Origin of the sequence: Rhodanobacter glycinis (assembly GCF_900114325.1) — a bacterium.
Lineage (GTDB): Bacteria > Pseudomonadota > Gammaproteobacteria > Xanthomonadales > Rhodanobacteraceae > Rhodanobacter_A > Rhodanobacter_A glycinis.
Genome location: NZ_FOSR01000003.1, coordinates 1 through 53,814 on the forward strand (window position 1 = coordinate 1; position 53,814 = coordinate 53,814).

Here is a 53,814-nt window from a genome sequence, read left to right on the forward strand (position 1 = left end):
CGCCTGCCGGCGCCCGAGTTACCTCTCTTTGCTGGCCCAAAGAGACGTAACCCAGAGAAAGGGCCTGTGGGACCCGCCGACCCTACAAGCCTGATCGGTCGAGGCTTTTTGGAATAGAGGTGGCTCTTCCTGTTACACGCGCGGCCACACCGCGCCGTCACCGATAACCGAGGGCTAGGAAGGGCAAGCTCGCGTGATTGAATTCGACGCTGCGGTGCGCGGCTCTTCCAACCCTTCGAGAAGCGGCGCGCGGCGGAGGATCAGGCCCGCAGGGTGGTCGGCATGGATGCCGGCCAGTTCGACGCCAGGGCAGGAGCCCTGTCGGCGAACCCCCGTAGCCGGGCGCGGACCCGCCGGCTCGCAGAGCCGGTGGGCGCGAACGCAGGGTGCCCCTCTCTTGGGTTACTTTCTCTCGGGCAAGCGAGAGAAAGTGACTCGCCCGTCGGCAGACGGGTGAAACCTCCGACACCCTAGGTGGCGGCACGCAACTCCAACACTCCAGTTAAACCGGTACGACCATCGAAAACAAGTTGTAGGGCAACAGAAATCCGGCAACGCGTGCGAAGCACCCACACTCTCCCTTGCGGTACGCTGGCACGCCCATCGCAACGACGCACCCTGCATGCTCCGACTGATCGGTTTCGACGGTGACGACACGCTGTGGCACAGCGAGGATTACTACCGACAGGCGAATGACAGTTTCGCCGCCATCGTCGGCCGCTACGTGGACCTGGCCGATGCCGAGGTGCACGCGACGATGCTGGCCACCGAGCGGCGCAATCTCGCGTTGTTCGGCTATGGCGCCAAGGGCATGACGTTGTCGATGGTGGAAACTGCCATCGCGATCACCGACGGGCGCATTGCCGTGGCGGACATCCATCGACTGGTGGAGCTGGGCAAGAGCGTGTTGCAGCATCCGGTGGAATTGCTGCCGGGTATCCGCGAAGCGGTGACGGCGGTGGCGGCGGAGTATCCGGTGGTGCTGATCACCAAGGGCGATTTGTTTCACCAGGAGAAGAAGGTGGAACAGTCGGGGCTGGCCGAGTTGTTCGGTCGCATCGAGATCGTCTCGGAGAAGAACCCGGCCACCTATCGCCGCGTGCTGGCCGAGTTCGAGCTGCCGCCGGAACAATTCGCGATGGTCGGCAATTCGTTGCGTTCGGATATCGAGCCGGTGCTGCGCCTGGGCGGCTGGGGCGTGCACATGCCGTACCACGTAACCTGGTCGCACGAGCTCGACCACGGGCTGGGCGCGGACGATGCGCAGCGCATGCTGACCGTGGATGCGCCGGTCGGCATCGTCGCGGCAGTGGCCGAACTGGCCGCGCGGGCGCAGGGCTGAGCGCCTTTCACGTCTTTCCGTACGAACGCACAGGAACAGTATGTAGGAGCTCGCTCGCGAGCGAGCTCCTACCAGGCGAGAGGCTGGACGAGATTTTGGGCAGGCCTTGAGATATCTGCCCATGACCTCCGGGCGCTTCGCGTTGCCAGGAGTCAGTCCTGCGCGGAGGGTTCCTGCGTGACGTCGTCGGCGAAGCCGGTGTAGTTGTCGGGGAACACCGGTGTGCCATCCTCTTCCAGCGAAAGCATCGCAGCCAGGGTGGTCGCGGCTGCTTCCTCGGCCACTTCCTGCTGGCGGAAACTGCGGTTTTCGCAGATCGCGTAGTACACCGGGAAGCCGTGACCCAGCGGGGTGACCGCCAGCCAGGCGGTGTAGCGCGAGCCTTCCAGGCTGGCGCCGGAACGGACGCAGTAGTGATCGAACGTGCGCTCTGCCATGACAATCCATCCACGTGGGGAAGGCGAGTATAACGTCGCCACTTCCCCCGCTGCCGGAGCGTCCCCATGCTCACCCCCGTCGACATCGACTGCCCCTACTGCGGCGAGCGCATCGAGATCCTGCTTGATACCTCGGCTGGCGATCAGAATTACATCGAGGATTGCCAGGTCTGCTGCCGCCCGATCACGGTCCATGTGTCGATCGACGACGAGGGCGAAGCGCAAGCTTGGGTTTCTGGCGAAAACGAGGCTTGATGCGGTGGGGCGCCGCGCATAACTCGCTTCCGTAGGAGCGCACCCTGTGCGCGAACGCTTTTGGCCATGTATCGCGAAAGAATTTTCGCGCACAGGGTGCGCTCCTACGCGGTCTCGGTGAGGTTATTGGAGGTTGGCCGTTACGCCTGCAGCCCCGCCGACTCCACGATGCCGATACCCGCCTCACTCAGGCTGGCGCGCAAGGCCTCATCGCCACCCGGCGCAACCGGACGGGTGAGATCCCACAGCAGCTGCGCGCGGAAGCCTGACGCGACCGCATCCTGTGCCGTCCACAACACGCACACGTCACGCGCCAGGCCGCACACGTAAACCTCGTCCACGCCGCGTTCGCGCAGCCAGCCGGCCAGTCCGGTCACCGGGCGCGTGCCCTGTGGGTCGTGGTTTTCGCGAAAGGCACTGTACGAATCCACCTGCGGATCGCTGCCCTTACGCAGGATCAGGTCGGCTGCCGTCCAGTCAATCGCCGGATGCAATGCGGCGCCCGGCGTGCCCTGCACGCAATGGTCGGGCCACAAAGTTTGCGGATGACCGTGCAGCTCGATCTGCTGGAACGGCGCGGTGCCGGCGTGGACGCTGGCGAAAGACGCGTGGCCGCGCGGGTGCCAGTCCTGCGTCGCCACCACATGGCGAAACAGGCGACGGCGCAGCAACTGGTCGATACCCGGCACGAGCGCATCGCCCTCATGGCAAGCCAGCGTGCCGCCGGGCATGAAGTCCGGTTGCACGTCGACGACGATCAGCGCGGCATGTTCGTGGATGGTGTGGGGCATGGGAAGAGGGTGGCCATCAAGGGGCAGGGAGGCCCGCCGGAATGGCGGCTCGGTGGACTCCAGTCCGGCAGCACCCTAGTCTAGCGGTCAGGCGGATGTCGCCGGAACATGGGGAGCGACAGACGATGGAATACAACCAGTCCTGGATGGCCATCGGCCTGATGGGCGGGCTCGAAGCCGGGGCGATCAGCCTGGCGGCCGGATTCCTGCTCTACCTGATCCTGCACCTGGCCAATCGTTACCTTGCATGGAGCGAAGGCCTGCGCATCGGCTGGTCCTACTTCATCGCCATCGTGCTCACCGCCAGCGGCGACCTGTGGAACCTGTTCTACTTCAACTACAGCTCGGGCCTGCAATCGCTGCAATTGCTCCGCGCCAAGCTCGCTGCCGTGCACGACCCCGACCATATCGGCATGCGCGTGCTGTTCGAATTCCTCGGTGCCGCCATTGGCGTGTATGTGGCCTGGGCGTTGTTGAGTGGAGATTGGAAGCGGCGGCTCACCCGGCGGGGTTGAAGGCCGCAGGCCATCGTCAACGCGCCGCGTCACGGGATGATGTGCCGGCAAGTTTCAACTGCCTGGCAGCGGCTCCCAAAGCTCGACCTTGTTGCCTTCCGGGTCGAGCACCCAGCCGAACTTGCCGTATTCCGACTCTTCAGGTCCGCCAAGCACGTTGCAACCATTGGATCGCAGCGACTCAAGCAGGCTGGCCAGATCATCGACGCGATAGTTCACCATGAACGGTGCCGCGCTGGGTTCAAAGCACGCTGTGTCTGCGCCGGCAAGGTTCCACGCGATGGTGCCGGTGGGTTGCTCGGCTGTGCCCCAGCGAAGCGTCGCACCACCCCACGGCTGCACATCGAGCCCGAGGTGCTGCGCATACCATTGGCCCAGCGCCTTCGGATCCTGCGCCTTGAAGAAGATGCCGCCGATACCCGTGATGCGTGCCATGAGATACCTCGTTGGGCTGGGGTGCTGACGATTGGGGCCATTGGCGCGCAGCTTTTCGCGCGGCCGCTCGGATGAGTGAAAAGAAACAAAAGAGGCAAGGTTTGCCTACCTGCAAAAGCAAGTGAACCTGATCCCTCGATTTCGCTTACGCAATATGTTCGATGTCGGAAGGCATGGAAACCCAAGAATGCATTCGCTCTTCGTAGACCGACAGGGTGGGGCCTGGAAACTGCGGGTCGGCAAATGCGCCGACGGGAATGGCGACATAGCCCTCCATGGCGTCTGATGTGTAGTAGACGGTGGATCCGCAGACGGGGCAGAAATGAAAGGTCGCTTTGGACCCTTCGTCCCCAGCGCGAACGTATTCGCTGCTCTTTCCGCTGATCGTGATCGAGGCCGACGAGAATCGCGCCACGACGCCAAAGACGCTTCCGGTTCGTTGCTGACACGCCAGGCAGTGACAAACGCTAACCCGGATCGGATCAGCGGTCGCCTGTGCCTTGAGCTGACCGCAACTACATGAAGCGCTATGGATGATCTTGTTCATTGCCGGACCCAGCATGCGTTCTGACCAGCGAACCACGGCGCCGTCTCATGTCGCAAGACTTCACCGGCGCCAGGCATCTGGATTGCGCGGTGGCGTAGCCGTCCGCCTCGAATGAATTGTCACGTAGCCAACTGGCTGGATACATGCTCCATCAATTCGCGGGTGTTCCTGGAGTACTCCGCCTCCAAGTCAATGCCACACTTGTTCGCAAGAACCATGATGGACCAGAGGCAGTCTGACAACTCATGCCCAAGCTTCGCCTTGCAGTCGTCAATTTTCCGAACGCCCGCATCCGCCTGAATCAGTTTCGCAAGATCACCAACGTCGCCTACGAAACCAAGCGCAAGCTCCTCCGTGGTCCAGGCGCGCCCATACATCTTGATTTCAAGCTCTTCGTAGAGCTTATTGAGTTTCAGGGCAGTTTTTTCCAGATCAGCAAAATTCATGTTGATTCCGCGTGGCGCTGGAATTGTCCGGTTGACCGTATAGTTAGAACTTTCGCGATGCCGGCAACACCATTGGAACAGAAAACTGTATGCGTGACTGGGAGGAACTGGAAGTATCGCTTTTGCCTTGACCCCCGAGGCCGATGCTGCCCACCAAGATGCCAATACCACCTTTAGTCTCGGTGCCAGTTGTCGCGACTACCGCTACGTCGAAGTCTACGCGTTGTACCGCAAGCCTTACGCTCTCCGGCCGGTCGTTGGTGAGATACCCATAAACCTTCGCATCGCTTGATCCGCCAGTGCCAACGACGTTTGCCGGGTTTACGATAGCGGTTGAATCTTTGAGCTCTGCACTCGCGTCGTCGATGCCTTGTGCGATCTGCACAAGTGCCTCCCTAATGAAATTTCTCAAATCCATGAAGCCCTCCCCGAAAGTTCTAACGCCTGAGCTCAGCCGCAGCCAGACCGCGTAGCGGGCTGGCTGTCGGCTGCAGCGAACTGTTATGCCCCATCCGGCATATCCTCAATGTACTTTTTGGTAAGCATAAAGTTTTCGACCCAATTTTGAGTTAGATGAACAAGCAAGGTAAGGTCCGACACGTCCTTGTCCGACCATTTTCGGACATAGTGCGTTTCATCATTGCCTAGCCATGCAGCGCGCTTTGCGCACTGAAGTACATTTTGATCAGTTATGTAACTATCTATGCACTTGCCGAGCCTCATGCCCTCAATTTTCTCAGCATCACTTGGGTGCTCACTCTTTGAGAAGTCTTTTACGAGAAACTCAAGTGCCTTACGTAAGCCGATACCAACAAGCTGCTTTAACGCGTCAGCCTTTGCAGATTCAACCTGTTCGTATATTTCGCAGAACGTGGGCGATACTTTCTTGATTGATTCCGGAAAGCTGCCGTGAACTACAGTACGGGGCCCAGTGGATGTGAGCCGGTATGCGTCGCGGTGATTGAAACCCCGACGATACGTGGCCACAAATGGACGCAGACACCTTCGGCTTGTACAAAGTAAGGTCAAATAGACCTCGTCCTGGCCTTCAGATACGTGTTGGCTTATGAGCTTCGGATGTACGGCCGTGTGACATTGCGGACACCGGTCAGGTAGACCACTGACCTGGAAATATACCTCCTCACCTTCGAGCGTTTTTGTAGACAAGTTCATCACGACAAACTATCCATATGGGGCATAACGCTAGAGTTAAGCGGCGCGCGGTACGCGCGTCCGCTTGAATGAGAAGTTAGGCGCGCCCACTGTGACGCCTGCCAATGCGCACAATGCGATAGAGCTTGACCAGGCTAGCTTCGAGCACGAGGGCCACTGTGAGGGCTGCAATGAGACACGCCAACCACAGCGTGCCCATGAGAAGCTGGTACGACCACGTTTGGGCATACAAGTCTCCGTAAGGTGGGCCGGCAAGGAATGCAGCCGTGCGTAGGTAGTACCAAGGAAGAAACCAGGCGAGTAAAGCACCTAGCTGTAGCACGCATGCTTTTTTGAACCATCCTTTGCCAAGAAACATACCTTGCGCCTAACGCTGGAGTTAAGCGGCGGCGGAGCCGTCCGCTTGGACGAATTGTTATGCCCCTTCCTCTGGCGGGGACGATTTGAACCCTGCAAGCTTTTTAATACAAGCATGGGCATCACATAGCCACTGGGCGAGGTCCGACCACAGTATGACGTGATTGGAGATCGAGAGGCCATGCTCTAGCGGCATGAGTGAAACGCTAGTCCCTTGAGGCAGTTGCCCTCGTAGCGCAGCGCCCTCCAAGTGAGCTAGGGTGTGCCGCAATTGTGTGATTTGGTGCTCTACGGACTGGTTCAAAAAGCTCAAGTCACGCGGAATTATGGCTTTTAGTTCGATCTCTGCAGACTTCAGTGAGCGCAGAGCACGTGCGTGCTTGATAAACCGCTCAAAATGCCAGATGCAACTTTCAAAGTGAGTTGTTGCTTGGGCGATATAGCTGATGCCGAACTGATCTGGCGCACAACTATGGAACCCTAATATGGCTTGGCGGCCAAGCCCATACTCCTGTATTGCTGCATCGTGTAAACGAACGGCGTTGACAAACAATGCATGCGTAACTGCATCTGATGACCCGCCACCCACAAAAAAACGCAAAAGCGCTGCCCACTCTGTCTGCGCACGCAGTGAGGACAGGTCAGGAATATCTGATGGAGGAATAATGGTGTCTTGGGGCATAACGCTTGAGTTGAGCGGCGGCGAAGCCGTCCGCCTCGAACGAACTGTTAGACAGATACAATCGCTCAGCTTTCCATGGATATTTCATCAATGTTGCCGCTCTCGTCAAAGTGCACAGAAACCATGTAGTCCGTCACGTCACCGGGGAGTGTGAAATCGAAATTTTCAATCTCGCCATCCCCCCACGAAGAGTTGAGCTCCAGAAGATTAATGACGGCCGAAGCTTCTGGAGACTCTGAGCCGAGATGTTGTGCCCAGTAGCTCTGCGGCAGTTCTGCTAGGTGATGCTCAACAAACAGATTGACGCTGTCTTCGCCAGCCTCCGTGCCGAAAACCTTCTTGATTGCGTCTAGTGCTAGCTTTTCCCGCTCTTTGACGATCGACATGATTTTCCCTTTTCCGTCTAACGCTTGAGTTAAGCGGCGGCGAAGCCGTCCGCCTTGAACGAGTTGTTAGGCCGCACTGAAGTGCTCCTTACAACTTGGGCAGCTGTGACTGCCAAACACGTTAAATGTTGCGGACGTCTTTGCTAGACGAATTAGTTTGCCAGCCGTGTCGTAGCAGCCGGGGCAAAAAGGCCCCTCGCCGTCAGACTTGAAATATGCAAAGCCCTTGAAGCTGACTGAGGAGCTATCTTTTTGGTCAAGCTTGCGCTTCAGTTGATCGTTTTCTTCGAGGAGACCCGCCACCTGAATTTTGAGGTTGGCCAGCTCGATGCTCAGGTCAGCTAGGGCATTGTTGAACTCGGCATTTGCAATGTTTTTATTGATCTCGCGGAGACGAGTAACTAATTGAATTGCTGTGGTTGCTGTGCTTATCAGATCGGTCACAAACCCTCCTTTGAGGCCTAACGCCTGAGTTAAGCGGCGGCGAAGCCGTCCGCCTTGAACGACTGGTTAGCCGGCTTGCGCAGACTCACCTACCGCGACAATAAAGGCCGGTGATTTTTCGAACTGACGTAACATGTCCGATAGATGCATGTGGTTAAAGCTTGCACCCGTGTGCTCCATGCTATCCGCCGCATGGAGCATAAAGCCAGCGATTTCCCTGAGCTCTGCGGGACTGGCCAACAGCGTCGCCTCGGAGAGCTCTGAGGGAGCCTGCTGCTCCGAGGCTGATGCTAGGTAACCAAAAAGCTTCATGCCAGTAAATATCCGATGAGGCTAACGCTGGAGTTAAGCGGCGGCGTAGCCGTCCGCTTGGACGAGATGTTAGACGTCAGCCGCCCAGAACATGGCCTCGTGATGGACTCTTAGAACACGAGCCTCCAGCCGACGTTACGGAACCGCGATAGATGCACTTGTTTGCGGCCGCGTAAACTACATGGCCCTTGGATGGACTTTTGTAGCATGAGCCGCCTGCATTCGTGGTAGATCCGCAGTAAATACACTTTCCAGCGATGTATACAACATGGCCACCTGAAGGGCTTTTGCTACAAGATCCGCCAGCGTTTGTGGTGGATCCGCAATATCGACACTTTGCCATTACTTTTTCTCCATGTTAGCGCAGGCCCATTTGGCTTAATGCCAACTAGATGCCAAGCGACAGCCTAAGCGCTTGAACCGAATCAGCGCGCCCTTGACCTTGCTCTGAGTTAAGTATGCCTGGGACATTCATTTCCCGAAGTAGTTTTGTGTCCCTGACGTTTCTAAGATCGGAGTTACGTGAAATTGCCGAACCAATCAAAAGCTTTTCTAGCATGCGAATGTCTCTATATCCATTCTTGGAAGGGTGCGCGAATTTGCCGCCCGGGGTCCGCTTGGCTAGAAAGAATAGATAAGGAATGCCGAAAACTTCGTTAAGCGCCGCATCGTACTGTGCGATTTTATGCACGGAAAAGCATTCTTTCCGAAACGATTGTTTTTCCGCGAGGCCCACGTACCACGCACGCTTTCGTATAGAAAGGACATAGCATCCACAAGCATACGAAAGCCCTTCCTCTTTCGCTTCGAGCTCACCCCATAACTGCTTTTTGTCTTGGCGATCTCGCGAAACGATGTTTCCGTTGCGCCTGATCTCAAACGGGCCGTAAACCGAGTACCTCATACTTTCCCCCTGACGTCTAACGCTTGAGGTAACCGGCGCGAGCCCGCGTAGCGGGTGAGCGTCCGGTTGACCGAACTGTTAGGCACGGGTGCCACGTTTGCTGTAAATAAGAAGCAGCAGAACGATGATAACCGCCGCCCAACTTGGGATAGTGGCGAACCAGCCGAACGTTTGATACAACAGCCAGCCGATAAGGGCTACGGCCACAAGGACGAACGGGAGTGCCAAAAGCCACTTGATCGCCGTAGCCAAGTGGCGCGCGGCCCCGATAAGACGGTTGTCCTTGGTGAGCTCAATGGCTGACCACAATGCAAGAAATGGGAAAAGCACCGCACCGCCTGCGATGAGCCACCCCCTCCAGTGCTCAAGCGTGACAACACCAGAGAACAATGCCCAAATTTCGAGCGCGGAGAACGCAATAAAAAGGATGAGGACGCCCCACTTACCAGCAAGGGTTTGGTCAAATGCTTGGGCCTCTCGAACCTCGTTCATAGTCTCCATCCCCGTGCCTAACGCTTAGTAGACCCCACATCGGGGCATATGCAACCCATGCTCCAACCCCGAGGTGTTGCCGTCAAGGGCGGTAAGTTCCTTTCAGGACAACCACTTCCATGAGGGGCTGGGCGTGCGGGCTGGGGAGATGGCCGGATTGCATATCGCGTCAAACGAGCTGGCTGGGGTTTTATCCCTCAAAAACGTGGATACGCATTCTGTTCGTGATGCGGCGCTTTGGCTCGGGCTTGAGCTGCGGGATGGATTGGCTGGCTGCGTAGAGTGCATTGCGCGGGGTGCGTATTCACAGCACCGGGTCGAACAGCCTCGCTATGTGCATCGCCAGTCGGCGCCGCCATGGTGCGTGCTCGTATTCGGTTTTGTCGATTTCGATGGCATGTTCGAAGTCGTTGCGCAGCATGGTTTCCACGTCGCCGGCGAAGGCGCGGTCCACGTTGAGCGCGGCGATTTCGAAGTTGAGGCGGAACGAGCGGCTGTCCAGGTTCATGCTGCCGATGGCGGCGGTGTCGTCGTCCACCAGCAGCACTTTCTGGTGCATGAAGCCGGGTTGGTGGCGGAACACGCGGATGCCGGTGCGCAGTGCGTTGTAGGCGTGCAGGGTGGATGACAGGAATACGGTGCGATGGTCGGGACGCGAAGGGATCATCACGCGTACGTCGACGCCGCGCAGCACGGCCAGTTGCAGGGCCGCGGTCACGGCGTGGTCGGGCACGAAATAGGGCGTGGTCAGCCACAGTCGTCGCTGCGCGGCGTGAATGACGGTGACGAAGAACAGCGAGCAGCTTTCCTGCAGGTCGGCCGGTCCGGTGGCGACGATCAACGTGTGCGCGGTGCCTTGGCCGGGTGGCGGCGATCGCCGGGGCGGCAGGGTGCCGGTGACCCAGTGCCAGTCTTCGGCGAAGCTGCGTTGCAGGTCGGCCACGGCTTGGCCGCGCACGGCGAGATGGGTGTCGCGCCATGGCGCCAGCGGCGGTGCCAGGCCCAGGTATTCGTCGCCCACGTTGAGTCCGCCGACGAAGCCTTGCGCGCCATCCACCACCACGATTTTCCGATGGTTGCGGAAGTTGAGCTGGAAACGGGTGTGCCGGCGCTGCGTGGCGAAGGGGTGGATAGTGACGCCGCCGGCGCGCAGGGTGTCCACGTAGTGGCGTGGCAGGGCGTGGCTGCCGATGCCGTCGTACAGCACGCAGACGTCGATGCCGGCCGCGGCGCGTTCGAGCAACGCCTGTTGCATGCGCCGGCCCAGGCCGTCGTCGTGGAAGATGAAGAACTGCACCAGCACGTAGTGCTCGGCTTGCGCGATCGCATCGAGGATTGCCGTGAAGGTGGCATCGCCATCCACCAGCAGGCGCAGTTGCTGACCCGGGTGGAACGTGGTGTGCAGCATGTTGCACAGCGCTGCGTAGCGTGCACAGGAGGGATCGTGCGAAAGCGTGACGGGTTCGCGCGCGTGGTCGAATTGCCGGCGATGGCGGCGGTGCTGGTCAACGTAGCCGTGGAAGCGACGGCGGCCGAGATAGAGGTAGGGCAGCAGGGTGAGCCATGGCAGCAGCGCCAGCCCCAGTGCCCAGGCAAATGCGCCTTGCGGCGTACGCGTGTGCATCACCGCGTGCGTGGCGGCGGCGAGGCCGGCCAGGTGCACCAGGATCAGGGCGATGGTAAGCAGCGGCAGGTTCATCGCGTGGAGCTTACCTGCATGTGGTGGCAGGGAGATGCCAGTCTGCAGTCGCGTATGTCCCCATTTTCGGCTCCTTGCGCGGGGCGGTGGCCCCGGGGTCGTTATGGAGCGAGCAGGCGGTCGGCCAGTTGGCGTGCGTGTTGGCGGATTTCCGGCATGGCGGTGGATTCCCATAGCGTGCCGCGCAGCAGGGCGCCGAGGGCGAACAGGCGTGACCACGGGCCGTCTGCGTGATGCACGCGACCATCCGGGGAGGCGATGCAGCCCAGGCCGAACGGGTCGGGCAGGATGTGGCCATTGGTCACCAACTGCCGCACCAGTCCGTGCGGGGTGTGGCGCACGTCGGTATCGAGGCCGGTGGCCTGGATCACCAGCTCGGCGTGCAGCGGTGCGATGGGTTGGCCCGCACGCTCCATGTCGAGGCGAAGCTCGTCGTCGACGTCGGCCTCGACGTTGCGGATCCGTCCGCGCATGCGTTGCAGGCGGCCGTCGCGCTCCAGCGTGGCGACGCGTGCGGCCACCTGTGGCGGCATGCGATGGCGTGCCCGTTCCCAGGTGCCGCGGGCATGGCGCAGGAAGCGACCACGTTCGTCGTCGGACAGGTCGGCCCACAGGGTGCTCAGGTGGGGGCGCAGGCCGTCGATCACGCTGCGCCAGTCGTCGTCATGGCTGCACGCTTCACGCAGCAGGTGCATCCAGGTGCGCACGGTGGGTGCATCGCGCATGGCGGCAAGCAGGACATCACCGTCTTCGGGCGGCAGGCCGATCTGTTCGCCATGGGTTCCCGGCAGCTGTCCGTGGCGCGAGATCGCGATGAATTCGGTGTCCGGCCAGCGTGCCGACAGCTCCAGCAGGAGGTCGACCGTGGTCAGGCCCAGCCCGATCAGGGCGACGCGGCGCGGTGGTGGAACATCGGTCGAGCGAGCCAGGAATGGCCAGGGTTCGACGATGTAGCGGCCGCTGGCCAATGCGGCCTGGCTGACGGCCGGATGTGGCTGTGGCGGCAGTGCGCCAAGCGCCAGCACGGCAGCGTCGACACGGGTTTCGACATCACCGTGGAGCACATTGACGCCGTCGTGCTCGGGCACCATCGCATCGACCGCGAACGGCACCACATGCACATCGTGTCCATGCGCTTTCGCCAGGGCCAGCGCGTGGGCGGTCTCTTCCTCCAAGTAGTCGCCATACAGTCGACGCGGCAGGAAATCGGTGGCGGCGATGGTGGGGTTGTTGCGCCGCGCGTACTCGAGGAAGCCGCCGGGACGATGCGCGAACATGCCCATGGAGGCGGCGCGCACGTTCAACAGATGCTGTTCGGAACGCGTGGCATAGGCCACGCCGCGGCCGGGGGTACCTGGGCCGGTGTACCAGTCCAGGTGCAGCGGCTGGGCGGTGCGTCGACCGATCAGCTCACTGAGCAGCGTAGCGCCCGCGGCGCCACCGCCGATGATGGCGATACGTCGGAACATGCAATTCCCGGTGACGGGTGGAAAGGTCAGACGCGCAGTGCGCCGTCGATACGCAGGTGCTGCGGTTGCGCACGCCAGCGCCGGCTTTGCGCATCCTGTTCGTAAGCATTGCAGTCGATCAGGTCACCGCCGTAGACATGCAGGCTGAGGGCAATGTCCTGGCGCGACAGGTTGCGACAGCGGTGCATGTTTTCCTTGCCTGCATCGAACCAGAGCGCATCACCCGGGCCGAGCCAGTCGCGGCCACGCAGTTGCCATGTGCCAGCCTCGTCCGAACGTGCCCACGACTCCACGCCCAGTGCGCCATGCAGGCTCATTTCCAGACCCCACAGGCCGGCATGGTCATGGGTTGGCGTGACATGGTTCGCCGGCCAGGACAGAAGCAGCACGCTGGCCGAGCTGTGGCCGGCGTTGCGGCGTGCCAGCAGCATGCGGCGGAAACCGTGGCGGTGCTGACGCAGTGGCGCCAGATCGTTCGCCAGACCGATCGCATCGCGATGCACCACGCTGCCCAATTCGCGGGCCAGCGAAGCGAGATCGGGATGTGGATCGCGCGCGTGTTCCAGGGCGATGTCGCGCAGGGCTTTCAGGTGATGTCGATGTCTGCGCATGTTGGCCAGCCATGGGGGAAACGGCCGCCAGTGGAGCATGCGCGCTGTTAAGCCGGCGTAAGCCAAGAGCCTGTTTCGGCTATGACTTTTGCAACATGCCGCATGCTTGGCAGAAGCTTATGATGCCGGTCGTGGATGGGCTTCAAACCTTCGGGCCGCGAGCCGCATCCAAGCGTTCGACAAGGTGTGCGAGGGCATGCCGTCCATATGGAGACCAAGGACATGATCGAATTGTTCGTGATGGTGTTGCTGGCGGTGGGCGCACTGTGGTTCGCGTTCGCCCTGATCGGCCTGGTGTTCAAGGTCACGTTCGCGCTGGTCGGCGGATTGTTCGGTTTGCTCGCCGGCATGGTGGGCCTGTTGATCGGTGGCGTGGTGCTGTTGATGGTGGCGCCGTTCGTGCTGCTGGCCTTGCTGCCGCTGTGCCTGCCGGCGCTGCTGGTGGTGGGGCTGGTGTGGGCGATCGTGCATGCGGCACGCCGCAAGCCGGCGGTAGCACCGCAACCGTCGCACTGACCGGTCCTGATGATTGAAAAGCCCGCGGCGACCAGGAAGGTCGTCGCGGGCTTTTTCGTTGACGCAGAACGCCGGGTTGCGACTCAGAACTGACGCAGGGCAAAGCTCACCGGCACCTGCGCCCAAGCCTGCACGGGGTGGCCGTCGGCCATCGCCGGCGTGAAGCGCCAGCCGGCCAGGACCTGTTCGCGCGCACTGTGGTCCAGCAACGTGTAGCCGCTGCTGTGCGCAATCTGCACGTCGATGGGTTTGCCGGTTTCATCCACCAGCACGCGCAGCAACACCGTGCCTTGCAGGTGCTGGCGCAGGGCGGTGTGCGGGTAACGCAACGGGGCGGAGCGGTAAGCCAGGGTGGCTTCGACGGGCGCGGCGGTTATCGTGGTGGGCGTGCCGGTGCTCGGTAGCGTCGCCGGCGGCACGACCGGAGCGGCAATGCGGCCTTCCGTGGTCGGTACGACCACTGGTGGATGGACTGCCACGGGTGTGACGCGCGGCATCGCCACGGGTCTGGGTGGCAGCGGTTTCACCACGACCGGTGGCGGCGGTGGCGTGGGCTTCGGCGCCTCGATCCACCGCACCAGCAGGGATGCGTGCGGAAGTGCTGCGGGCATCAAGGATGGCGCCTTCGGCCGGATGGCAATGACGAAAGCGGCAAGGTTGAGGGCGATGGTGGCGCTGAGCGCGACGATGCGTACCGGATCCGGATGCGCACGGGAAGGGACAGCCAGGCTTGCGGACGACATGGGCGACCTCCTGACGACGATGTGGATTGTGGCGTCGCACGCTGCCGGGGAAGCAGGGGGATCGTGCTGGCGCGGTTCCAGCCTATGCCTGTCCGGTATCCATGTGCAATAGCCGTATGGACGGCCATCGCTTGTCTTGATCGGGCTCGCGGCCGCCATGCCGGGAGGCGGGCCTTTGCCACGCAGCTCCGGCCCTGTTCGCGGACGTCAGGCAAAAAGAACCCCGCGGGGGCGGGGTAGGGGAAGGCAAGCCTCAGGGGAGGTGAGGCCTGCATGACAGACTTTGCACGAATCCGTCTTGACGTGGTGTGCAGTGATTGTGATGACGCGCTTAACGAGCGGGTCGCGGAAACGACGCCACTGGCGCGTGTGGCGGTAAACCTTGTCTGGCGCGATGCGGGTGACGCGACGGCGTGACGCGATGGAAAATGGCCTGCGCTGTCATTGCCCTTGAACGCTCGGCGCGACAATGCGCCCGAGTATGCAAGGCGGTTTTGGCCGGTTAGAGTAAAAGCCGGACGCCGCGAGGGCGCCGCTCGATGTCCCCACAGGAATGCACCCGATGACCGCTGCCACTGCCATTCCGGTACCGCGCTACGCCGACGGCGACGAGCTTGCCAGCAGCGTGATCCATGGCATCGGCATCCTGCTCAGCATCGCCGGGCTGGCGGTGCTGGTGGCGTTCGCCGCGATGCATGGTGGTGCCCGCGCAGTCACCGCCAGTGCCGTCTACGGCAGCTCGCTGATCCTGCTGTACACCGCGTCCACGCTGTATCACACGGTGCGCGGCGAGACGGCCAAACGGTGGCTGCGCATCTGCGACCACATCGCGATCTACCTGCTGATTGCGGGTACCTATACGCCATTCACCCTGGTCGCATTGCCGGGTGCCTGGGGCTGGGGACTGTTCGCCACGATCTGGTCGCTGGCCCTGTTGGGCAGCGCGCTGGAGCTGGGGCTGATGAAGCGCCGTGGCCTTGCGGCCTTGTTGTACGTGGCGATGGGCTGGGTCGGCATGGTGGCGTTCAAGCCACTGCTGGAACACCTGCAGGTCGACGGCATGGTGCTGCTGATCGCTGGCGGCGTGGCCTATACGCTGGGCGTGCCGTTCTACCTGTGGCGCAAGCTGCCGTATCACCACGCGGTATGGCATTTCTTCGTGCTGGCCGGCAGCGTGCTGCATTTCCTCGCGGTGTTGCTGTACGTGCTGCCGGGCGGGCAGTAGTCACCTTTCAGGCAAGCCACCAGCCAAAGGCTGCCAGCGCCAGGATCAGCAGCGACAACACCAGCTTGAGCAGGGCGCCGAACAGCAGGCCCAGCCAGGTGCCGATGCCCACATGGGCGGAACGCAGCACGCTGCCGCTGGAGCCGAACTCGCCGAGCAGGGCGCCAACGAAGGGGCCGAGGATGAGCCCGGGCAGGCCGAAGAACATGCCGACGAGGGTGCCCAGGGTGGCGCCCCAGATCGCCGCTTTGCTGGCGCCGACCCGCTTGGCCCCGAGCGAGGCGGACACGAAATCCACGGCCACGCCCAGCGCGGCCAGCCCGCCGAGCAACAGCAGCCACCACAGGCCCAGGTGCTGGTAATTGTCCACTACCGCCGCCAGCCAGATGCCGCCGAAGATCATCGGCAAACCCGGCAGGGCGGGCAGCACGGTGCCGATCAGGCCGCCGATGATCAGCGCGGCAGCGAGCAGGTAGAGCGCGATGTCCAGCATGCGGTAACCGTCCGGCGTGGGCGGCAGGTGTGCCGCGGATCGGCCACAATAGTCCGATCTGGCGATACGGCGGGCAAGCCCGTGCGTTCGCGTCGACCGGAAGCCACGTGCCCAGCCAAGCCACCCTGCTCAAGGCCGACGAACTCGGCCGCATCGAGATCATCGAGTGCGATGGTGTGCGGATGATCCGTCGCGACATCGGCGCCGCGCGCTGGTGGGCGCGCGCGTTCGCGCGTCGTGCCGCAGCGCGCGAGGCGCGTGCGCTGGCGAAGCTGGCGGGTGTCGACGGCGTGCCGACACTGCTGGGCTGGGATGGTCGCGAATTGCTGCGCAGTTACATGGCCGGTCGCCCGATGCAGCAGGCACAGCCACGCGACCGCACCTATTACCGCGACGCGCTGCGCCTGCTCGGCACGCTGCACCGCCGTGGCATCGTGCACAACGACCTGGCCAAGGAGCCGAACTGGCTGGTGCGTGAAGACGGGAGCCCCGCCGTGGTGGATTTCCAGCTCGCCTGGACCCGCGGTCGCCGCGGCCCGTTGTTTCGACTGCTGGCGCGCGAAGACTTGCGGCACCTGCTCAAGCACAAGCGTACCTACTGCCCGGACGCGCTGAGTACCCGCCAACGCGCCATCCTCTCTACCCCCGCGCCGCACTCACGGCTGTGGCGCGCCACCGGCAAGCGCCTGTACAAACTGATCGCGCGCCGCGTGTTCGGTTATTGGGACAACGAGGGCAAGGGGCGCGTGCGGGACTGATGCGCAACTGTCGCAAGTAGCACCCGGACGGCGCAGCCGGCGGATCGCTGTCATTGCCGTGTAACATCGCCTCTTTGCGGGTGCCATTCCGACCTGGGCGAAGCGTGGAAAGGGCCAGGCTTCGCTGTTGCGGGCGTAATGAGTCGCGGCGCCTCACTATCAAAGGGACGATTTCGGGTGAAGGCAGCTTTCCTGTCGCGCCACGGCTTTCACGCCGTGTTCTTTGCCGTGTTGTATGCGTGTTACCTGTACGCCATTTTCGGCGTGGCGAATCTCGGCGATATCGGGAACTTGGCGCACTCGTGTGCGCGGGTGGTTGCGGCGGCGATCGAGCTGGCATGGTTCTATCTGGTGGGTTTGTACCTGCTGCGGCGCTGGGTCGTGACACGACGGCTGGCCTGGTTCGCGTTGTACATGCTGCTGGCTGCGCTGGTGTGCCTGGGGTATGCGGCACAGATGTATTCGATTTACCTGTCGAACAATTTCATCAGTGCCTTGGCCATGCAAAACCTGGATTCGGTGACTGTCACCCAGTCCACCATGGAGTGGGTGGTGCTTGGCAGCGGCCTGGGGTGGCTGGTCTTGCTGGCCGTGTTTGCCTGGCGACGTCGGCAAGATATCGATGGATGGCTTGGAGGGCGTCGATGGATGGCCGCCCTCGTGGTGGTCACGGTGCTGTATGCCTATGTGCTGACCCAGCAGCGGCGGCGGATCGTGCTGGAGCCGGATTATCGGCAGGTGCCCGTGGCCAGCTTGCTGGTCAATGCTGGCGTGGCCGTGACTCAGGGCGACGATCACGTGACGGGCACGTTCGCCATGCTCAACGGCAGGGCCTGCCTGACGGACCCGGTGGCAGGCAAGGTCGCCGGTTATCCCTTGGAGAAGGGCGTGGTGTTCACGCGCGCGCTGCCTTTCGAGCCGGTCGGTGGAGCAGCGGCGCAGCCCAATGTCATCGTGATCTTCACCGAAGGTACGTCGACGCGGTTGATCGGGGCTTACGGGGGGCATTATCCCGGGCTGACTCCGAACATTGACCGATTGGCGGCACGGTCGATGAAGGTGACCGATTACTACAACCACACCGCCGCGACCTATCGCGGCATCGTCGGTCAGACGTCTTCCGGTTTCTTGTTTGCCGGCGGTAGCGAGAAGGATGGCTGGGCGAACGGTGGGCGCCTTGCTGCCATTCATCGCCAGACGCTGGCGACCATCCTGGGTGGGCATGGCTACGACACCTATTTCTTCGAGCCCGAACATGATGGCTCGCCGTTCGGCCACATGGTCCGGTCGCTCGGTTTCGGCGGCATCTATACGTTCGACAAGGTGTCCGCACTGCTGCACGGCAAGGTGACCGTGCAGGACCAGACCGACCAGCTTGACGACAGCAGCCTGTTCCGCGGCCTGACCGCTTTCCTGCAGGCGCGTGCACAGAAGACTGATGACAAGCCGTTTTTCGTGGCGACCTACAACATCGGCACGCACGCCTTCATTCCGATGGTGAAGGGTGGTCATGCTTACGGTGACGGCCACAGCCGCGTGTTGAACAAGCTGCACAACTACGATGCCGCCGTCGGTGCGTTCCTGGAGTATTTCGATGCCAGCCCGTACGCGAAGAACACCATCGTGGTATTCACCGCCGACCATGCGACCTATCCGGATGCGCCGTATCGCGAGGTCGCCGGCAAGGACCTGAAGCCGTACTTCGTGGACCGCATCCCGCTGCTGATCCATGACCCGACGCATCATTTGCCAGCGGTATTCGATGCCCAAGGGCGCAACTCGCTCGACATGGCGCCCACGCTGCTGCAGTTGCTGGGCATTCGGTCGGTGTCGAACAGTTTTCTCGGCGCGTCGTTGTTCGAGCCACGCAGCCTGCCGCTGGGCATCACGGCGCTGGGGGATGGCTTCTTCATCACCACCCCGGCGGGGGTGAATGCCATGCCGGAAGTGCCGCCCGTACTGAAAGCGGTGGCCGAGTGCGAGAAGGGCGTGGTCGAGACTTACTACAAGCTCGAGGAAAAGAACCGTCTGTTCAAGCCCGGCGCCTGAGCGGCACCTGCCCGGGCTGGACCACGCAGGCCTTATTTCTCCACGAACGCCCGCTCGATCACGTAATCGCCCGGCTCGCGGGTGCGCGGCGAGGCCTGGAAGCCGCGACCATCGAGCAGGGCGCACAGGTCGTCCAGCATGGCCGGGCTGCCGCACATCATCACGCGGTCGGTCTCGGGGTTGAGCGGAGGCAAGCCGGTGGCCTGGCTCATCACGTTGTCGGCGATGGCGTCGGTGATGCGGCCACGGTGGCGGAATGGCTCGCGGGTGACGGTGGGGTAGTAGATCAGCTTCTCGCGCACCAGCTCGCCCAGGTATTCGTGCTGCGGCAACTCGTGTTCCAGGTAGTGGGCGTAGGCCAGGTCGTTGATGTGACGCACGCCGTGGGCCAGCACGATCTTCTCGTAGCGTTCGTAGGTGTCCGGGTCGCGGATGATGCTCATGAACGGCGCCAGCCCGGTGCCGGTACCCAACAGGTACAGGTGCTTGCCGGGCTTGAGATCGGTCAGCACCAGGGTGCCGGTGGGCTTGCGCGTGACCACCAACGGGTCGCCGGGCTTCAGGTGCTGCAGACGCGAGGTGAGCGGGCCGTCGGGCACCTTGATCGAGAAGAATTCCAGGTGCTCTTCCCAGCTGGCGCTGGCGATCGAATAGGCGCGCATCAGCGGACGACCTTCCGTTTCCACACCGATCATCACGAACTGGCCGCTGTCGAAGCGGAAGCCCGGGTCGCGCGTGGTGCGGAAGGAAAACAGCGTGTCGTTCCAGTGATGCACGTCGATCACGTGCTCGGTCGCCATGGCTACCATGATGTCTTCGTCTCGAATTGCGGGTCGGGGTAAACGCGCCACCGTCTGGGCGGCAGCGAGACTCGCGTGGGAGGGCGTGGGCCGGGGAACCTGGCGAGTGGCGGCGCGCGGACGCGGCGCTGGCGCCATTTTACGCGATTCGAGGGCTCCCCGCCCGCCGCGTTCTGCGGCATCATCCGGCGTTCGGATTCCAGCAGGGAGAGAGAGGCATGGGCAGTCGGGTACAGGAACCCATTTCGGACCACCACGTCGGCCAGCGTCACCTCGATCGGCTGGTCATGCTGTCCGACGGCGTGTTCGCCATCGCCATCACGCTGTCGGCTATCGAGATCAAGCCTGATGCCGCTCCCGGCCAGAGTTTGTGGCAGGCCTGGTCGATACCGCTGCTGGTCTATTTCTTCAGCTTCCTGTTCATTGGCACGGTGTGGTTCTACCACCGGCGCATGGTGGCGCATCTGCGCGACATCGATACCATCGGCAGTGCCATCAACCTGGTGCTGCTCAGCGTGGTGGCCCTGATGCCCGTGGTGAATCGCAACGTGTTCACCAGCGAGTTCCATGCCCTGGGCGTGCCGATTTTCGCCGGCATGCTGGTGGTGACTTTTCTCTGCCTGGCCGCGTTCTGGATCTACGTGGTGTACGTGGCCAAGCTGGCGCCTGACTTGCCCCGCGCGATGGCCGTACTGTGGCTGATCGAAATGGTCAGTCCCGTCGTGGGCGCGCTTGGCGTGGCCTTGTACGACAGGCAGCACTGGATCGCCCTGGCCGTCATGATCGTGGTTTTCCTGGCGCTGCTGGTCGTGCGGACCCGAGCCGCGAAACGCGCCGCGAAGCCGGACGCCTGATCCCGGCTGATGGAACATGGGCACTGCAACCGCCTGAATCGGCGGACCGCGGCACCTCTGCCCGTACAATAGCCGGCGTGAACACGCCGCCCGCCATCCCCGAACTCGCCGAACCCTGGCGCCTGTCCGTCGCGCCGATGATGGACTGGACCGATCGGCACTGCCGCTATTTCCATCGTCTGCTGTCGCCGCATGCGCGGCTGTATACCGAGATGGTGACCAGTGCGGCGCTGGTGCGCGGGCGGCAATTGCGCTTGCTGGAGCACAGCCAGCAGGAACATCCGGTGGCGCTGCAGCTGGGTGGCAGCGAACCGGGCGAGTTGGCGCAGGCCGCGCGCTTCGGCGCCGAAGCCGGCTACGACGAGATCAATCTCAACGTGGGTTGTCCGTCTGATCGCGTGCAGTCGGGTCGTTTCGGTGCCTGCCTGATGTACGAGCCGGCGCTGGTGGCCGATTGCGTGAAGGCGATGCGTGACGCGGTGTCCGTACCGGTGACGGTGAAGTGCCGCATCGGCGTGGATGACCAGGACGACTACGCCGGCCTGCAGCATTTCACCGAAACCATGCTGGAAGCCGGCGTCGGCGTGCTGGTGGTGCATGCGCGCAAGGCGTGGCTGAAAGGCTTGAGCCCGAAGGAGAATCGCGAGATTCCGCCGCTGGATTACGAGCGCGTCTACCGCCTCAAGCGCGAATTTCCGCAACTGGTGGTGGCGATCAACGGCGGCGTGACCACGGTGGAGCAGGTGCGTGCGCATCTGGCCCAGGTGGATGGGGTGATGCTGGGGCGCGCGGCCTATCACGATCCCTGGTTGCTGGCACGGCTGGAGACAGCGCTGTACGGCGAGCCGTTGCCGGAGCGCGAGGTGGTGCTGCAGCACCTGCGCCCGTATGTCGAGGCGGAGCTGGCGCGTGGCACGGCGCTCAAGCACATCACGCGGCATCTACTCGGCCTGTACCAAGGTGAGCCCGGCGCGCGGGGGTTCCGGCGGGTGCTCAGCGAGGGCGCCCATCAGCCTGGCGCGGGTTGGGCATTGCTGGAGCAGGCGTTGCCGTCAAGACACGCTGCGGCGTGACAGGTATCGGCCGTCCGGTCAGTATTCAGCCCGGGTTTCCCACTATGGGAGGATAGCGGGCCGATGCCCGGGGTAGATCACGAGGCGACATGGCATTGAAGTTCCATCCTGCGGTGCTGCTTTGCACTGGCCTGCTGCTGGCGGCGACGGCCGCGGCCCAGCAACCGCCAGCCACGGCCCAGACGCTGGACCAGGCAGTGATCCAGGTGCAGCAGAAGACCAGCGGCAAGGTACTGTCGGCCGAGCAGCGACACGTCGGGCGACGGCTGGAGTACCGCATCAAGGTACTCACGCCGGAGGGGCACGTGCAGGTGGTGACCATCGAGGCCGCTTCCGCACGCCACCCTTCCGCGGCATCATCCACCAAGAATCCCGCCGGTAACGGCGGCGGCAACAAGGAGAAACACTGATGCGCATCCTTCTGGTTGAAGACGAGGCGCCGTTGCGCGAGACGCTCGCCGCGCGCCTGAAGCGCGACGGCTTCGCCGTCGATGCCGCGCAGGACGGTGAAGAAGGCATTTACATGGGGCGCGAGGTGCCGTTCGACCTGGCGATCATCGACCTGGGACTGCCCAAGATGTCGGGCATGGAGCTGATCAAGGCCCTGCGCGAAGCGGGCCAGCGTTATCCCATCCTGATCCTCACCGCGCGTGGCGGCTGGCAGGACAAGGTCGAGGGCCTCAAGCAGGGCGCCGACGACTATCTGGTCAAGCCGTTCCACGTCGAGGAACTGCTGGCGCGCATCAACGCGCTGGTACGTCGCGCCAGCGGCTGGTCCAAGCCGGTGCTGGCCTGTGGCCCGATCAAGCTGGACACCACTGCCCAGACGGTGTCGGTGGATGGCAAACTGGTCGACCTTACCAGCTACGAATACAAGGTGCTGGAATACCTGATGCTGCACGCGGGCGAGCTGGTGTCCAAGGCCGACCTCACCGAGCACATCTATCAGCAGGACTTCGACCGCGATTCCAACGTGCTGGAGGTTTTCATCGGCCGCCTGCGCAGGAAGCTGGACCCGGAGGCCGCCCTCAAACCCATCGAGACGGTACGTGGACGCGGATACCGCTTTGCCATCCCCCGCAGCGAAAACGACGACGACTGACAGCACCCCGCCGCCGCGCCCGTTTTCGCTGGCGGCGCGTGCGGCACTGGCCACCGGATTGGTGCTGGCCGCCTTCCTCGGCGCGATCGGGTTGACCCTGTCCAAGACCAACGCGGACAGTGCACTCAACGCGCTGCAGGATCGGCTGTACAACTTCACCATTGCCTACATGGCCGGTACGGACGTCAGTCGTTACGGCCGTCCGTTGATGCCCGACTCGACCCCCGACCCGCGCTTCTCGCGACCGGGTTCGGGCCTGTATGCGGTGGTATTGGGCGACCACGACTTTCGCTGGGAATCCTCCTCGGCGATCGGTCGCGACTTCGATTTCCTGCAGCCGCTCAAGCCGGGCGAGCAACGCTTCACCGGGCCGGTGGATACGCGCATGGGGCGGCTGTACTACTACAGCTACGGGGTGCTGCTGGACTTGCCCGAGCGCAAGCCGGTGCACCTCACCTTCACCGTGGCGCAAACCGAGGAACAGCTCGCCAACAGCAACGAGGTGTACCGGCGCAGCCTGATCGGCTGGCTGGCCACGCTGGGTGTGCTGCTGATCGTGCTGCAGTTGCTGCTGCTGCGCTGGAGCCTGACGCCGCTGCGCAAGGTGTCCAGCGACATGAGTCGGGTCGAGCGTGGCAACAGCGATCACCTGGACAGCCAGTATCCGCTGGAACTGACCGGCCTCACCGAGCGTATCAATGCCTTCATCGACAGCGAACGCGAGCAGCGCACGCGTTACCGCAACACGCTGGCCGATCTGGCGCACAGCCTGAAGACGCCGCTGGCGGTGATCCGTTCGCAGGTGGAATCGGCCGCCGCCGAACGGCCACAGTTGCGCGATGCGTTGCTGGACCAGGTGCGCCGCATGGACGAACTGGTGGCCTACCAGCTGGCCCGCGCCGCCACCTCCGGCCGGCAGACCTTTGCCACCGCCGTGCCGCTGGCCGGGCATGCCGAGGATCTGGTGCGCAGTCTGGAGAAGGTCTACGCGGCCAAAAATGTACTTTGCGAATTCGACATCGAGGAAGGCGCGGCCTTCCATGGCGAACAGGGCGACCTGCTCGAGCTGATGGGCAACCTGCTGGAAAACGCCTTCAAGTGGGCCGGCCACCACGTGTTGCTGGTGGCGAAGATCGAGCCGGAAGCGGGCCGCGCGCGGCCGGGCCTGTGGTTGAGCGTGGAAGATGACGGTCCCGGCATCCCCGCCGACAAGATCGAGAAAGTGCTGCAGCGTGGCGTGCGCGGCGACGAACGCGTGCAAGGCCACGGCATCGGCCTGTCCATCGTGCAGGACATCGTGCGTGCCTATCGGGGTGAATTGACGGTGGATGGCTCGCCCGAATTCGGTGGTGCCCGCTTCAGCGTGCAGTTCCCGGCCAGCTGAGATCTTGCTTACGCGCGGTCAGCTTCGCTGACTTGGCGCGCCCGTGGCACACGAGGAAACGCCAGCGCTTCGCCTGGGCTGGCGCGCTGGCCAGGTTTCGCGGCAGAACCGCGAACTGCGGAGTTACTGGATCGAACCGGGCAGCAACGATTGCCAACCCAGGCTTACCCGGTGTGACTGCGCCGGTGCGGCATCGTCGCTGCCGCCACTGCCGGAAATGGTGCTGTCGCCGCGGCTGCTGGTGGAATTGCTGCCTTGGGTGGCGGGCGCGGTCGTGTGCGCAAGGCCCACGCTTTCGCCGCCGGAAGCCGTGGCGTCGCGGCTGCTGCCGCCGTCGGCAGTAGTGCTGTGGGCGCAGTCGCCAGCGCCAGCGCTTCCCGCGTCGACGTTGGTGGCGGCATGTGCCGTGGCCACAAGGCCCAAGGCAAACACGCATCCGGTCAGCAAGTGTATGGCACGCATGGCGATCAACCCCTTTGATGCACAGGCCAGTGCGGGATCGTCCCAGAATTGGCCAGGGGATGCCAGTGCCGCGATCCGGACGGGAATGTCGGGGCTCTCACAGGCTAGAATCCGCCGGATGACTTCTTCGATGCCACCGCCGGACAGCGGCCGCTGATGCTGGCGCCACAACTTCTGTCCGTTCTCGCCACCGGTGAGACTGTTTCGGGCGCCCGCCTGGCCGAGGCCGCCGGGGTGTCGCGCGCGGCCATCTGGAAGCAGGTGGAATCGTTGCGCAGTCGCGGCGTGCCGATCGAATCGCGCGGTGCGGCCGGCTACGCCTTGCCGTGGCCGCTGCAGATACTCGACGAAGCGGAAATCCGGGCGGCCTTGCCGGCGCGGCTTGCCCGCGGGCTCGGAGCGCTCGAACTGCACTGGGAAATCGATTCCACTTCCAGTGAGCTGCAGCGTCGCGGCGCGCAGGCAGCCGATCTCAGCATCGTGCTGGCCGAGACCCAGAGTGCCGGGCGCGGTCGACGCGGGCGTCACTGGCTGTCGCCACCAGGGCTGAACATCTATCTGTCCTGCCTGAAACGCTTTGATCTCGGCTTTGCCGGACTCAGTGGCTTGTCGCTGGCGGTAGGCGCCATGGTGCTGCGTGCGCTGGAATCACTTGGCGTGGCGGGTGCCGGCCTGAAGTGGCCGAATGACGTGCTGGCCCGGGGCGAAAACGGCCAGCCCGGCGGCAAGCTGGCCGGCATCCTGGTCGAGCTGTCCGGTGAATACCAGGGGCCGTGCGCGGCCATCATCGGCATCGGCCTCAACCTGCGCCTGACCCCGGCGCTGCACGAGCAGGCCGGTCAGCCCGCCTGCGAGGTGGCCAGCTTGTGCGGCGGCACGCCGCCGGATCGCAATCGCGTGGCGGCAGCGCTGATCACCGCATTGGCCGATGGCCTTGCCGAGTTCGCCAGCGAGGGCTTTGCGGCCTTCGCGGAGGACTACGCGCGCCATGATTTGCTGCGTGACGCGCCGTTGCGCCTCAGTGGCGCGCTGGGTGAATTCGATGGCATCGGTGCCGGCGTGGATGCCCGGGGCGCGTTGCAGATACGCACGGAGCAGGGCTTGCGCCGGATCGACAGCGCCGACGTCACGGTGCGTCGCGCATGAATCTGTTGCTGGATTTGGGCAATACCCGATTGAAGTGGGCGCTGGCCCACGGCGGCGAATGGCTGGCGCGTGGCGCCGTGGCATGGGACGAGGACGTGGCCGCCGTGCTGACGCAAGCCTGGCGCGAGCTGCCGGCGCCGACGCATGCGTTCGGTGCCTCGGTCGTGGACGCTGCGCGCGAGACGCGCATTGCCGCGCTGACGGTGGCTGCCTTCGCTCGCGATGTCACCTGGCTGCGCACGCCGGCCTCGGCTTGTGGCGTGCGCAATGCCTACGCCGAGCCGTTGCGATTGGGCGTGGATCGTTTTCTCACCATGGTCGCCGCAAAGGCCGCCGGTGATGCGCCGTGCGTGCTGGTGGGCGTTGGCACCGCGTTGACCCTCGACGCGCTGGCCGCGGATGGCCGGCATCTTGGCGGCCTGATCGCCCCCGGGCCGCGACTGATGCAGCAATCCCTGCTCGGCGCCACGGCCCGCGTGCGGCCGGAGCGGCCGGGCGAGGTGCACGATGCCGCCGACAATACCGCCGATGCCGTGGCTTCCGGTTGCTGGCTGGCCGCGGTGGCGCTGGTCGAGCGCTTTGTCGCGCGCATGTCGCCGCAGTTGGGCGGTTCGCCGCGATTGCTCGTCCACGGTGGTGATGCCGGTGGGCTGTTGCCACTGCTGGCGCTGCCGTCCAGGCATGCCGCCGACAGCGTGCTGCATGGCCTGGCCGTGTGGGCTGCCGGGCAAGCGTCCGACTGACGTGTCCCTGGCAGCGAAGGGCCGGCTCGCTTCCGCGGAGGGTTTGGCCGGGCCATCCTTCGGATCGTGTCGGCGTGCACCACGCAAGGCTGCAGCACTGCCCTAGAATGACCGACGCCCGACCCTGATGGATGGCCGATGTTCCTGCGCCTGCTTTTCGTTTTCCTGATGACTCTCAATATCGCCGTGGGGGCGTGGCTGTTGCTGGGCCAGAACGACGCACTCGGCCGCAGCGCCACCGATCCGGGCGTGCCCGAGCTGCAGCTGCTGTCCGAGCAGGCACCGGTGGCGCCGTCAGCCACCGCATCGGTACCGGCCGCTGCCCCGGCAGCCCCTTCGGAGAGCTATGCCTGCATGACCCTGGGTCCGTTCGCCACGCCGCAGGACATGCGCACGGCACGCAGTGCGCTGGCACGCCAGACCGTGCGCGAGCGGGCGCGGCAAGAACAGACCACCGAACTGCGCGGCTGGTGGGTACACCTGCCCACCAGCGGCAGCCGGGCACAGGCGCTGGCCGAGGCACGCAAGCTCGAAGCCAAACACATCACCGACTATTTCGTGGTCGGTTCGGGTGACCAGCAGAACACCGTGTCGCTGGGTCTGTTCAAGGATCCGGCCAATGCGCACAACCGCCTCGACCAGGTCGTCGCGGCCGGTTTCCCGGCCAAACTGACCCAGCGCACCGAGCAGGTGCCGCAATACTGGCTCGACCTGGTGGTGGCCGACAGCGTCCATTTCAACTGGCGCAGCCGCATCCGGGATCCCAGCGTGGGCTCGCACAGCAGCGGTTGTTTCTGAGGAGCCCGGCAGGCTGCTAGAATCGCCGTCCACGCCGGCATAGCTCAGTTGGTAGAGCAACTGATTTGTAATCAGTAGGTCGCGGGTTCGACTCCTGCTGCCGGCACCAGATGTCCGTTCCATGCCGGTCCCTGACGTTGCAGCGGGCTTTGCGTGTTACGCATGCCCCCACACGGACGCCGCTTCGGCATGTGGTCATGGGCGTTTATTTCGCAGTGACTTCGTTTCTTCCATGGTTATTCACAAAGATCCGTTCCGGCAGTTCCAGGAAGAGCTGGCCGCGCTCGAGCGCAAGCAGCAGGCCGAACAGGCTTCGCACGAAACCGCGGCAGGGCGGGCGAAACGCGAGTTTCTGGCCCTGCGTGATCGCTACAAGCTGACGGTTGCCGATGTCGTGGCGTTCTTTCCCGAAGAGGAAGGCATTGCCTATCTGCAAGGCCTGATCGCCGCCGCCGAAGCCAGGCCACGCAAGACCCGAACGAAGAAAGACTGACCGGCGGGGCTGCGCAGGATTTGTTGTTCTGCAAATTGACAGCGCTGTCAATCGGTGTTGATATCGATCCCTGATCCGATGCCGGCGCTGCCGGCCGATGGGGAGAGATCGATGGCACGACTGCAGAAAATCCTGGTGGTGGGCGGCGGTACGGCGGGGTGGCTGACCGCGTGCTACCTGGCGAAATCGCTCAACTCGGTGGCACCGGGCAGCATCAAGGTGGAGCTGGTGGAATCGCCACGCATCGGCCTGCTTGGCGTGGGCGAAGCCACGTTCCCGTCGATCCGCGGCACCTTGTCGGCGATCGGGCTGGACGAGCGGCGCTTCCTCGCCGGCTCTACCGGCACGTTCAAGCAGGGCATCCGCTACCGGCACTGGGTGCGACCGCAGGGCGCGCCGGGCGCCAGCGACTTCTTCCATCCTTTCAGCATGCCCAGCCAGCGAACGGGCGGTCCGGAATTGCTGCCGTACTGGTTGCTCGGCGCGGCGCCTGCAGGCGTGCCGTTCGCCGATGCCGTGTCGATGCAGAAGCGATTGGTGGATGGCAACCGTGCACCCAAGCGGGCGAAGGATGCAGACTTCCATGGGCCGATGAATTACGCCTATCACTTCGATGCCGCACGCGTGGCCGAGGTGCTGGCCGAACACGGGCAAACGGAGCTGGGCGTGGTCCGTCACCTGGCGACGGTGGAGCGGGCCGAGCTGGACGCGCAGGGCGCGATTGCACGCATCGTCACTCGCGAGGCAGGCGAGTTGAGTGCCGACCTTTACGTGGATTGCACCGGCTTGCGCGGCTACCTGATCGACGGGGCGATGAAGTCGCCGTTCCGCAGCCGCCGCGACGTGCTGTTCGTCGACCGCGCCGTGGCCATGCAGGTACCGTATCCGCAGCCCGATTCGCCGATTCCCTGCTACACCATGGCCACCGCACAGGAGGCCGGCTGGATCTGGGACATCGGGCTGCAACAGCGGCGCGGCTGCGGTTACGTGTATTCCTCGCAGCACTCCGACGCCACCCGGGCGGAAGCCGTGTTCCGCCAGTATCTTGGCGCCGCCGCCGAGGGCGTGACGGCACAGCACATTCGTTTCGAGACGGGCTATCGTCCCGAGCACTGGCGCAAGAACTGCGTGGCGGTGGGGTTGGCTGGCGGCTTCGTCGAGCCGCTGGAATCCACCGGCATTGCGCTGGTGGAATTGGGTGCCTACCTGCTCACCCATCTGCTGCCTGGCGATGTCGACGACATGGAGCGCACCGCCCGGCATTACAACGAAATGGTGGTGGCGCGTTACGACCGCATCATCGACTTCATCAAGATGCATTACTGCCTGAGCCAGCGCCGCGACACCGCGTTCTGGCTCGACAACGCGAACCCGGACAGCATTCCCGACACGCTGAAGGATCGGCTGGCGCTATGGAAGCATCGGCCGCCGCACCGGCTGGATTTCGTCGGCGACCTGGAGATGTTCCTGGTGTCGAGCTGGCAATACGTGCTCTACGGGATGGAGTTCAAGACCGACCTGGAGCCGATGCGCAGTGTCTACACGCGGGTGGATGACGCCCGCCGCGAGTTCGCGATGATCCAGCAGATGGCCGGTCACGCGCTGGGCGATTTGCCTGGCCACCGCGAGCTGGTGGAGCAGATGGTGCGCGAGTATCGCCAGCGCAACGAGGTCGCCGAAGCGGTGGCCTGACCCACTGGCAGGGCACCTTTTCGTTGCCTTGCACCGTAGGAGCCCGCTCGCGGGCGCTGCGTTTCACCTCGCGGATGCCATGCCAAAAGCATCGCCCGCGAGCGGGCTCCTACACGAGGTCTCGCGCGGGCTCTTGGCGCCTTGCGTCCTGCCGCATGCCAAGCCACGTCTTCGTGCTTGCGATGACCAGCGGAATCGCGCCGAAGATGATGAATACCAGGTCGCCCGGCAGGCGCATCCATTCGAGGATGTGCGAGCGCGTGCTGCCCACGTAGGCGATGCTGCGTGCGTGCCAGTAGCCGTGTTCGATCACGTCCCACACCTGCAACACGCCGGCGGGGAAAAGGTTGAACACCACCATCATCAACAGGCCGACGTTAGTGCCCCAGAACGACACTTTCACGTACTTCTCGATGCCGGCCCAGCGTTCGTCGCTGCTGGTCTGGCGCAACACCAGCACCATCAACGCGATGGCCAGCATGCCGAACACGCCCATCATCGCGGCATGGCCGTGGTTGGGGGTGAGGATGGTGCCCACTTCGTAGTAGCTGACGATCGGCAGATTGATCAGGAAGCCAAACACGCCGGCGCCGAGGAAATTCCAGAAGCCAACCGACATCAGGAACCAGAACGTCCACTTGTGCGGCACCGAGACCGGTTTGCCGCAGCGGTCGCATTCGCCGCGAGTGGTGCGTATGAAGTCCCAGGCATCCAGCGTCAGCAGCGTCAGTGGCACCACTTCCAGTGCCGAGAACATCGCCGAGACCGCCATGTTCAGATCGGTCTGGCCGGTGAAGTACCAATGGTGGCCGGTGCCGAGCAGGCCACCGAGGAAGTACAGGATCGCGTCGAGATAGATCACCCGCAGCGCGGTGTTGCGCGGCGTCAGGCCAAGCTGGAAAAAGGTCAGCGCCACCACCGTGGTGGCAAAGAATTCGAAGAAGCCTTCCACCCACAGGTGGATGATCCAGAAACGCCAGGTGTCGACCACGGTGAAGTTGGTATGCGCACCGTAGAACAGCGCCGGCACGTAGAACACCGGAATGGCCAACGCCGCCCACAGGAACATGCGCGTCAGCGGGCGCATCTGCGGGTTGTCGTTGCGACCGGGTCGCGCCACCCAGAACAGCAGCGCGAACCACGCGAACAAGCCGATTACCAGCAGGATCTGCCAGAGCCGGCCGATCTCCAGGTATTCCCAGCCCTGGTCGCCCAGCCAGAACCACCACTTGCCCAGCAATTGCGACATGCCCACCCATTCGCCGAGCAGGCTGGCGCCAATCACCACCACGAACGCGGCGAACAGCAGGTGCACCCACAGCGCGAAGCCCTTCGGTTCGTCGCTGCGCAGTGAGCGGCCAAGGAACAATGCGGCCGCCACATAGGCGGTGGCAATCCAGAAGATCGCCGTCTGCAGGTGCCAGGTACGCAACAGGTTGCTGGGGAACAGATCCTCCAGGCGCAGGCCGTAGAAGGTGCCCGGATCGGCGCGGAAGTGCGCGGTGGCGCCGCCGACCAGGGTTTGCATCAGGAACAACAGCGACACGACCACGAAGAACTTCACCAGCGCGCGCTGGCCCGGCCCGGCCTTGCCCGGCAGCAGCTTCGGGTGCACGTGGCGTCCGGGGCTGACCCAGCCCAGATAGTCGAACTTGCCGAAAGCTAGCAGCACCACCGCGATGCCGCCCAGCAGGATGATCAGGCTCAGTGCGCTCCACAGCAGCGCCGGTCCGATCGGCACATTGCCCACGCTCGGGTCGTACGGAAAATTGTTGGTGTAGGAGTAACTTTTGCCCGGCCGGTCGGCGACCGAGGCCCAGGCGGCCCAGGTGACAAACGCGGTGAAATGGCGCAATTCCACGGGGTCGGTGATCAGGTTCGGCTTCAGGCCACCATTGGTATCGGGATGCTTGAAGTAATCCGTCCAGTAGCCGACCTGCTGGCGGTAAGCCTCCGATTCGGCCGGCGTCAGCGTGAGCGTGCCGGTGGCCGCGTCATAGCGGTTGGTCTTCAGCAATTCGGCGACCTGCGCCTGTACGCCTGCCCGCTGACCCGGCGACAAGGCGGTCAGGGCTCCGTTGTACTGCTTCACCGCAAGGGCGTTGGCACTGTCCTGGCCGATCTGGTGCAACGCCTCGGCGGAGTAGTCCGGGCCCAGATAGGCGCCATGGCCCCAGATCGAGCCGTTGTCCATCAAGCCGTACTTCAGGAAGACGCCCTGGCCGGCACGGATGTCGTCGCCGGTGAATACGGTGGCACCGCTCGAATCCACGATGTGCTGAGGCACAGGTGGGGCGTTGCGATAAGCCAGGAAGGTGATGGCGAGCAGGGCCGAAAGTCCCAGCACCAACACGATGAGTACGCAGCGAACCCACCATGGTGACAATGGCAGTTCGGCAACGACGGCGGAATCGTTCTCGAGCGCGTTGATCTGTTGCATGCGGTCTTCCCCTCAGGTCACGTCCATCCAGGTCCGTTTCCGGTGCCGGACGGCGACTGCGCCTCCGGCGTCGATTTTGCATCTTCGCCCCACGGCCTGTTGCCCCTGCAGACCTTGGATGCGCCCAGCCTAACGCGTGTCGTCGGCATTTCGCTTGACCACGGTCAAGTTGTGCGCGATGCGCCGCATCACGGCTTCGTCAAGCCGAGCCGTTACACTGGCAGGCTGCAGCAAACGACATTGTGGGAAACGACATGAGCAAACAGACGATTGCACTGGTCGGCGCGCCGACCGACATTGGCGCAGGACACCGTGGCGCCTCGATGGGACCCGAAGCGCTGCGCGTGGCGATGATCGGCGAGCGACTCAGGCGCCGCGGTTTCGACGTGACCGACCGCGGCAACCTGCATGGCCCGCTGAATCCGTGGCAGCCGCCGACCGACGGATACCGTCACCTGCCCGAAGTGGCCGCTTGGAACCAGGCCGTGCACGAAGGCATCTATGGCGAACTGAGCCAGGGCCGCCTGCCGATCATGCTCGGTGGTGACCATTGCCTGGCGATCGGCTCGGTCAGCGCCGTGGCGCGCCATTGCCGCGAGCAGGGGCGCAAGTTGCGCGTGCTGTGGCTGGATGCCCACACCGATTTCAATACCGCGCTGGGCACGCCCACCGGCAACATCCACGGCATGCCGGTGGCCTGCCTGTGCGGCAACGGTCCGGCCGAACTCACCGGCATTGGCGGCCACGTGCCGGCGGTGGAGCCGAAGGTGTTCCGCCAGATCGGCATCCGCTCGGTGGATGACCCCGAGAAGAAGCTGGTGCGCGAGGCGGGCATGGACGTGTTCGACATGCGCCATATCGACGAAGTGGGCATGAAGCGCACCATGGAAGAGGCCCTGGCCGGCATCGATGCCGACACCCATCTGCATGTCAGCTTCGACGTGGATTTCCTCGACCCGTCGATTGCCCCGGGTGTGGGTACCACCGTGCGTGGCGGCCCGAACTATCGCGAGGCGCAGTTGTGCATGGAGATGATCGCCGATACCGGCCGGCTGGGCTCGCTGGACATCGTCGAACTGAATCCCGCGTACGACAAGCGCAACGCCACCGCGAAGCTGGCGGTGGACCTGGTCGAATCGCTGTTCGGCAAATCGACCCTGATCCGTTGATGCACTGATCCGGCGGGAAGGCGTTTCCCGGCGCATCGGATCGAGCCGGTTCAAGATCCTGCCCGATTCCCTTGCGGCGTAGGAGCCCGCTAGCGGGCGATGCTTTTGATCTGGCATCCGGAAATGCCAACAGCATCGCCCGCGAGCGGGCTCCTACAGCGCAAAAAAAGGGGGGCGGGCCCTCAGGCCTCGGGCGGCATCAGCTTGTCGAGAATGCTCCGCAGCCACCGCTGTTCTTCGGGCTCCAACTGGCCCAGCAGTTCGCGTTCACGCTGACGCGCCATCGGCGCCACTTCGTCGTGGATGCGCCAGCCGGCGGGGGTGAGATCGAGCACCGAACGGCGTTTGTCGTCGCTGTGGGTCTCCCGGCGCACCCGGCCGGCGGCCACCAGCCGGGCCAGTGCGCGGCTTACCGCCACCTTGTCCATTGCCGTGCGCTCGGCCACCTCGCGCGCCGACAGGCCGTCGAAACGGGCTAATACCGCCATCACGCGCCATTCGGTCACACCAAGGTCGTAGCGTTGCTGATAGTCGTCGGCAATGGCCTGGCTGACCGTGTTGGACACGATCGAGAGCTGGTAGGGCACGAAGCGCTCCAGTTCCAGCGGGGCGTGGTCAGGTTTGCGGATGCCGGGCATCGTTGCAATGTTCCTTGCAAATAGTTTCATTTGTAACTATAACTTGTGCGGTCGTACATGACCGCGAAGGTCAAACGGGCAGCCATCCATGGCTGCACTTTTCACCAAAAGCGCGCGTCACGTTAGCGTTTGCTGTGCGAAAAGCTATCGGTAGCGCGGTTTGTGTCCCCATCGTAGCCCGTCGGAGAAATTTCATGACAGCCCAGCCCAACCTTGGCATGCAGGTCACCACGTTCGAAAACCCGATGGGGATCGACGGTTTCGAGTTCGTCGAATTCGCTGCGCCGGCCGGTCGTGCCACGGAACTGCACGAACTGTTCCGCAAGATGGGTTTCACCGCGGTGCTGAAGCACAAGCGCCAGCCGATCACGGTGTATCGCCAGAACGGCGTGAACTTCCTGGTCAACGAAACCCCTGATTCCTTTGCCGCCGATTTCGCCGAAAAGCACGGCCCCAGCGCCTGCGGTTTCGCGATCCGCTTCAAGAAACCGGCCAGTGAAGTGCTGGCAACGGTGCAGGGCAACGGTGGCGAGGCGATGACCGACAAGGCCGACACCCGCGCGGTGAGCGCACCGGTGGTCAAGGGCATCGGCGATTGCATGCTGTATCTGGTGGATCGCTATGGCGACAAGGGCAGCGCTTACGGCGACGATTACGCGCCGATCGACGGTGCCGAGCAGAACCCGAAGGGTTTCGGCCTCACCTTCATCGACCACCTCACGCACAACCTCTACTACGGCAACATGGCGCAGTGGTCGGAGTACTACGAGAAGCTGTTCAACTTCCGCGAGATCCGCTACTTCGACATCAAGGGCGCCAAGACCGGCCTGGTGTCCAAGGCGATGACCGCGCCGGACGGCATCGTGCGCATCCCGCTCAACGAGTCGAATGATCCGAAGAGCCAGATCAACGAATACCTCGACGCCTACCATGGCGAAGGCATCCAGCACATTGCCTGCTTCACCGACAACATCTACGACACGGTGGAAGCAATGCGTGGCCAGGGCGTGGAATTCCTCGATACGCCGGACACCTATTTCGACGTGGTCGACCTGCGCATTCCCGGCAACGGCGAAGACGTGCCGCGCCTGCGCAAGAACAAGATCCTGATCGACGCCGACCCGGAAACGAAGAAGCGCCTGCTGTTGCAGATCTTCACCCAGAACTGCATCGGCCCGATCTTCTTCGAGATCATCCAGCGCAAGGGCAACGAAGGCTTCGGCGAAGGCAACTTCCAGGCGCTGTTCGAGTCGATCGAACGCGACCAGATGAAACGCGGCGTGCTTTGATTCTTGAGCCTGCGGCCCTTCGACTTCGCCGCTGCGCGGCTACGCTCAGGGTGATCGGAGTTTGTTGCACCGTTCGCCCTGAGCGTAGGCCCGCAGGGCCGGAGTCGAAGGGCAGTCGAGCGACCAAACCGGCAAGGAAGCCGCAGAAATGGAATTCACTCTCTATATCCTCGAATGCGCCGATGGCAGTTTCTACATCGGGCACACGGACGACCTGGACAAGCGGATGGAGCAGCACGATCAGGGCAAAGGTTGCGTCTATACCTCGACACGACGGCCCTTGAAGCTGATCCACACGCAAGGCTTCGAAACGCGTTACGAGGCGTTGACCATGGAACGCAAGCTGAAAGGCTGGAGTCGAGCCAAAAAGCTAGCGTACATGGCGGGAAACTGGGACGCCCTGGGCGCTTTGGCCAAGGGCAAACACCAGCATCAACGGTGATTGAAAGGCGCTTCGACTCCGCTTGCTTTGCAAGCTACGCTCAGCGCGAACGGTTTATCCACCGTTCGTCCCGAGCACCTTGACGAGCCTGGGCCAGGTGGAGTCGAAGGGCCGGTGGAACCAGAACACACTATCCGGAGCATTCGCAGTGAACGCGCAACCCAACTACCAATCCGGCTTCGGCAACGAGTTCGCCAGCGAGGCGGTTCCGGGCGTGCTGCCCGAGGGCCAGAATTCGCCTCAGCGCGTGGCACACGGCCTGTATGCGGAGCAGTTGTCCGGCACCGCGTTCACCGCGCCGCGGCATGCGAACCGGCGCAGTTGGTTGTATCGCATTCGTCCGGCGGCGATGCACAAGCCGTTTGCGCCGCTGCTGCACGAGCGTTTCCATAACCGTTTCGATGAAGCGCCGGCCACGCCCAACCAGTTGCGTTGGGATCCGTTGCCGTTGCCCGAGGCGCCCACCGATTTCGTGGAGGGTCTGCTCACGCTGGCCGGCAATGGCGGGGCGGCGGAACAGGCGGGCGTGGGCATCCATCTGTATGCGGCCAACCGCTCGATGGAAGGGCGATTCTTCTACGATGCCGATGGCGAGTTGCTGATCGTGCCGCAGCAGGGTCGCCTGCGCCTTGCCACCGAACTAGGCGTGCTGGAAGTGAAGCCGCTGGAGATTGCGGTGATTCCGCGCGGCGTGCGCTTCCGGGTCGAGCTGCTCGACGCCACCGCGCGCGGCTACGTGGCGGAAAACTTCGGTGCCATGCTGCGCTTGCCGGATCTCGGGCCGATCGGTGCCAACTCGATGGCGTTGCCGCGTGACTTCCTCGCGCCGGTGGCGGCGTACGAGGACATCGAGGGCGATTTCAAGCTCATCGCCAAGTTCCAGGGGGCGTTGTGGCAGGCGGCGATCGATCATTCGCCGCTAGACGTGGTGGCCTGGCACGGCAATTACGCGCCGTACAAGTACGACCTGACCCGCTTCAACACGATCGGCTCGATCAGCGTGGATCATCCCGATCCGTCGATCTTCACCGTGCTGACCTCGTTGTCCGATACCCCGGGCACGGCGAACATGGATTTCGTGATCTTTCCGCCGCGCTGGCTGGTGGCCGAGCACACGTTCCGGCCGCCGTATTTCCACCGCAACGTGGCCAGCGAGTTCATGGGCCTGATCGAAGGCGCCTACGATGCCAAGGCTGGCGGTTTCGCGCCGGGCGGCGCCTCGCTGCACAATTGCATGAGCGGTCATGGCCCGGATGCCGCCAGCTTCGAGAAGGCCAGTGCGGCCGACACCGGCAAGCCGGATCACATCATGAACACCATGGCTTTCATGTTCGAAACGCGCAAGGTCATCCGGCCCACGCAGCAGGCGCTCGATGCGCCGCAACTGCAGCAGGACTATTACCAGTGCTGGCAGGGCATCGCGAAGCATTTCGATGCGGGCAGCCCGTCGTGAAGCGCCGGTGGTCCGGCATTCCGTTCGGCATCGCCTGCACGCTGGTGCTGGTCGGATGTGGCGGTACCGACCAGCCGGCGACAGCGCCCGCATCGGCCGCTGCGTCGACGATCAAGCCGGTGTCGGCGGCTGCGACGGATACGCTGGCGCACTACGACGGCTACGGCGACATGCGTTTCGGGATGGATGAGGCTGCCTTCGATAGAGCCAGCTTCAATAAGGCTTGGGCTGGCGAGTTGAAGGGGGCGCCGGGGCCGGAGTCGACCTGTTTTTACAAGACGCCGAAATGGGTGAAGTCGCCAAGGGAGTTCGCCTTCATGTTCGAGGGTGGCCGTTTCGTTCGCTACGATGTAGGCACCGCCAAGGAGGTTGCGCCAGGCGGCGGCAGAGTGGGCATGGACGAGGCGCGGATCCGCACGTTGTACGGCGCGCGTGTCGAAGCGCAACCACACAAGTACGTCGCCGGTGCAAAGTATCTGCGTGTCGCCGCGCCGCAGAGTGATGGCGTCGTGGTATTCGAGACGGATGCACAGGGCAAGGTGACGCGGTGGCATGCAGGTGTGCCGCCGCAGGTCGATTACGTTGAAAATTGCGGTTAGGAGCATTTGATGAAACTTGCAAGTCTCAAGGAAGGTGGCCGTGACGGCACCTTGGTCGTGGTCAGCCGCGATCTGACGCACGCCGTGAAGGCCACCGGTATCGCCCCGACGCTGCAGGCCGCACTGGACGACTGGTCGAGCGCGGCGCCGCGCCTCAATGCCTTGTCCGACGCATTGAATGCGGGCAGTGCCAATGGTGCGTTCAAGCTGGACGTGGCGGCGCTGGCTGCACCGCTGCCGCGCGCCTATGAATTCGTCGATGGTTCGGCCTATCTGCCGCACGTGGAACGCGTGCGCAAGGCGCGCGGCGCCGAGGTGCCGGCCTCGTTCTACACCGACCCGCTGATGTACCAGGCCACCAGCGCCGGCTTCCTCGGACCGCACGACGACGTGGTGGTGCCGAGCGAAGACTTCGGCATCGACCTGGAAGCCGAAGTGGTCGTGGTCACCGACGACGTGCCGATGTCGGCCACGCCGGCGCAGGCGTCCGAGCACATCCAGCTGGTTGGCCTGATCAACGACGTGAGCCTGCGCGGGTTGATCCCGGGCGAGCTGGCCAAGGGCTTCGGCTTCCTGCAGAGCAAGCCGCGCTCGGCATTGTCGCCGGTGCTGGTGACGCCGGACGAGCTGGGCGAGGTGTGGCAGGGCGACAAGCTGCACCTGCCGATGCGCACCTGGCTCAATGGCCAGTGGTTCGGCGAGGCCGAGTGTGGCGTCGACATGCAATTCAGCTTTGCCGAACTGGTGGCGCACGTGGCCAAGACCCGTCCGCTCACCGCGGGCACCCTTGTCGGCTCGGGCACCATTGCCAACCAGGACACCAGCAAGGGCGCGTCGTGCCTGGCCGAGCAGCGCACGGTGGAAACCCTGCGTGACGGCAAGCCGTCCACCCCGTTCCTGAAATTCGGCGACACGCTGCGCATCGACGTGACTGATGCCGCCGGCGCCTCGATCTTCGGTGCGATCGAGCAGCGCATCGTCGGCAAGGCCTGAGCAGACGACGGGCCGCCACGTCCATCGGTCGCGGAAGCTCGCGGCCGTGGCGCGGTCTGCGTATCATCGGTAATGTCCCGACGCGTCACCCCGTCGGGATAACCGACTCCGCGCTGCCACGGCCTGACCCGAGCTATGCAATCCAAGAATTCCGCAGGACGCTTGCATCTGGTGCCCACGCCGATCGCCGACGACGGGGACGCCACGCATTTCTGCACCACCTGCGCGTTCTCCGACGCCTGCATCGCGGTGGGGTACGGCAAACCCGAGCTGGCGGAATTGCATTGTCTGGTGGAGCACGTGGGGCCGTTCCAGGCCGGTGAGCACGTGTTCCGTACTGGCGATCCGTTCCGCGCGATCTATGCGGTGCGCGAGGGCTCGGTGAAGACGCGCCTGTTCGACCGCGAGGGCAACGAGCAGGTGCTCGGCTTCTACCTGCCGGGCGAGGTGGTGGGGTTGAATGCGATCTACCCGGATCACTTTCCCTGTGATGCGGTGGCGCTGGAAAACACCAAGTTCTGTCGCTTCTCGTTCCCCGCGATGAGTGCGTTGGCGACGCGCATGCCGGCGGTGCAGCAGCACATGTTCCGGCTGATCAGCAAGGAATTGGGCGCGGTCTCGCTGCTGGCCGGTGACCATAGCGCGGACGAGCGCATGGCGGCGTTCCTGATCGACCTGTCGGTACGCTACGCGGCGCGCGGCTTTTCGGCCACGCGTTTCCACTTGAGCATGTCGCGGGGCGATATCGCCAATTACCTGCGGCTGGCGGCGGAAACGGTCAGCCGGGTGTTGAGCCGCTTCCGCGCACAGAAGTTGATCGAGATCGATGGCCGCGAGCTGGCATTGCTCGATCCCGACGGCCTGCGCGAGCTGGGTGCCAGCCTGCTGCCGGATCAGGCGGGTTAGGAGCGTGGCTGGCAGAAATCTTCCGGGCTGCAAAAGCGTCTGCGTGGTCCATATTTCCATCGCTTATTGCCCATAGAACCACTATAGGCCGGCAAATCGTCGAAAATCTGTCCTTGCGCAGCCACTTTTTCCCCTCGAAAGTTTCTACCGCCCACGCTCCCGGCCTGATTCCATCGGCCTGATTCCATCGGCCCTGATTCCATCGGTCTGATCCAGGTCAGTGAGCGTCCGCTCGCGGCATGCCAGCATGCTGCGATAACGACTATCCTGAGCCCCATGAGCGAGCCTCTTTCCACGGCTTCGGCCAACGCCGCGCTGTCGCGCCTGCTTGCAGCGGCACCACATCGCCCCCTGTTTCTTGCCGGCACCGTGGCGGTGCTGCTCAGCATGACCTGGTGGACACTGGAGCTGGCGTCGTTGCGATTCGGCTGGGGCCACTGGCCGCAACCGCCGATCCCGCCGATCTGGGGGCACGCGATGCTGATCCAGTACGGCCTGTTTCCGCTGTTCATGTTCGGCTTCCTGATGACCACGTTCCCGCGCTGGATGAACGGGCCGACGGTGCCACCCGCGCGCTATCTGCCGGTAGCCGGCGGCGTGCTCGGCGGCTACGTGCTGGCGAACATCGGCCTGCTCGGACTGCCATGGCTGCTGAAGCTGGGCATGGGGCTGATGCTGGTTGGCTATGTCATCGGCGTGACTACCCTGGGCGGCGTATTGCGCGCGGCGACCGAGCGCAACAAGCATGGCTGGTCGTGCTTCGCCGCGTTCTGCTGCGGCACGCTGGGGCTGCTATTGTTCCTGGGCTGGCTGCTGCTGGGGGCACCGACAAGCTGCGCCGAGCTCGCGGTAAAGCTGGGCACGTTCGGCTTCCTGCTACCGGTCTATTTCACCGTCTGCCATCGCATGCTTCCGTTCTTCAGCAACAACATCGCGAAGGGACGCGGCTACGTGATGCGGCGGCCGGGCTGGAGCCTGCCGGTGGTGTGGGCGCTGCTGCTCGTGCATCTCCTGCTGGACTGGCGCGGGCAATTGCGCTGGCTGTGGCTGTGCGATGTGCCGCTGGCGCTGGTGTTCGGCTGGCACGCCCTGGCCTGGCAGCCGTGGAAGTGCATGCGGCCCGGCCTGCTGGCGGTGCTGCACATCGCGTTCGCGTGGCTGCCGTTGGCGTTCGTGCTGTTCTCGATACAGGACATCGTGCTGGCGGCTGGCGGTGGCTACGTGCTGGGTCGCGCGCCATTGCACGCGCTGGCGATCGGTTTCTTCGGCTCGATGCTGGTGGCGATGGTGACGCGGGTGACCCACGGCCATTCCGGCCGGCCGTTGCAGATGGGCGCGGTGCCGTGGCTGTGCTTCGGGTTGCTGCAGGCGGTGGCGTTGCTGCGCATCCGTGCGGAACTGGGTGGCGACATGTACCTGTGGCTGGTGATCGCCGGCGCAGGCTGGTTGCTGGCGTTCCTGCCGTGGGTGCTGCGCTCGGCGTGGATCTACCTGACGCCGCGGGCGGACGGCAAGCCGGGCTGACTTCGCCCGTCGATGACTTGATTCAGGTCAGCGTGCCGGATCGAGACGGCGCGCAAACTTGGAGCATGTCTGTCGTGGAGAGATGAGCATGGCTGCCTGGTATCCGTGGATCGTGCTGCTGCACCTGTCGTGCGCGATCGTGTTCGTGGGCGCCGCGGCGTTCGAGGTGCTGGTGCTGGAAGCGCTGCACAAGCGTTTCGACGTCACCACGATGCGCCAGCTCGAAGAGGCGGTGATGGCGCGCGTGCGCCGCTTCATGCCGGTGGTGGTACTGCTGTTGTTCATCAGCGGCGGCATGCTGTTCGACTTGCGCTGCAATGGCCTGACCTGCATCGGCACCACCCGTTTCGGCTGGTTCCTGCTGCTGAAGGTGACGTTGGCGTTCGGCGTGCTGGGTGTGTTCATCAATGCGGTATGGGCCGGCGCACGCGGGCGCATGAATGCCTGCCGCTTCCGCTATACGCACCGCATCGTGCTGGCGATGATGGTGGGGATCGTGTTCCTGGCCAAGACCATGTTCTACTTGTAAGCCCATCTTCCCCAACGAATGAGGTGTGCCATGTCCAAGGTAGCTTTCAAGGGTCAGCCGATCCAGGTTGACGGTACGTTTCCGACGGCAGGTCAGTCGGCCCCGGCGTTCTCGCTGGTGGGCAAGGATCTGGCCGATGTGTCGCTGGCGAATTTCGCCGGCAAGCGCAAGGTGCTGAACATCTTCCCCAGCGTCGATACGCCGACCTGCGCCGCGTCGGTGCGTCATTTCAACGAATCGGCAAGCAAGCTGGATAACGCGGTGGTGCTGTGCATCTCGGCCGACCTGCCGTTCGCCCAGGCGCGCTTCTGCGGCGCCGAAGGCCTCGACAATGTCGTCAGCCTGTCGATGATGCGCGGTCACCAGTTCCTCAAGGATTATGGCGTGGCAATCGCGGAAGGCCCGCTGGCCGGTCTTGCCGCCCGGGCGGTGGTGGTGCTGGATGCGCACGACAAGGTGATCCATGCGCAACTGGTGGACGAGATCGCGCATGAGCCTGATTACGAGGCGGCGTTGAAGGTTCTCGGCTGAGTTGTTTTTTTTGATGTGTTTGAAAACCTGCTGGTCGTGAGACTGGCGGGTTTTTTTGTGTTGGGGTGGTCCGCGGGTGGTTCGTCTGTGGGGGGCTTTCGCTCGTTCTGACGTGGTCGGTGGGTGGCTCGCCTGCGGCGGGCTTTCGAGCGCCTGCCGGCGCCCGAGTTACCTCTCTTTGCTGGCCCAAAGAGACGTAACCCAGAGAAATGGCCTGTGGGACCCGCCGACCCTACAAGCCTTGGCGATCGAGGTGTTTGGAACCTGCGTGACACTTCCTGTTACACGCACGGCCACGCCGCGCCGTCACCGATAACCGAGGGCTAGGAAGGGCAAGCTCGCGTGATTGAATTCGACGCTTGGGTGTGCGGCTCTTCCAACCCTTCGAGAGCGGCGCACGGCGAAGGATCAGGCCCGCAGGGTGGTCGGCAGGGATGCCGGCCAGTTCGACGCCAGGGCAGGCGACGGCATGGATGCCGGAGTTGAGGCAACGCAGGACGCAGTTGCCCGAAGCCCTGTCGGCGAACCCCCGCAGCCGTGCGCGGACCCGCCGGCTCGCAGAGCCGGTGGGCGCGAACGCAGGGTGTCCCTCTTTTGGTTCCGTTTTCTCGGACAAGCGAGAAAATGAACCCGGCCGCCGGCAGGCGGGCGGAACCCTGACACCTTAGGTGGCGGCACACTGGCCGAATCGTTCAGTCAGAACGACACAATTCCCAAACGTTCCGGGCAACAGAGATACAGATCGGCAGAGCAGGACGAGGCAGCCTCCCGCTCAGGGCTTGCCGAGGCCCACTACCGGAATACCGAGTGGCCGCGCATCCAGCCGATCCGGCAGTCCCATCCCCATGCGCAGGCTGCGGCCGATGCGTTCGGCGTAGTCGAGCATTTGCGCGGCATCGTTTTCGTCCAGCACTTCAAGCGTGGTTTCGCGCCACAGTTCCAGCCAGCGCACGAAGTGTTCGGTGCGAATCGACGGCTGCGCGCGATGCACGGACATCGGGTTTCCGCGGTAGCTGGCTGCGCGCAATGCCACCGAGCACCAGAACGAGGTGAGCAGGCGTTTGTGTTCGGGCCAGTCGTGCACGGCGGCATTGAAGATCGGGCCGATCGAGGGGTCGGCCTGGACCTTGTCGTAGAAGCGGTCGACCAGGTTGGCGATGCGGGATTCGTCGAGTGTCGTTGCAGTATTCATGGCGATGCAGAGGGCTGTTCGGTGGTGCGGGTGGCGCTGGAGGGCGAAGCTGCCGATGTGGCGTCAGTGATGCCGATCGACGTGGTGTCTGGCGGCGTGGCCGGATCATCTTCCATCAACGGCAATACGGCAGGGCTGTCCATGTCCTCGAATTGCTGGTGATTCACCGCCCAGAAGAACACGCCGATGGCAATCAGCACGATCAGCAGGGTGACCGGAATCAACACGAGCAGGATGTTCATGCGCGCATGGCCTGTGGTTTCGGCGCGATGCCGCGTCCGGTGCGCAGTGCGTTGAGCACCACTGCCAGCGAGCTGAGCGACATGCCGATGCCGGCCAGCCAGGGTGGCACGAAGCCGAATGCGGCGAAGGGTACGGCACACAGATTGTAGACCAGCGACCAGCGCCGGCCATCGGCGATGACCTGTTGCATGCGCCGGGCCAGGGTGTGGGCGGTGGCGAGGCCGTCCAGATAACCATCGAGCAACAGCAGGTCGGCGTGCGCCTGGGCCAGGGCGGTGCCGCTGGACAGGGCGGCGGAGACATCGGCGCCGGCCAGTATCGGTGCGTCGTTGCTGCCGTCGCCGACGGCAAGCACGATGCGACCGTCCTGCTGCAGGTGGTGCAGTCGGGCGAGCTTGTCGGCGGGCGATTGGCGGGCGTGCCAGGTGTCGATGCCGAGTTGGGTAGCCAGCGCGGTCACGCGTCCGGCGGTGTCGCCGCTGGCGATGACCGAGCGGATGCCCTCGGCGCGCAATGTTTCCAACATGCGTGGAGCGTCGGCACGCGGCTGTTCGTCGAAATGGAAGATGGCCAGCGCGCCTTGGTCGTCGGCCAGCCACAGGGCGCCGTCGGCAGCATCCGGATCGTTGCTGTCGGCGAGCGCAAAGCCAACGCGGCCCAGGCGCAGACGGCGACCGTCCACGATGGCTTCGATACCCCCGCCGGCGCTGACTTGCGCCTGATGGGCATGCAAGAGTGCGGTCTCGTCACTCGTGGCGATGGTCAGGGCGTGAGCCAGCGGGTGCGTGCTTTCCCGCGCCAGCGCGGCGGCCAGGGACAGCGCTTCGGCCGGGGTGAGGTCGCGCCGTGTATCGATATGTTCGCGGTCGAGCGTGGGCACGCCGAGGGTGCCGGTCTTGTCGAACAGGGCGGTATCGACGCGCGCCAGCGTATCCAGCGCGGCATCGTCGGTCACCAGCACGCCGTGCTGTGACAATGCGCCAAGAGCGCAACTGAGTGCGGCCGGCCGGGTCAACGCGAACGCACAGGGGCAGGCGACCACCAGCACGGCGACAGCCGACTCGAACGCGCGCGCGGGATCGACCAGCAGCCAGCCCAGCGCGGTGAGCGCGGTGAGCAGCAGCACGCGAGCGACGAAGCGGGCGATCGCGCGGTCGGCAGCGGGCGCGGTGGCGCGACGTGCCGCGCGGGCACGACGGCCAAGCGCATCCAGCTTTGCCAGCGCCGTGGCGTCGCCGCCGTGTTCGACCGTCAACTCGGCCGGGCCGGTCAGCAGCACGCTGCCGGCGATCAGGCGCTCGCCGCGTTGGCGCCGCACCGGGCGTGATTCGCCGGAGAGCAGTGCTTCGTCCACCTGCACCCAGGCATTTTCCAGCAGGCCATCGGCCGGGACGGTGGCGCCCTCGGCCACGTGTACCCGGTCGCCGGGCGCCAGCTCCATCGCAGCGACGGTTTCAAGCCGGCCGTTGGCGCTGCGGCGTTGCGCGAGCAACGGCGTGGCGTCGATGCTGGCATCGCCCAGCGCACCGCTGCGCTGGCGGGCACGCAGCTCCACGTGGCGCGCGGCCAGCAGCAGGAACACGAACATGCTGATCGAGTCGAAATAGATCTCGCCGTGTCCGCGCAGCGTGGCGAAGACGCTGGCGAAAAAGACCAGCACGACGGCCAGCGCCACCGGCAGATGGATGCCGAGCCGGCGTTCGCGCAACTCGCGCACGGCGCCGATGTAGAACGGGATGGCCGAATAACCGACGATCGGCAGCGCGGAGATCAGCCCCAGCCAGCGGAACAGCCCGCGCGTGCTGGCGTCTTCGATGTCCACCGCGCCGAGGTAGAGCACCAGCGCATAACTCATCACCTGCATCGCGCACATGCCGGCGACCAGCAGGCGCTTGAGCGCATCGCGCATCGCGCGCGCGCGTTCGTCGTCGATGCGATCGTGACGCAAGGGCTGCGCCTCGCAGCGGGCATGGGCGAAGGCGTCGAGCAGGCGTGGCAACGACGTGTGCCGTGCATCCCACACCACGCGCACGCGCCGGGCCGTGACATCGATGGCGACGCGTTGCACGCCGGGCAGCGCGTGGATCGCCTGTTCCAGATGGAGCACCCGCCGCGGATCGTCCAGCGATGGCACGCGCAACGCCACTTCGCTGCGGCCATCGCGCCGCGTGCGCAGCACCTGTGCGGCCAGCCCCGGGCGAGCCCATGCGGCGGTGGCGTTCATGGCGATGGCGGTGGCGTGGAATGGGTGGAGGCGGGAACGCCGAGCACCGCGTGCGGGGCATCCAGTGGCGTGTCGGCGTGGCGCGCGCTCACCACGATCATCCACACGCAGCCGGCCAGCAACGCGGCGAAGATCGCTGCGCCGAACCACAGGATCGGCTGCTGGTACCAGGCCTCTCCGTGGCCACCGGGGCGCGGGCTATTGCGCGCCGACATCGGGGTGCGACACGTGGTAGACGTAGGCGGCCAGGACGTGGATGTCGTCGTCGCTCAGGCGCTTGTCCCAGTTCGGCATGTGGCCCTGGCGGCCGTCGTGAATGGTCTTCTCGATGTCCGCGAGCGAGCCGCCATGCAGCCAGATGTGGTCGGTGAGGTTGGGCGCGCCCAGCGCCTGCGTGCCCTTGCCGTCGGCACCATGGCAGGCCGCGCAGGTGCCCTTGAAGATCGGCTCGGCCGCGGCCGCCATCTTCGCGTCGTGCGGCTCGCCGGACAGGCTGAGAACGTATTGCGCGAGGTTCTTCACGGTCTGCTCGCCGAGGCTGGCCCACGGCGGCATCACGCCGCCACGACCGTCATGGATCGAGGTGGTGATGTCCTTGCCGCTGCCGCCGTACAACCAGTCGTTGTCGGTGAGGTTCGGCGCCCCCAGCGCCTGGTTGCCGTGGGCGTTGCGGCCGTGGCAGGCCGCGCAGTTGTCGTCGAACAGGCGCTGGCCCATCTGTTGTGCTTCGGGGTCGCCGGCGAGTTGTTCGACGGAATACAGGTCGAAGCGCTGCAGCAGCGGGTCGAGCTTGGCATCGTTGGCCGCGACGGCCTTCGCCAACTGGCCGTGCGACGTCCAATGCAGCAGGCCCTTGTGGTTGCCGAAGCCCGGGTACAACACAAGGTAACCGATGCCACCGATGAACATGCTGCCGGACAGCAGCAGCCACCAGCGTGGCAGCGGGCGCAGTCCCTCGCGGATGGTGCCGTGCGCCCACGCGTGGCCGGTGGTCTGGTCGGGCTGGGACGGAATCTTCGCGCGCGGCCCCCACAGGAACAGAAACAGGCTGATGCCCATGTTGAGCACCACCAGGAACATCACCCACAACGACCAGCCCATGCTCATCGCGGTTCCTCCTTCGAACGGGTCTGGATGGCGTAGACGTCGGCGTCCGGGTCGTCGTCTTGCAGCGGCAGTTTCGCCATGTAGTCGAACACCTTCTTGTGGCGTTTGCGCCACGCCCAGATCCAGATGCCGATGAAGATGAGCATCAGCAACACGGTGACGACGCCGGCCACATGGCCCCAGATCGGGTTCATGGCGTACCTGCCTTGCCGGTGTCGGCCACGGTCAGGGGATGCGGCTCGTTGTCGATGCCCAGCCCTTGCAGGTAGGCGATCAGCGCATCCATCTCGGTCTTGCCCTTGACCGCCGCCGGCGCGCCGGCAATGTCGGCATCGCTGTACGGATCGCCCAGTTTGCGCAACACGCGCATGCGCGCCTGGATGTCGGCGCCGTCGATGGTGTTGTGTTCCAGCCACGGGTAACCGGGCATGTTCGATTGCGGCACCACGCTGCGCGGGTTCAACAGATGCATGCGCTGCCATTGGTCGGAATACTTGCCGCCGACGCGGGCCAGGTCGGGCCCGGTGCGCTTGGAACCCCACTGGAACGGGCGGTCGTAGACCGACTCCTCTGCGGTGGAGAAATGTCCGTAGCGCTGGGTTTCGAAGCGAAGCGCACGGATCATCTGCGAGTGGCACAGGTAGCAGCCTTCGCGCACGTAGACGTCGCGCCCGGCCAGGCGCAACGGGTCATACGGCTTCACCCCGGGTGGCGCCTTCACCGTATGCGCCTCCATGAACAACGGGGTGATCTCGGCCAGGCCGCCGAAGGACACCATGATCGCGGTGAAGATGCCCAGCACCGCGGCGTGCTTCTCGATGAATTCGAAATGTTTGTAGGCCATGAGGTGAGAGCTCTACTTGAAGAGTGCGGCCATGGATGGCCGCCTTTGGACTTGCGGGACCGGAGAGGCCCCCGAGAACAGGAGCTTCAACGAAGCGGCGATCATGGACGATCGCATCAGATAACGGCCGGCAGCGGGGCAGGCACCTGGTCGGGCACCGGCTCGGGAATCGGCACCGGGATCGGCTTGATCAGCCGCGCGCGGGCATCGGCGGCGGTGTGCCACAGGTTCCAGGCCATCACCCACATGCCGCTGAGGATCAGCGCGCCGCCGGCCCAGCGGATCAGGTACATCGGCTTGATCGCGATCAGGCTGTCGAGGAAGGCGTATTTCAGCGAGCCGTCCGGCAGCGTGGCGCGCCACATCTCGCCTTCGGTGATGCCGGCGGTCCACATCGAGCCCACGTACATCAGTGTGCCCATGATGTGCAGCCAGAAGTGCAGGTCCATCGCCTTGTGCGAATGCATCGCGGGACGGCCCAGCGCGCGCGGCGCCATCGCGTACAGCGAACCGATGGTGATCATCGCCACCCAGCCCAGCGAGCCGGAGTGCACGTGGGCGATGGTCCAGTCGGTGTAGTGCGACAACGAGTTCACCGTCTTCACCGCCATCATCGTGCCTTCGAAGGTGGCCGCGGCGTAGAACACCAGCGCCATCACCATGAACTTCACCGCCGGGTCGGTTTTCAGCTTCGACCACGAGCCGTTGAAGGTCATCAGGCCGTTCGCCGCCGAGCCCCAGCTGGGCATCAGCAACACCAGCGAGAACGCCATGCCGACCGATTGCACCCAGTCGGGCAGGGCGGTGTACATCAGGTGGTGCGCGCCGGCCCACATGTAGACCGAGATCAGCGCCCAGAAATTGACGATCGAGAAGCGGTAGCTCCACAACGGCTGCTGTGCCTGGCGCGGCACGAAGTAGTACATCATCCCGAGGAAGCCGGCGGTGAGGAAGAACGCCACCGCGTTGTGGCCGTACCACCATTGCACCATTGCATCGACCACGCCCGAGTAGATCGGGTAGGACTTGGTGAACGACACCGGGATGGCCAGGTTGTTGATGATGTGCAGCAGGCCTACCGCGATGATGAAGGCGCCGTAATACCAGTTCGCCACATAGATGTGGCGGATGCGCCGGCGCGCCAGACTGCCGAAGAACACCACGCCGAAGCTGACCCAGACCACGGCGATCATGATGTCGATCCACCATTCCGGCTCGGCGTATTCCTTGCTCTGGGTCAGCCCCAGCGGCATGGAGACCATCGAGCACACGCAGATCAGCTGCCAGCCCCAGAACACGAAGGCGGCCAGCTTGCCGTAGGCCAGCCGTGCGTGGCCGGTGCGTTGCACGATATAGAAGCAGGTACCCATCAGCGCGCTGCCGCCGAAGGCGAAGATCACGCCGAAGGTGTGATCCGGGCGGATCCGGCTGAAGGTCAGCCACGGCACGTTGAAGTTGAGCGCGGGCCACATCAGATCGGCCGCGGCATACAGCCCGACCGACATGCCGATGATGCCCCACACGGCCGAGGCCAGCAGGAACTGACGAACGACCTTGTCGTTGTAATACTCGGTGGAGGACATGCGTGGAATCCAGTAGCAGATGCCGATATTTTGCGGGCGCGACATGTTCTTGCGATTGACGTGCGTCAAGCGACCGCGGCGTACAGGGGCTCAGCCGCTGTGGTGCGTTGTCGCAGGTTTCCGCGATTCGCGCCTTTCCGTTGTCCGCGCCCTGCAAATTGACCTGGATCAGCGCCGCGGATGGCCGCCGTCGACATACTGTCCGCGGAGAAAACCATGACCCACGTCGTTACCGAAAACTGCATCAACTGCAAACACACCGACTGCGTCGAGGTGTGCCCGGTGGACTGCTTCCACGAGGGGCCGAATTTCCTGGTGATCGATCCGGACGAATGCATCGACTGCACCCTGTGCGTGGACGAGTGCCCGGTGGGCGCGATCTTCCCCGAGCTGGACGTACCGGCCGGGCAGGAGGGCTTTCTTGCGCTCAATGCCGAACTGGCGTGCGAGTGGCCGGTGCTGACGGCAAAGAAACCGTCGCCGGAGGATGCGGCACAGTGGGACGGCGTGCCGGACAAACTGCCGCTGCTGAAACGCTGAGTCGCCACGCAACTTCTTCGCATCGGCGCGCTGCAGGACCCGCTGGCGGGCGATGCTCCGGTTTCAATGTACACCGGAGCAAAAGCATCGCTTGCCGGCGGGTTCCTGCAAAAAGGCGGGGCGGCGTGCGAAAACCGGCGCGCATGAAAAAAGCCGCGTCGATGCCTCGACGCGGCTTTTTTGCATGTGCTCGTGCGGGAATTACTTCGCGACGACGCGCACCATTTCCAGGCACTTGTTCGAGTAGCCCCACTCGTTGTCGTACCAGGTCACCAGCTTGACGAAGGTATCGTCCAGCGCGATGCCGGCGGTGGCGTCGAATACCGAGGTGTGGGTCTCGCCACGGAAGTCCGTGGACACCACCTTGTCTTCGGTATAGGCCAGCACACCCTTCAGCGCGCCCTGGCTCTGCGCCTTCATTTCGGCGCAGATCTCGGCGTAGCTGGCACCCTTCTCCAGCTCGACGGTGAGGTCGACCACGGAAACGTCGGAGGTCGGCACGCGGAAGCTCATGCCGGTGAGCTTCTTGTTGAGCTCGGGGATGACCACGCCGACGGCCTTCGCTGCACCGGTGGATGACGGGATGATGTTTTCGAGGATGCCGCGACCGCCGCGCCAGTCCTTGTTGGACGGGCCGTCGACGACCTTCTGGCTCGCCGTGGCGGCGTGCACGGTGGTCATCAGGCCGCGCTTGATGCCCCACTTGTCGTGCAGCACCTTGGCGACCGGCGCCAGGCAGTTGGTGGTGCAGCTGGCATTGGAGATGATCGCCTGGCCCGCGTAGGTGGTGTGGTTCACGCCGAACACGAACATCGGCGTGTCGTCCTTGGACGGGGCCGACAGGATTACCTTCTTCGCACCGGCGTCCAGATGCTTCTGCGCCGATTCCTTGGTCAGGAACAGGCCGGTGGACTCGATCACCACGTCCACGCCCGCCTCGCCCCACTTCAGTGCGGCCGGATCGCGCTCCTGGGTCAGGCGAACCTTCTTGCCGTTGACCACCAGGTGGCCGCCGTCGATCGACACTTCACCCTTGAAGCGGCCATGCACGGAGTCATAGCTCAGCATGTAAGCGAGATAATCCGGTTCGAGCAGGTCGTTGATCGCCACGACTTCAATGTCGTTGCCGAAGTTTTGCACCGCAGAGCGGAACACATTGCGACCGATGCGGCCGAAGCCGTTGATACCGACCTTGATGGTCATGAGACAGCGTCCTCCAAATCGACGGGGATGGACGGCCGCGGCAGGCGCGGCCGGAAAGCGAGATTTTACAGCGAATCTGCAAGCCTTGCCGGGATCAGCGCTGCTGGCGCGTGGGCGGCCCGCAATAAATGTCGTGCAGTGTGCCCATCAGCGCCTGCACCGGCCCTTCGGCAAGACGGTAATACACCACCTGGGCCTCGCGCCGGGTTTGTACCAGCTCGGCTTCGCGCAGTTTCGCGAGGTGCTGCGACAGCGCGGATTGGCCCAGGTCCACTCGTTCCAGCAATTCGCCCACGGCCAGCTCGCCGCTGGCCAGGTGGCACAAGACCAGCAGCCGCTGTTCGTTGGCCAGCGCCTTGAGCAGTGCACTGGCCTCTCCGGCGTGGGCGCGCATGCGGGTCATGTTGGGAGCAGGCTTCATGGAAGGCATGATGCCATAAGTTGCTAAATTAGATATTTCTTATATATAGTAACCCACAGATTCTCGGAGTCGTTGCCATGCCTGTAGTCGAGTCTTTCCTGCACGTTCCCACCTCGAGCTGGACGCATGTTGTCAGCGACCTCCCTGACGGCGTGGCGGCAGTCATTGATCCCGTACTGGATTTCGACCCGGCCAGTGGTCGTCTGGATGCGACGGGTGCGCGCACCGTGCTGGACCATCTTCGTGTCCAGCGACTTGATCTGGCCTGGATCCTGGAGACGCACGCCCACGCCGATCACTTGAGCGCTGCGGCGTGGTTGCGTCGCCAGACCGGCGCTCCCGTGGCGACCGGCGCGGGTGTGGTTGAAGTGCAGGCAACCCTCAGGCAGCGGCTGGGTCTTGGGCGCGAGTTTGCTGCCGAAGGTGCTCCGTTCGACCGCCTTTTGCACGATGGCGAGCGCCTGCCGCTGGGTTCGGCCATGCTGGAGGTGTTGGCCACGCCCGGACACACCGCTGACAGTGTCAGCTATCGGGTGGGCGACGCCGTATTCGTTGGTGACACCCTGTTTTCACCCGCCGCAGGCAGTGCGCGTTGCGACTTCCCGGGTGGCAGTGCCGCGACGCTGTATGCTTCCGTGCGCCGCCTGTACGCATTGCCGGATGACACCCGGCTGTATCTGTGCCATGACTATCCGCCCGAGGGCGCATGGCCACGCTGCATGGTGCCATTGCGCGAGCAGCGCGCAAGCAATGCGCATCTCACCGATGCCACGGACGAGGCGACCTTCGTGTCTCTGCGCGAGCAGCGCGACGCCTCGCTGGGCACGCCGCGGCTGTTTTGGCCAGCGGTGCAACTCAATATCCGCGCAGGTGAACTGCCGCCGAAAGATGCTTCCGGCGGGCATTTTCTGAAGCTGCCACTGGATGCTTCGGCACTGGAGGCACGGACATGAGTCCTGCATTTGCGCCCTGGGCCGCGTTGGGAGGCGGAATGCTGATCGGTCTGGCCTCGCTGTTGTTGTTGGTCACGGTGGGGCGGATTGCCGGCGTCAGCGGTATCGCGGCGGGTTTGTTGCCGCCACGACTCGGCGACATCGGCTGGCGCCTGGCATTTGTGCTGGGCCTGCCGGCGGGCGCGGCGGTGTGGGCCCTGGGCGTGGGCGGTTTGTCGGTCGCCAGCCACGCGGCACCATGGCGCCTCATCCTGGCCGGGCTGCTGGTGGGTATCGGCACCCGCGTTGGCTCGGGGTGTACCAGTGGCCATGGCGTGTGTGGACTTGGTCGCGGTTCGCCGCGCTCGCTGGCGGCCGTGCTCGTGTTCATGGCGGTCGCCATGCTGAGCGTCTTCGTCCGGCGTCATCTGTTGCATGGAGGGGTGTCATGAAGTGGGTGATGGCATGGCTGGCCGGCCTGCTGTTCGGCGCAGGGTTGGCATGGTCCGGCATGGCTGATCCTCAACGGGTGCTCGGGTTTCTCGATGTGGCGGAGATGTGGGATCCCAGCCTGCTGCTGGTGATGCTGGGGGCGATGGGGACCTACGCGGTCGGTTACCGTTTCGTGGTGCGTTGTCCGCGACCCTTGCTGGATGGCGCGTTTCATCTGCCGGCAGAACGCCGCGTCGACGCACGCCTGTTGCTCGGGGCGGCGGTGTTCGGGGCTGGCTGGGGTTTGGCCGGCTACTGTCCCGGCCCGGTGCTGGCTGGCATCGGGCTTGGCAATGCCGATCTGGTCTGGTTGCTGCCGGCCATGTTGCTGGGCTGGTGGGTATCGGCGCGCTGGCTGCGCAGATGACTGGCCGTGGGCGGGGTATGGCAGACTCGTTGCCTGCATCAACCGGAAACCAGTCCTTATGTCGTACCGCCGCCTTGTCGTCGCGCTGCTCGCCGTGTTCGCCGTCGTCACCCCCGCCTGGGCCTGGGGTCCGCTCGGCCACAGCATCGTCGCCGCACTGGCGCAGCGCCACCTCAGCCCGGCTGCCGAGGCCGAGGTCGAACACCTGCTGGCGCTGGATCATGTGACCGAACTGGCCGACGTGGCCAGCTGGCCTGACCAGATCCAGGACAACCCGGCCGATCAAGCCCTGTGGAAGCAGACGCGCCGGCTGCATTACATCAATTTCCGTGGCGGTCCGTCGTGTGATTACGTGCCGCCGCGTGATTGCCGCAATGGCGAATGCGTGGTCGCCGCGCTGCAGCACTACATCGCGATCCTGGGCGACAAGAGCCAGCCTGACGCGGTGCGCCTGCAGGCGCTGAAGTTCGTGGTGCATTTCGTCGGTGACATTCACCAGCCGCTGCATGCCGGTTATCGCGACGA

At 64.1% G+C, this 53,814-nt stretch carries 63 protein-coding genes and 1 tRNA gene (1 of these 64 only partly in view); 33 read left to right on the forward strand and 31 right to left on the reverse strand.

Going from position 1 to position 53,814, the window contains the following annotated elements; genetic code table 11:
- Positions 1–622: 622 nt before the first annotated feature.
- Positions 623–1,342: an HAD family hydrolase gene (locus tag BMY90_RS03895; RefSeq protein ID WP_092701841.1), complete on the forward strand. Its 720-nt coding sequence runs from the start codon at positions 623–625 to the stop codon at positions 1,340–1,342.
- Positions 1,343–1,494: 152 nt separating this feature from the next.
- On the opposite strand, the gene BMY90_RS03900 is transcribed toward BMY90_RS03895, so the two are convergent.
- Positions 1,495–1,779, reverse strand: coding sequence for a hypothetical protein (locus BMY90_RS03900; protein WP_092701843.1), 285 nt, complete (start codon positions 1,777–1,779; stop codon positions 1,495–1,497).
- 66 nt (positions 1,780–1,845) lie between these two features.
- Here BMY90_RS03900 and BMY90_RS03905 point away from each other — a divergent pair, with 66 nt between their 5' ends.
- Positions 1,846–2,034, forward strand: coding sequence for a CPXCG motif-containing cysteine-rich protein (locus tag BMY90_RS03905; RefSeq protein ID WP_008213076.1), 189 nt, complete (start codon positions 1,846–1,848; stop codon positions 2,032–2,034).
- Between the two features lie 140 nt (positions 2,035–2,174).
- Here BMY90_RS03905 and pncA read toward each other — a convergent pair whose 3' ends face one another.
- Positions 2,175–2,825 carry a bifunctional nicotinamidase/pyrazinamidase gene (gene pncA / locus BMY90_RS03910; protein WP_092701845.1) on the reverse strand — a complete coding sequence of 217 codons (651 nt, stop codon included), beginning with the start codon at positions 2,823–2,825 and terminating at the stop codon, positions 2,175–2,177.
- Between the two features lie 125 nt (positions 2,826–2,950).
- Between pncA and BMY90_RS03915 the strand changes: the two genes are divergently transcribed.
- Positions 2,951–3,340, forward strand: coding sequence for a hypothetical protein (locus BMY90_RS03915; RefSeq protein WP_008213069.1), 390 nt, complete (start codon positions 2,951–2,953; stop codon positions 3,338–3,340).
- 54 nt (positions 3,341–3,394) lie between these two features.
- On the opposite strand, the gene BMY90_RS03920 is transcribed toward BMY90_RS03915, so the two are convergent.
- From BMY90_RS03920 to BMY90_RS03970, 13 genes are all read right to left on the reverse strand, one after another.
- Entirely contained in the window at positions 3,395–3,775 is a 381-nt protein-coding gene (locus BMY90_RS03920; RefSeq protein WP_092701846.1) for a VOC family protein, read from the reverse strand.
- 145 nt (positions 3,776–3,920) lie between these two features.
- A complete protein-coding gene (locus BMY90_RS03925; RefSeq protein ID WP_092701848.1) occupies positions 3,921–4,322 on the reverse strand; it encodes a GFA family protein in 402 nt (133 codons plus the stop codon).
- Positions 4,323–4,441: 119 nt separating this feature from the next.
- Positions 4,442–4,768 carry a nucleoside triphosphate pyrophosphohydrolase family protein gene (locus BMY90_RS03930; protein ID WP_092701850.1) on the reverse strand — a complete coding sequence of 109 codons (327 nt, stop codon included), beginning with the start codon at positions 4,766–4,768 and terminating at the stop codon, positions 4,442–4,444.
- A 43-nt stretch (positions 4,769–4,811) separates the two neighbouring features.
- Positions 4,812–5,186, reverse strand: coding sequence for a trypco2 family protein (locus tag BMY90_RS03935; RefSeq protein WP_092701852.1), 375 nt, complete (start codon positions 5,184–5,186; stop codon positions 4,812–4,814).
- 1,170 nt (positions 5,187–6,356) lie between these two features.
- Positions 6,357–6,980 carry a hypothetical protein gene (locus tag BMY90_RS16985; RefSeq protein WP_139201681.1) on the reverse strand — a complete coding sequence of 208 codons (624 nt, stop codon included), beginning with the start codon at positions 6,978–6,980 and terminating at the stop codon, positions 6,357–6,359.
- A gap of 65 nt (positions 6,981–7,045) precedes the next feature.
- Complete coding sequence (locus BMY90_RS03945; RefSeq protein WP_092701856.1) at positions 7,046–7,366, reverse strand: DUF2004 domain-containing protein; 321 nt, start codon at positions 7,364–7,366, stop codon at positions 7,046–7,048.
- Positions 7,367–7,432: 66 nt separating this feature from the next.
- Positions 7,433–7,810, reverse strand: a complete 378-nt coding sequence (locus BMY90_RS16990; protein WP_139201682.1) for a hypothetical protein — start codon at positions 7,808–7,810, stop codon at positions 7,433–7,435.
- A gap of 66 nt (positions 7,811–7,876) precedes the next feature.
- A complete protein-coding gene (locus tag BMY90_RS03950; protein WP_092701858.1) occupies positions 7,877–8,122 on the reverse strand; it encodes an Imm32 family immunity protein in 246 nt (81 codons plus the stop codon).
- Positions 8,123–8,510: 388 nt separating this feature from the next.
- Positions 8,511–9,026, reverse strand: coding sequence for a hypothetical protein (locus tag BMY90_RS16995; protein ID WP_139201683.1), 516 nt, complete (start codon positions 9,024–9,026; stop codon positions 8,511–8,513).
- Positions 9,027–9,104: 78 nt separating this feature from the next.
- On the reverse strand, positions 9,105–9,518 hold the full coding sequence (locus BMY90_RS03955; RefSeq protein WP_139201684.1) for a hypothetical protein: 414 nt from the start codon (positions 9,516–9,518) through the stop codon (positions 9,105–9,107).
- Between the two features lie 304 nt (positions 9,519–9,822).
- On the reverse strand, positions 9,823–11,217 hold the full coding sequence (cls, locus tag BMY90_RS03960; RefSeq protein WP_092701862.1) for a cardiolipin synthase: 1,395 nt from the start codon (positions 11,215–11,217) through the stop codon (positions 9,823–9,825).
- 101 nt (positions 11,218–11,318) lie between these two features.
- Positions 11,319–12,686 (reverse strand): FAD/NAD(P)-binding protein, encoded by a 1,368-nt coding sequence (locus tag BMY90_RS03965; protein WP_092701864.1) that lies wholly within the window; start codon positions 12,684–12,686, stop codon positions 11,319–11,321.
- A gap of 26 nt (positions 12,687–12,712) precedes the next feature.
- Positions 12,713–13,297, reverse strand: a complete 585-nt coding sequence (locus BMY90_RS03970; RefSeq protein WP_245734878.1) for a cupin domain-containing protein — start codon at positions 13,295–13,297, stop codon at positions 12,713–12,715.
- A 222-nt stretch (positions 13,298–13,519) separates the two neighbouring features.
- Here BMY90_RS03970 and BMY90_RS03975 point away from each other — a divergent pair, with 222 nt between their 5' ends.
- Positions 13,520–13,813: a hypothetical protein gene (locus BMY90_RS03975; RefSeq protein ID WP_245734881.1), complete on the forward strand. Its 294-nt coding sequence runs from the start codon at positions 13,520–13,522 to the stop codon at positions 13,811–13,813.
- An 83-nt stretch (positions 13,814–13,896) separates the two neighbouring features.
- On the opposite strand, the gene BMY90_RS03980 is transcribed toward BMY90_RS03975, so the two are convergent.
- Positions 13,897–14,556 (reverse strand): energy transducer TonB, encoded by a 660-nt coding sequence (locus BMY90_RS03980; protein ID WP_092701871.1) that lies wholly within the window; start codon positions 14,554–14,556, stop codon positions 13,897–13,899.
- Positions 14,557–15,118: 562 nt separating this feature from the next.
- Between BMY90_RS03980 and trhA the strand changes: the two genes are divergently transcribed.
- The gene (trhA, locus tag BMY90_RS03985; protein WP_092701873.1) at positions 15,119–15,781 is read left to right on the forward strand and encodes a PAQR family membrane homeostasis protein TrhA; all 663 of its coding nucleotides are present in this window, start codon (positions 15,119–15,121) and stop codon (positions 15,779–15,781) included.
- Between the two features lie 7 nt (positions 15,782–15,788).
- Here trhA and BMY90_RS03990 read toward each other — a convergent pair whose 3' ends face one another.
- Positions 15,789–16,271, reverse strand: a complete 483-nt coding sequence (locus BMY90_RS03990) for a DUF456 domain-containing protein (RefSeq protein WP_092702296.1) — start codon at positions 16,269–16,271, stop codon at positions 15,789–15,791.
- A 110-nt stretch (positions 16,272–16,381) separates the two neighbouring features.
- On the opposite strand from BMY90_RS03990, the gene BMY90_RS03995 reads away from it, so the two are divergent.
- Both BMY90_RS03995 and BMY90_RS04000 read left to right on the forward strand, forming a co-directional pair.
- On the forward strand, positions 16,382–17,032 hold the full coding sequence (locus BMY90_RS03995; protein WP_092702298.1) for a protein kinase family protein: 651 nt from the start codon (positions 16,382–16,384) through the stop codon (positions 17,030–17,032).
- A 177-nt stretch (positions 17,033–17,209) separates the two neighbouring features.
- On the forward strand, positions 17,210–19,081 hold the full coding sequence (locus tag BMY90_RS04000) for an LTA synthase family protein (protein WP_175481489.1): 1,872 nt from the start codon (positions 17,210–17,212) through the stop codon (positions 19,079–19,081).
- Positions 19,082–19,113: 32 nt separating this feature from the next.
- Here BMY90_RS04000 and BMY90_RS04005 read toward each other — a convergent pair whose 3' ends face one another.
- Positions 19,114–19,893 (reverse strand): ferredoxin--NADP reductase, encoded by a 780-nt coding sequence (locus tag BMY90_RS04005; protein WP_425438647.1) that lies wholly within the window; start codon positions 19,891–19,893, stop codon positions 19,114–19,116.
- 206 nt (positions 19,894–20,099) lie between these two features.
- On the opposite strand from BMY90_RS04005, the gene BMY90_RS04010 reads away from it, so the two are divergent.
- The 5 genes from BMY90_RS04010 (at position 20,100) to BMY90_RS04030 (ending at position 24,294) form a co-directional block, all read left to right on the forward strand.
- Positions 20,100–20,735 (forward strand): TMEM175 family protein, encoded by a 636-nt coding sequence (locus BMY90_RS04010; protein WP_092701879.1) that lies wholly within the window; start codon positions 20,100–20,102, stop codon positions 20,733–20,735.
- Positions 20,736–20,812: 77 nt separating this feature from the next.
- Positions 20,813–21,808: a tRNA dihydrouridine(20/20a) synthase DusA gene (dusA, locus tag BMY90_RS04015; RefSeq protein ID WP_281244028.1), complete on the forward strand. Its 996-nt coding sequence runs from the start codon at positions 20,813–20,815 to the stop codon at positions 21,806–21,808.
- An 89-nt stretch (positions 21,809–21,897) separates the two neighbouring features.
- Positions 21,898–22,218, forward strand: coding sequence for a PepSY domain-containing protein (locus tag BMY90_RS04020; RefSeq protein ID WP_092701881.1), 321 nt, complete (start codon positions 21,898–21,900; stop codon positions 22,216–22,218).
- Positions 22,218–22,910, forward strand: coding sequence for a response regulator transcription factor (locus tag BMY90_RS04025; RefSeq protein ID WP_008210636.1), 693 nt, complete (start codon positions 22,218–22,220; stop codon positions 22,908–22,910). The genes BMY90_RS04020 and BMY90_RS04025 overlap by 1 nt, the downstream gene beginning before the upstream one ends.
- The gene (locus BMY90_RS04030; RefSeq protein ID WP_245734883.1) at positions 22,876–24,294 is read left to right on the forward strand and encodes an ATP-binding protein; all 1,419 of its coding nucleotides are present in this window, start codon (positions 22,876–22,878) and stop codon (positions 24,292–24,294) included. Before BMY90_RS04025 ends, BMY90_RS04030 begins: the two co-directional genes overlap by 35 nt.
- A gap of 123 nt (positions 24,295–24,417) precedes the next feature.
- Here the strand turns inward: BMY90_RS04030 and BMY90_RS04035 are convergent, their stop codons facing one another.
- Positions 24,418–24,756 (reverse strand): hypothetical protein, encoded by a 339-nt coding sequence (locus BMY90_RS04035; RefSeq protein ID WP_139201685.1) that lies wholly within the window; start codon positions 24,754–24,756, stop codon positions 24,418–24,420.
- A gap of 156 nt (positions 24,757–24,912) precedes the next feature.
- Between BMY90_RS04035 and BMY90_RS04040 the strand changes: the two genes are divergently transcribed.
- The 6 genes from BMY90_RS04040 (at position 24,913) to BMY90_RS04065 (ending at position 29,628) form a co-directional block, all read left to right on the forward strand.
- Positions 24,913–25,902 carry a biotin--[acetyl-CoA-carboxylase] ligase gene (locus BMY90_RS04040; protein WP_092701887.1) on the forward strand — a complete coding sequence of 330 codons (990 nt, stop codon included), beginning with the start codon at positions 24,913–24,915 and terminating at the stop codon, positions 25,900–25,902.
- Positions 25,899–26,645 (forward strand): type III pantothenate kinase, encoded by a 747-nt coding sequence (locus BMY90_RS04045; RefSeq protein WP_092701889.1) that lies wholly within the window; start codon positions 25,899–25,901, stop codon positions 26,643–26,645. The genes BMY90_RS04040 and BMY90_RS04045 overlap by 4 nt, the downstream gene beginning before the upstream one ends.
- A gap of 138 nt (positions 26,646–26,783) precedes the next feature.
- A complete protein-coding gene (locus BMY90_RS04050) occupies positions 26,784–27,443 on the forward strand; it encodes an SPOR domain-containing protein (RefSeq protein WP_092701891.1) in 660 nt (219 codons plus the stop codon).
- A gap of 33 nt (positions 27,444–27,476) precedes the next feature.
- A tRNA-Thr gene (locus tag BMY90_RS04055) sits at positions 27,477–27,552 on the forward strand.
- A 123-nt stretch (positions 27,553–27,675) separates the two neighbouring features.
- Complete coding sequence (locus BMY90_RS04060; protein WP_092701893.1) at positions 27,676–27,936, forward strand: hypothetical protein; 261 nt, start codon at positions 27,676–27,678, stop codon at positions 27,934–27,936.
- 111 nt (positions 27,937–28,047) lie between these two features.
- A complete protein-coding gene (locus BMY90_RS04065; protein WP_092701895.1) occupies positions 28,048–29,628 on the forward strand; it encodes a tryptophan halogenase family protein in 1,581 nt (526 codons plus the stop codon).
- A gap of 109 nt (positions 29,629–29,737) precedes the next feature.
- Here the strand turns inward: BMY90_RS04065 and BMY90_RS04070 are convergent, their stop codons facing one another.
- Positions 29,738–32,068 carry a nitric-oxide reductase large subunit gene (locus BMY90_RS04070; RefSeq protein WP_092701897.1) on the reverse strand — a complete coding sequence of 777 codons (2,331 nt, stop codon included), beginning with the start codon at positions 32,066–32,068 and terminating at the stop codon, positions 29,738–29,740.
- Positions 32,069–32,322: 254 nt separating this feature from the next.
- On the opposite strand from BMY90_RS04070, the gene rocF reads away from it, so the two are divergent.
- Positions 32,323–33,237: an arginase gene (gene rocF / locus BMY90_RS04075; RefSeq protein WP_092701899.1), complete on the forward strand. Its 915-nt coding sequence runs from the start codon at positions 32,323–32,325 to the stop codon at positions 33,235–33,237.
- A gap of 182 nt (positions 33,238–33,419) precedes the next feature.
- Here rocF and BMY90_RS04080 read toward each other — a convergent pair whose 3' ends face one another.
- On the reverse strand, positions 33,420–33,875 hold the full coding sequence (locus BMY90_RS04080) for a MarR family winged helix-turn-helix transcriptional regulator (RefSeq protein ID WP_008213529.1): 456 nt from the start codon (positions 33,873–33,875) through the stop codon (positions 33,420–33,422).
- Between the two features lie 194 nt (positions 33,876–34,069).
- Here BMY90_RS04080 and hppD point away from each other — a divergent pair, with 194 nt between their 5' ends.
- From hppD to tpx, 9 genes are all read left to right on the forward strand, one after another.
- Positions 34,070–35,164 carry a 4-hydroxyphenylpyruvate dioxygenase gene (gene hppD / locus BMY90_RS04085; protein WP_037100889.1) on the forward strand — a complete coding sequence of 365 codons (1,095 nt, stop codon included), beginning with the start codon at positions 34,070–34,072 and terminating at the stop codon, positions 35,162–35,164.
- Positions 35,165–35,312: 148 nt separating this feature from the next.
- Complete coding sequence (locus tag BMY90_RS04090; RefSeq protein WP_008213527.1) at positions 35,313–35,606, forward strand: GIY-YIG nuclease family protein; 294 nt, start codon at positions 35,313–35,315, stop codon at positions 35,604–35,606.
- A 148-nt stretch (positions 35,607–35,754) separates the two neighbouring features.
- On the forward strand, positions 35,755–37,059 hold the full coding sequence (gene hmgA, locus BMY90_RS04095) for a homogentisate 1,2-dioxygenase (protein WP_092701900.1): 1,305 nt from the start codon (positions 35,755–35,757) through the stop codon (positions 37,057–37,059).
- The gene (locus BMY90_RS04100) at positions 37,011–37,658 is read left to right on the forward strand and encodes a lectin (RefSeq protein WP_245734885.1); all 648 of its coding nucleotides are present in this window, start codon (positions 37,011–37,013) and stop codon (positions 37,656–37,658) included. Before hmgA ends, BMY90_RS04100 begins: the two co-directional genes overlap by 49 nt.
- A 9-nt stretch (positions 37,659–37,667) precedes the next feature.
- Positions 37,668–38,651 carry a fumarylacetoacetate hydrolase family protein gene (locus BMY90_RS04105; RefSeq protein ID WP_008213522.1) on the forward strand — a complete coding sequence of 328 codons (984 nt, stop codon included), beginning with the start codon at positions 37,668–37,670 and terminating at the stop codon, positions 38,649–38,651.
- 135 nt (positions 38,652–38,786) lie between these two features.
- The gene (locus BMY90_RS04110) at positions 38,787–39,557 is read left to right on the forward strand and encodes a helix-turn-helix domain-containing protein (protein WP_092701904.1); all 771 of its coding nucleotides are present in this window, start codon (positions 38,787–38,789) and stop codon (positions 39,555–39,557) included.
- A gap of 276 nt (positions 39,558–39,833) precedes the next feature.
- On the forward strand, positions 39,834–41,081 hold the full coding sequence (locus BMY90_RS04115; RefSeq protein ID WP_092701906.1) for an NnrS family protein: 1,248 nt from the start codon (positions 39,834–39,836) through the stop codon (positions 41,079–41,081).
- 88 nt (positions 41,082–41,169) lie between these two features.
- Positions 41,170–41,610 (forward strand): CopD family copper resistance protein, encoded by a 441-nt coding sequence (locus tag BMY90_RS04120; protein WP_092702302.1) that lies wholly within the window; start codon positions 41,170–41,172, stop codon positions 41,608–41,610.
- A gap of 30 nt (positions 41,611–41,640) precedes the next feature.
- A complete protein-coding gene (gene tpx / locus BMY90_RS04125) occupies positions 41,641–42,141 on the forward strand; it encodes a thiol peroxidase (protein ID WP_008216942.1) in 501 nt (166 codons plus the stop codon).
- Positions 42,142–42,913: 772 nt separating this feature from the next.
- On the opposite strand, the gene BMY90_RS04130 is transcribed toward tpx, so the two are convergent.
- From BMY90_RS04130 to ccoN, 8 genes are all read right to left on the reverse strand, one after another.
- Positions 42,914–43,333 (reverse strand): group III truncated hemoglobin, encoded by a 420-nt coding sequence (locus BMY90_RS04130; protein ID WP_092701908.1) that lies wholly within the window; start codon positions 43,331–43,333, stop codon positions 42,914–42,916.
- The gene (ccoS, locus tag BMY90_RS04135; protein ID WP_092701910.1) at positions 43,330–43,575 is read right to left on the reverse strand and encodes a cbb3-type cytochrome oxidase assembly protein CcoS; all 246 of its coding nucleotides are present in this window, start codon (positions 43,573–43,575) and stop codon (positions 43,330–43,332) included. Before ccoS ends, BMY90_RS04130 begins: the two co-directional genes overlap by 4 nt.
- Positions 43,572–45,800, reverse strand: a complete 2,229-nt coding sequence (locus BMY90_RS04140) for a heavy metal translocating P-type ATPase (RefSeq protein WP_092701912.1) — start codon at positions 45,798–45,800, stop codon at positions 43,572–43,574. The genes ccoS and BMY90_RS04140 overlap by 4 nt, the downstream gene beginning before the upstream one ends.
- Positions 45,797–46,015 (reverse strand): hypothetical protein, encoded by a 219-nt coding sequence (locus tag BMY90_RS04145; RefSeq protein WP_092701914.1) that lies wholly within the window; start codon positions 46,013–46,015, stop codon positions 45,797–45,799. Before BMY90_RS04145 ends, BMY90_RS04140 begins: the two co-directional genes overlap by 4 nt.
- Positions 45,999–46,907, reverse strand: a complete 909-nt coding sequence (gene ccoP / locus BMY90_RS04150; RefSeq protein ID WP_008207495.1) for a cytochrome-c oxidase, cbb3-type subunit III — start codon at positions 46,905–46,907, stop codon at positions 45,999–46,001. The genes BMY90_RS04145 and ccoP overlap by 17 nt, the downstream gene beginning before the upstream one ends.
- Complete coding sequence (locus tag BMY90_RS04155) at positions 46,904–47,101, reverse strand: cbb3-type cytochrome oxidase subunit 3 (RefSeq protein WP_008207497.1); 198 nt, start codon at positions 47,099–47,101, stop codon at positions 46,904–46,906. The genes ccoP and BMY90_RS04155 overlap by 4 nt, the downstream gene beginning before the upstream one ends.
- A complete protein-coding gene (ccoO, locus tag BMY90_RS04160; RefSeq protein ID WP_008207499.1) occupies positions 47,098–47,751 on the reverse strand; it encodes a cytochrome-c oxidase, cbb3-type subunit II in 654 nt (217 codons plus the stop codon). Before ccoO ends, BMY90_RS04155 begins: the two co-directional genes overlap by 4 nt.
- Positions 47,752–47,867: 116 nt before the next feature.
- Complete coding sequence (ccoN, locus tag BMY90_RS04165; protein ID WP_037097858.1) at positions 47,868–49,334, reverse strand: cytochrome-c oxidase, cbb3-type subunit I; 1,467 nt, start codon at positions 49,332–49,334, stop codon at positions 47,868–47,870.
- A gap of 216 nt (positions 49,335–49,550) precedes the next feature.
- Between ccoN and fdxA the strand changes: the two genes are divergently transcribed.
- Positions 49,551–49,874, forward strand: coding sequence for a ferredoxin FdxA (fdxA, locus tag BMY90_RS04170; RefSeq protein WP_092702304.1), 324 nt, complete (start codon positions 49,551–49,553; stop codon positions 49,872–49,874).
- A gap of 201 nt (positions 49,875–50,075) precedes the next feature.
- Here the strand turns inward: fdxA and gap are convergent, their stop codons facing one another.
- Together gap and BMY90_RS04180 are read right to left on the reverse strand one after the other, a co-directional pair.
- Complete coding sequence (gap, locus tag BMY90_RS04175) at positions 50,076–51,077, reverse strand: type I glyceraldehyde-3-phosphate dehydrogenase (RefSeq protein WP_092701916.1); 1,002 nt, start codon at positions 51,075–51,077, stop codon at positions 50,076–50,078.
- A gap of 94 nt (positions 51,078–51,171) precedes the next feature.
- Positions 51,172–51,498 carry an ArsR/SmtB family transcription factor gene (locus tag BMY90_RS04180; RefSeq protein ID WP_245734889.1) on the reverse strand — a complete coding sequence of 109 codons (327 nt, stop codon included), beginning with the start codon at positions 51,496–51,498 and terminating at the stop codon, positions 51,172–51,174.
- 77 nt (positions 51,499–51,575) lie between these two features.
- On the opposite strand from BMY90_RS04180, the gene BMY90_RS04185 reads away from it, so the two are divergent.
- The 4 genes in view from BMY90_RS04185 to BMY90_RS04200 are tightly spaced (at most 58 nt apart) and all read left to right on the forward strand, a layout consistent with a single transcriptional unit that may run on beyond the window.
- A complete protein-coding gene (locus tag BMY90_RS04185) occupies positions 51,576–52,451 on the forward strand; it encodes an MBL fold metallo-hydrolase (protein ID WP_008207510.1) in 876 nt (291 codons plus the stop codon).
- Positions 52,448–52,882, forward strand: coding sequence for a YeeE/YedE family protein (locus BMY90_RS04190; RefSeq protein WP_092701920.1), 435 nt, complete (start codon positions 52,448–52,450; stop codon positions 52,880–52,882). The genes BMY90_RS04185 and BMY90_RS04190 overlap by 4 nt, the downstream gene beginning before the upstream one ends.
- Entirely contained in the window at positions 52,879–53,289 is a 411-nt protein-coding gene (locus tag BMY90_RS04195) for a DUF6691 family protein (RefSeq protein ID WP_092701922.1), read from the forward strand. Before BMY90_RS04190 ends, BMY90_RS04195 begins: the two co-directional genes overlap by 4 nt.
- A gap of 58 nt (positions 53,290–53,347) precedes the next feature.
- Positions 53,348–53,814: the 5' portion of a S1/P1 nuclease gene (locus BMY90_RS04200; RefSeq protein WP_092701924.1), read on the forward strand. 343 nt of this gene lie beyond the right edge of the window; 467 of the gene's 810 nt are visible here — the first part of the coding sequence; it begins with the start codon at positions 53,348–53,350; its stop codon lies off the right edge, out of view.

What these genes read in the sequence shown, in the direction of transcription:
- BMY90_RS03950 (WP_092701858.1), bottom strand. Translation starts at nt 8,122, where the DNA reads ATGAAGCTTTTTGGTTACCTAGCATCAGCCTCGGAGCAGCAGGCTCCC.
- hppD (WP_037100889.1), top strand. Translation starts at nt 34,070, where the DNA reads ATGACAGCCCAGCCCAACCTTGGCATGCAGGTCACCACGTTCGAAAAC.
- ccoP (WP_008207495.1), bottom strand. Translation starts at nt 46,907, where the DNA reads ATGAGCATGGGCTGGTCGTTGTGGGTGATGTTCCTGGTGGTGCTCAAC.
- BMY90_RS04025 (WP_008210636.1), top strand. Translation starts at nt 22,218, where the DNA reads ATGCGCATCCTTCTGGTTGAAGACGAGGCGCCGTTGCGCGAGACGCTC.
- BMY90_RS04130 (WP_092701908.1), bottom strand. Translation starts at nt 43,333, where the DNA reads ATGAATACTGCAACGACACTCGACGAATCCCGCATCGCCAACCTGGTC.
- BMY90_RS04040 (WP_092701887.1), top strand. Translation starts at nt 24,913, where the DNA reads ATGCTGGCGCCACAACTTCTGTCCGTTCTCGCCACCGGTGAGACTGTT.
- BMY90_RS03900 (WP_092701843.1), bottom strand. Translation starts at nt 1,779, where the DNA reads ATGGCAGAGCGCACGTTCGATCACTACTGCGTCCGTTCCGGCGCCAGC.
- BMY90_RS04180 (WP_245734889.1), bottom strand. Translation starts at nt 51,498, where the DNA reads ATGAAGCCTGCTCCCAACATGACCCGCATGCGCGCCCACGCCGGAGAG.
- BMY90_RS04190 (WP_092701920.1), top strand. Translation starts at nt 52,448, where the DNA reads ATGAGTCCTGCATTTGCGCCCTGGGCCGCGTTGGGAGGCGGAATGCTG.
- BMY90_RS04115 (WP_092701906.1), top strand. Translation starts at nt 39,834, where the DNA reads ATGAGCGAGCCTCTTTCCACGGCTTCGGCCAACGCCGCGCTGTCGCGC.
- BMY90_RS04080 (WP_008213529.1), bottom strand. Translation starts at nt 33,875, where the DNA reads ATGCCCGGCATCCGCAAACCTGACCACGCCCCGCTGGAACTGGAGCGC.
- BMY90_RS03905 (WP_008213076.1), top strand. Translation starts at nt 1,846, where the DNA reads ATGCTCACCCCCGTCGACATCGACTGCCCCTACTGCGGCGAGCGCATC.
- BMY90_RS03980 (WP_092701871.1), bottom strand. Translation starts at nt 14,556, where the DNA reads ATGTCGTCCGCAAGCCTGGCTGTCCCTTCCCGTGCGCATCCGGATCCG.
- rocF (WP_092701899.1), top strand. Translation starts at nt 32,323, where the DNA reads ATGAGCAAACAGACGATTGCACTGGTCGGCGCGCCGACCGACATTGGC.
- BMY90_RS04145 (WP_092701914.1), bottom strand. Translation starts at nt 46,015, where the DNA reads ATGTCGGCGCGCAATAGCCCGCGCCCCGGTGGCCACGGAGAGGCCTGG.
- tpx (WP_008216942.1), top strand. Translation starts at nt 41,641, where the DNA reads ATGTCCAAGGTAGCTTTCAAGGGTCAGCCGATCCAGGTTGACGGTACG.
- BMY90_RS04185 (WP_008207510.1), top strand. Translation starts at nt 51,576, where the DNA reads ATGCCTGTAGTCGAGTCTTTCCTGCACGTTCCCACCTCGAGCTGGACG.
- BMY90_RS04035 (WP_139201685.1), bottom strand. Translation starts at nt 24,756, where the DNA reads ATGCGTGCCATACACTTGCTGACCGGATGCGTGTTTGCCTTGGGCCTT.
- BMY90_RS04065 (WP_092701895.1), top strand. Translation starts at nt 28,048, where the DNA reads ATGGCACGACTGCAGAAAATCCTGGTGGTGGGCGGCGGTACGGCGGGG.
- BMY90_RS04195 (WP_092701922.1), top strand. Translation starts at nt 52,879, where the DNA reads ATGAAGTGGGTGATGGCATGGCTGGCCGGCCTGCTGTTCGGCGCAGGG.
- BMY90_RS03955 (WP_139201684.1), bottom strand. Translation starts at nt 9,518, where the DNA reads ATGAACGAGGTTCGAGAGGCCCAAGCATTTGACCAAACCCTTGCTGGT.
- BMY90_RS16985 (WP_139201681.1), bottom strand. Translation starts at nt 6,980, where the DNA reads ATGCCCCAAGACACCATTATTCCTCCATCAGATATTCCTGACCTGTCC.
- BMY90_RS03915 (WP_008213069.1), top strand. Translation starts at nt 2,951, where the DNA reads ATGGAATACAACCAGTCCTGGATGGCCATCGGCCTGATGGGCGGGCTC.
- BMY90_RS03935 (WP_092701852.1), bottom strand. Translation starts at nt 5,186, where the DNA reads ATGGATTTGAGAAATTTCATTAGGGAGGCACTTGTGCAGATCGCACAA.
- BMY90_RS04120 (WP_092702302.1), top strand. Translation starts at nt 41,170, where the DNA reads ATGGCTGCCTGGTATCCGTGGATCGTGCTGCTGCACCTGTCGTGCGCG.
- BMY90_RS03945 (WP_092701856.1), bottom strand. Translation starts at nt 7,366, where the DNA reads ATGTCGATCGTCAAAGAGCGGGAAAAGCTAGCACTAGACGCAATCAAG.
- BMY90_RS03965 (WP_092701864.1), bottom strand. Translation starts at nt 12,686, where the DNA reads ATGTTCCGACGTATCGCCATCATCGGCGGTGGCGCCGCGGGCGCTACG.
- BMY90_RS04020 (WP_092701881.1), top strand. Translation starts at nt 21,898, where the DNA reads ATGGCATTGAAGTTCCATCCTGCGGTGCTGCTTTGCACTGGCCTGCTG.
- BMY90_RS04060 (WP_092701893.1), top strand. Translation starts at nt 27,676, where the DNA reads ATGGTTATTCACAAAGATCCGTTCCGGCAGTTCCAGGAAGAGCTGGCC.
- BMY90_RS04090 (WP_008213527.1), top strand. Translation starts at nt 35,313, where the DNA reads ATGGAATTCACTCTCTATATCCTCGAATGCGCCGATGGCAGTTTCTAC.
- BMY90_RS04045 (WP_092701889.1), top strand. Translation starts at nt 25,899, where the DNA reads ATGAATCTGTTGCTGGATTTGGGCAATACCCGATTGAAGTGGGCGCTG.
- BMY90_RS03895 (WP_092701841.1), top strand. Translation starts at nt 623, where the DNA reads ATGCTCCGACTGATCGGTTTCGACGGTGACGACACGCTGTGGCACAGC.
- BMY90_RS04155 (WP_008207497.1), bottom strand. Translation starts at nt 47,101, where the DNA reads ATGAACCCGATCTGGGGCCATGTGGCCGGCGTCGTCACCGTGTTGCTG.
- trhA (WP_092701873.1), top strand. Translation starts at nt 15,119, where the DNA reads ATGACCGCTGCCACTGCCATTCCGGTACCGCGCTACGCCGACGGCGAC.
- BMY90_RS03920 (WP_092701846.1), bottom strand. Translation starts at nt 3,775, where the DNA reads ATGGCACGCATCACGGGTATCGGCGGCATCTTCTTCAAGGCGCAGGAT.
- cls (WP_092701862.1), bottom strand. Translation starts at nt 11,217, where the DNA reads ATGAACCTGCCGCTGCTTACCATCGCCCTGATCCTGGTGCACCTGGCC.
- gap (WP_092701916.1), bottom strand. Translation starts at nt 51,077, where the DNA reads ATGACCATCAAGGTCGGTATCAACGGCTTCGGCCGCATCGGTCGCAAT.
- ccoN (WP_037097858.1), bottom strand. Translation starts at nt 49,334, where the DNA reads ATGTCCTCCACCGAGTATTACAACGACAAGGTCGTTCGTCAGTTCCTG.
- ccoO (WP_008207499.1), bottom strand. Translation starts at nt 47,751, where the DNA reads ATGGCCTACAAACATTTCGAATTCATCGAGAAGCACGCCGCGGTGCTG.
- fdxA (WP_092702304.1), top strand. Translation starts at nt 49,551, where the DNA reads ATGACCCACGTCGTTACCGAAAACTGCATCAACTGCAAACACACCGAC.
- BMY90_RS04050 (WP_092701891.1), top strand. Translation starts at nt 26,784, where the DNA reads ATGTTCCTGCGCCTGCTTTTCGTTTTCCTGATGACTCTCAATATCGCC.
- BMY90_RS04070 (WP_092701897.1), bottom strand. Translation starts at nt 32,068, where the DNA reads ATGCAACAGATCAACGCGCTCGAGAACGATTCCGCCGTCGTTGCCGAA.
- BMY90_RS04105 (WP_008213522.1), top strand. Translation starts at nt 37,668, where the DNA reads ATGAAACTTGCAAGTCTCAAGGAAGGTGGCCGTGACGGCACCTTGGTC.
- ccoS (WP_092701910.1), bottom strand. Translation starts at nt 43,575, where the DNA reads ATGAACATCCTGCTCGTGTTGATTCCGGTCACCCTGCTGATCGTGCTG.
- BMY90_RS04110 (WP_092701904.1), top strand. Translation starts at nt 38,787, where the DNA reads ATGCAATCCAAGAATTCCGCAGGACGCTTGCATCTGGTGCCCACGCCG.
- BMY90_RS16995 (WP_139201683.1), bottom strand. Translation starts at nt 9,026, where the DNA reads ATGAGGTACTCGGTTTACGGCCCGTTTGAGATCAGGCGCAACGGAAAC.
- BMY90_RS03925 (WP_092701848.1), bottom strand. Translation starts at nt 4,322, where the DNA reads ATGAACAAGATCATCCATAGCGCTTCATGTAGTTGCGGTCAGCTCAAG.
- BMY90_RS04140 (WP_092701912.1), bottom strand. Translation starts at nt 45,800, where the DNA reads ATGAACGCCACCGCCGCATGGGCTCGCCCGGGGCTGGCCGCACAGGTG.
- pncA (WP_092701845.1), bottom strand. Translation starts at nt 2,825, where the DNA reads ATGCCCCACACCATCCACGAACATGCCGCGCTGATCGTCGTCGACGTG.
- BMY90_RS03975 (WP_245734881.1), top strand. Translation starts at nt 13,520, where the DNA reads ATGATCGAATTGTTCGTGATGGTGTTGCTGGCGGTGGGCGCACTGTGG.
- BMY90_RS03970 (WP_245734878.1), bottom strand. Translation starts at nt 13,297, where the DNA reads ATGCGCAGACATCGACATCACCTGAAAGCCCTGCGCGACATCGCCCTG.
- BMY90_RS03930 (WP_092701850.1), bottom strand. Translation starts at nt 4,768, where the DNA reads ATGAATTTTGCTGATCTGGAAAAAACTGCCCTGAAACTCAATAAGCTC.
- BMY90_RS04010 (WP_092701879.1), top strand. Translation starts at nt 20,100, where the DNA reads ATGGGCAGTCGGGTACAGGAACCCATTTCGGACCACCACGTCGGCCAG.